The organism is Gluconobacter sphaericus NBRC 12467 (genome assembly GCF_006539125.1).
In the GTDB taxonomy this organism is placed as follows: Bacteria; Pseudomonadota; Alphaproteobacteria; order Acetobacterales; family Acetobacteraceae; genus Gluconobacter; species Gluconobacter sphaericus.
The window spans coordinates 1-55550 of sequence record NZ_BJMK01000010.1; the positions used below are offsets into that span (position 1 = coordinate 1).

General features: G+C 58.3%; 59 protein-coding genes and 1 tRNA gene (1 of these 60 running past the window's edge). 19 read left to right on the forward strand and 41 right to left on the reverse strand.

What is annotated here, in order from left to right:
* Nucleotides 1–197: 197 nt before the first annotated feature.
* The 11 genes from fliN to edd all read right to left on the reverse strand — a co-directional run bounded on the left by fliN (nucleotide 198) and on the right by edd (nucleotide 11404).
* Entirely contained in the window at nucleotides 198–515 is a 318-nt protein-coding gene (gene fliN / locus GSP01_RS08320; RefSeq protein ID WP_141352595.1) for a flagellar motor switch protein FliN, read from the reverse strand.
* A 9-nt stretch (nucleotides 516–524) separates the two neighbouring features.
* Nucleotides 525–1175, reverse strand: a complete 651-nt coding sequence (locus GSP01_RS08325) for a hypothetical protein (RefSeq protein WP_141352597.1) — start codon at nucleotides 1173–1175, stop codon at nucleotides 525–527.
* Entirely contained in the window at nucleotides 1175–2185 is a 1011-nt protein-coding gene (locus tag GSP01_RS08330; RefSeq protein WP_167495504.1) for a flagellar motor switch protein FliG, read from the reverse strand. Before GSP01_RS08330 ends, GSP01_RS08325 begins: the two co-directional genes overlap by 1 nt.
* Nucleotides 2182–3861, reverse strand: coding sequence for a flagellar basal-body MS-ring/collar protein FliF (gene fliF, locus GSP01_RS08335; RefSeq protein ID WP_141352599.1), 1680 nt, complete (start codon nucleotides 3859–3861; stop codon nucleotides 2182–2184). The genes GSP01_RS08330 and fliF overlap by 4 nt, the downstream gene beginning before the upstream one ends.
* A gap of 175 nt (nucleotides 3862–4036) precedes the next feature.
* A complete protein-coding gene (locus tag GSP01_RS08340) occupies nucleotides 4037–4777 on the reverse strand; it encodes a flagellar hook assembly protein FlgD (protein ID WP_141352601.1) in 741 nt (246 codons plus the stop codon).
* A 15-nt stretch (nucleotides 4778–4792) separates the two neighbouring features.
* On the reverse strand, nucleotides 4793–6121 hold the full coding sequence (locus tag GSP01_RS08345) for a flagellar hook-length control protein FliK (RefSeq protein ID WP_141352603.1): 1329 nt from the start codon (nucleotides 6119–6121) through the stop codon (nucleotides 4793–4795).
* A 211-nt stretch (nucleotides 6122–6332) separates the two neighbouring features.
* Nucleotides 6333–6683 carry a hypothetical protein gene (locus GSP01_RS08350; protein ID WP_141352605.1) on the reverse strand — a complete coding sequence of 117 codons (351 nt, stop codon included), beginning with the start codon at nucleotides 6681–6683 and terminating at the stop codon, nucleotides 6333–6335.
* Nucleotides 6680–8257 (reverse strand): bifunctional phosphoribosylaminoimidazolecarboxamide formyltransferase/IMP cyclohydrolase, encoded by a 1578-nt coding sequence (gene purH / locus GSP01_RS08355; protein WP_141352607.1) that lies wholly within the window; start codon nucleotides 8255–8257, stop codon nucleotides 6680–6682. The genes GSP01_RS08350 and purH overlap by 4 nt, the downstream gene beginning before the upstream one ends.
* A complete protein-coding gene (locus GSP01_RS08360; protein WP_141352609.1) occupies nucleotides 8254–8817 on the reverse strand; it encodes a metal-dependent hydrolase in 564 nt (187 codons plus the stop codon). Before GSP01_RS08360 ends, purH begins: the two co-directional genes overlap by 4 nt.
* 103 nt (nucleotides 8818–8920) lie before the next feature.
* A complete protein-coding gene (gene eda, locus GSP01_RS08365) occupies nucleotides 8921–9544 on the reverse strand; it encodes a bifunctional 4-hydroxy-2-oxoglutarate aldolase/2-dehydro-3-deoxy-phosphogluconate aldolase (RefSeq protein WP_141352611.1) in 624 nt (207 codons plus the stop codon).
* 12 nt (nucleotides 9545–9556) lie between these two features.
* Entirely contained in the window at nucleotides 9557–11404 is a 1848-nt protein-coding gene (gene edd / locus GSP01_RS08370; RefSeq protein ID WP_141352613.1) for a phosphogluconate dehydratase, read from the reverse strand.
* 412 nt (nucleotides 11405–11816) lie between these two features.
* On the opposite strand from edd, the gene GSP01_RS08375 reads away from it, so the two are divergent.
* Nucleotides 11817–12506: a YfdX family protein gene (locus GSP01_RS08375; protein WP_141352615.1), complete on the forward strand. Its 690-nt coding sequence runs from the start codon at nucleotides 11817–11819 to the stop codon at nucleotides 12504–12506.
* 84 nt (nucleotides 12507–12590) lie between these two features.
* Here the strand turns inward: GSP01_RS08375 and GSP01_RS08380 are convergent, their stop codons facing one another.
* From GSP01_RS08380 to aroQ, 4 genes are read right to left on the reverse strand one after another with little or no spacing between them, the layout of a single operon-like run.
* The gene (locus GSP01_RS08380; RefSeq protein WP_141352617.1) at nucleotides 12591–13160 is read right to left on the reverse strand and encodes an NIPSNAP family protein; all 570 of its coding nucleotides are present in this window, start codon (nucleotides 13158–13160) and stop codon (nucleotides 12591–12593) included.
* Between the two features lie 14 nt (nucleotides 13161–13174).
* Nucleotides 13175–14527 carry an acetyl-CoA carboxylase biotin carboxylase subunit gene (accC, locus tag GSP01_RS08385; RefSeq protein ID WP_141352619.1) on the reverse strand — a complete coding sequence of 451 codons (1353 nt, stop codon included), beginning with the start codon at nucleotides 14525–14527 and terminating at the stop codon, nucleotides 13175–13177.
* Nucleotides 14527–14982 (reverse strand): acetyl-CoA carboxylase biotin carboxyl carrier protein, encoded by a 456-nt coding sequence (locus GSP01_RS08390; RefSeq protein ID WP_141352621.1) that lies wholly within the window; start codon nucleotides 14980–14982, stop codon nucleotides 14527–14529. The genes accC and GSP01_RS08390 overlap by 1 nt, the downstream gene beginning before the upstream one ends.
* Entirely contained in the window at nucleotides 14979–15428 is a 450-nt protein-coding gene (gene aroQ / locus GSP01_RS08395) for a type II 3-dehydroquinate dehydratase (RefSeq protein ID WP_041112562.1), read from the reverse strand. Before aroQ ends, GSP01_RS08390 begins: the two co-directional genes overlap by 4 nt.
* 153 nt (nucleotides 15429–15581) lie before the next feature.
* Here aroQ and GSP01_RS08400 point away from each other — a divergent pair, with 153 nt between their 5' ends.
* Entirely contained in the window at nucleotides 15582–16226 is a 645-nt protein-coding gene (locus tag GSP01_RS08400; RefSeq protein ID WP_141352623.1) for a septal ring lytic transglycosylase RlpA family protein, read from the forward strand.
* A 25-nt stretch (nucleotides 16227–16251) separates the two neighbouring features.
* Here GSP01_RS08400 and GSP01_RS08405 read toward each other — a convergent pair whose 3' ends face one another.
* Nucleotides 16252–17298: a YihY/virulence factor BrkB family protein gene (locus GSP01_RS08405; RefSeq protein ID WP_141352625.1), complete on the reverse strand. Its 1047-nt coding sequence runs from the start codon at nucleotides 17296–17298 to the stop codon at nucleotides 16252–16254.
* A 247-nt stretch (nucleotides 17299–17545) separates the two neighbouring features.
* On the opposite strand from GSP01_RS08405, the gene GSP01_RS14720 reads away from it, so the two are divergent.
* From GSP01_RS14720 to GSP01_RS08415, 3 genes are all read left to right on the forward strand, one after another.
* Nucleotides 17546–17683: a hypothetical protein gene (locus GSP01_RS14720; RefSeq protein ID WP_167495505.1), complete on the forward strand. Its 138-nt coding sequence runs from the start codon at nucleotides 17546–17548 to the stop codon at nucleotides 17681–17683.
* A gap of 27 nt (nucleotides 17684–17710) precedes the next feature.
* Nucleotides 17711–18850: a type III PLP-dependent enzyme gene (locus tag GSP01_RS08410; RefSeq protein WP_141352627.1), complete on the forward strand. Its 1140-nt coding sequence runs from the start codon at nucleotides 17711–17713 to the stop codon at nucleotides 18848–18850.
* Nucleotides 18851–18981: 131 nt separating this feature from the next.
* Nucleotides 18982–19110, forward strand: a complete 129-nt coding sequence (locus tag GSP01_RS08415; protein ID WP_141352629.1) for a TOBE domain-containing protein — start codon at nucleotides 18982–18984, stop codon at nucleotides 19108–19110.
* 25 nt (nucleotides 19111–19135) lie between these two features.
* Here GSP01_RS08415 and GSP01_RS08420 read toward each other — a convergent pair whose 3' ends face one another.
* The 7 genes from GSP01_RS08420 to GSP01_RS08450 form a co-directional block, all read right to left on the reverse strand.
* Nucleotides 19136–19351, reverse strand: coding sequence for a hypothetical protein (locus tag GSP01_RS08420; RefSeq protein WP_141352631.1), 216 nt, complete (start codon nucleotides 19349–19351; stop codon nucleotides 19136–19138).
* A complete protein-coding gene (locus GSP01_RS08425) occupies nucleotides 19351–19941 on the reverse strand; it encodes a hypothetical protein (RefSeq protein ID WP_228123839.1) in 591 nt (196 codons plus the stop codon). The genes GSP01_RS08420 and GSP01_RS08425 overlap by 1 nt, the downstream gene beginning before the upstream one ends.
* A gap of 112 nt (nucleotides 19942–20053) precedes the next feature.
* Nucleotides 20054–20554, reverse strand: a complete 501-nt coding sequence (locus GSP01_RS08430) for a molybdenum cofactor biosynthesis protein MoaE (RefSeq protein ID WP_141352635.1) — start codon at nucleotides 20552–20554, stop codon at nucleotides 20054–20056.
* Complete coding sequence (locus GSP01_RS08435) at nucleotides 20551–21390, reverse strand: NTP transferase domain-containing protein (protein WP_141352637.1); 840 nt, start codon at nucleotides 21388–21390, stop codon at nucleotides 20551–20553. The genes GSP01_RS08430 and GSP01_RS08435 overlap by 4 nt, the downstream gene beginning before the upstream one ends.
* Complete coding sequence (gene moaC / locus GSP01_RS08440) at nucleotides 21387–21869, reverse strand: cyclic pyranopterin monophosphate synthase MoaC (protein ID WP_141352639.1); 483 nt, start codon at nucleotides 21867–21869, stop codon at nucleotides 21387–21389. Before moaC ends, GSP01_RS08435 begins: the two co-directional genes overlap by 4 nt.
* Before the next feature lie 45 nt (nucleotides 21870–21914).
* Nucleotides 21915–22949 carry a GTP 3',8-cyclase MoaA gene (moaA, locus tag GSP01_RS08445; protein WP_141352641.1) on the reverse strand — a complete coding sequence of 345 codons (1035 nt, stop codon included), beginning with the start codon at nucleotides 22947–22949 and terminating at the stop codon, nucleotides 21915–21917.
* Nucleotides 22939–24135: a molybdopterin molybdotransferase MoeA gene (locus GSP01_RS08450; RefSeq protein ID WP_141352643.1), complete on the reverse strand. Its 1197-nt coding sequence runs from the start codon at nucleotides 24133–24135 to the stop codon at nucleotides 22939–22941. The genes moaA and GSP01_RS08450 overlap by 11 nt, the downstream gene beginning before the upstream one ends.
* Before the next feature lie 169 nt (nucleotides 24136–24304).
* Here GSP01_RS08450 and GSP01_RS08455 point away from each other — a divergent pair, with 169 nt between their 5' ends.
* On the forward strand, nucleotides 24305–25276 hold the full coding sequence (locus GSP01_RS08455) for an XdhC family protein (RefSeq protein ID WP_141352645.1): 972 nt from the start codon (nucleotides 24305–24307) through the stop codon (nucleotides 25274–25276).
* Nucleotides 25273–25869, forward strand: a complete 597-nt coding sequence (locus GSP01_RS08460) for a nucleotidyltransferase family protein (RefSeq protein WP_141352647.1) — start codon at nucleotides 25273–25275, stop codon at nucleotides 25867–25869. The genes GSP01_RS08455 and GSP01_RS08460 overlap by 4 nt, the downstream gene beginning before the upstream one ends.
* 35 nt (nucleotides 25870–25904) lie before the next feature.
* Here the strand turns inward: GSP01_RS08460 and GSP01_RS08465 are convergent, their stop codons facing one another.
* From GSP01_RS08465 to rplM, 3 genes are all read right to left on the reverse strand, one after another.
* Nucleotides 25905–26984 carry a branched-chain amino acid aminotransferase gene (locus GSP01_RS08465; RefSeq protein ID WP_141352649.1) on the reverse strand — a complete coding sequence of 360 codons (1080 nt, stop codon included), beginning with the start codon at nucleotides 26982–26984 and terminating at the stop codon, nucleotides 25905–25907.
* Between the two features lie 242 nt (nucleotides 26985–27226).
* Nucleotides 27227–27718: a 30S ribosomal protein S9 gene (gene rpsI / locus GSP01_RS08470; RefSeq protein ID WP_062028979.1), complete on the reverse strand. Its 492-nt coding sequence runs from the start codon at nucleotides 27716–27718 to the stop codon at nucleotides 27227–27229.
* Between the two features lie 10 nt (nucleotides 27719–27728).
* Nucleotides 27729–28202 (reverse strand): 50S ribosomal protein L13, encoded by a 474-nt coding sequence (gene rplM / locus GSP01_RS08475; RefSeq protein WP_011252036.1) that lies wholly within the window; start codon nucleotides 28200–28202, stop codon nucleotides 27729–27731.
* Nucleotides 28203–28530: 328 nt separating this feature from the next.
* On the opposite strand from rplM, the gene GSP01_RS08480 reads away from it, so the two are divergent.
* Together GSP01_RS08480 and GSP01_RS08485 are read left to right on the forward strand one after the other, a co-directional pair.
* Nucleotides 28531–29937: a hypothetical protein gene (locus tag GSP01_RS08480; protein WP_141352651.1), complete on the forward strand. Its 1407-nt coding sequence runs from the start codon at nucleotides 28531–28533 to the stop codon at nucleotides 29935–29937.
* Nucleotides 29934–30857 carry an SDR family oxidoreductase gene (locus GSP01_RS08485; RefSeq protein WP_141352653.1) on the forward strand — a complete coding sequence of 308 codons (924 nt, stop codon included), beginning with the start codon at nucleotides 29934–29936 and terminating at the stop codon, nucleotides 30855–30857. The genes GSP01_RS08480 and GSP01_RS08485 overlap by 4 nt, the downstream gene beginning before the upstream one ends.
* Before the next feature lie 30 nt (nucleotides 30858–30887).
* On the opposite strand, the gene GSP01_RS08490 is transcribed toward GSP01_RS08485, so the two are convergent.
* Entirely contained in the window at nucleotides 30888–32309 is a 1422-nt protein-coding gene (locus GSP01_RS08490) for a mannose-1-phosphate guanylyltransferase/mannose-6-phosphate isomerase (protein ID WP_141352654.1), read from the reverse strand.
* A 214-nt stretch (nucleotides 32310–32523) separates the two neighbouring features.
* Here GSP01_RS08490 and GSP01_RS08495 point away from each other — a divergent pair, with 214 nt between their 5' ends.
* Complete coding sequence (locus tag GSP01_RS08495) at nucleotides 32524–33453, forward strand: DMT family transporter (protein ID WP_141352657.1); 930 nt, start codon at nucleotides 32524–32526, stop codon at nucleotides 33451–33453.
* Between the two features lie 32 nt (nucleotides 33454–33485).
* On the opposite strand, the gene GSP01_RS08500 is transcribed toward GSP01_RS08495, so the two are convergent.
* From GSP01_RS08500 to GSP01_RS15175, 4 genes are all read right to left on the reverse strand, one after another.
* Nucleotides 33486–33561 (reverse strand) — tRNA-His (locus tag GSP01_RS08500).
* 101 nt (nucleotides 33562–33662) lie between these two features.
* Entirely contained in the window at nucleotides 33663–33824 is a 162-nt protein-coding gene (locus GSP01_RS15165; protein WP_228123840.1) for a hypothetical protein, read from the reverse strand.
* 153 nt (nucleotides 33825–33977) lie between these two features.
* Nucleotides 33978–34124, reverse strand: a complete 147-nt coding sequence (locus tag GSP01_RS15170; RefSeq protein ID WP_255320884.1) for a hypothetical protein — start codon at nucleotides 34122–34124, stop codon at nucleotides 33978–33980.
* Nucleotides 34072–34434, reverse strand: coding sequence for a Rossmann-fold NAD(P)-binding domain-containing protein (locus GSP01_RS15175; protein WP_228123857.1), 363 nt, complete (start codon nucleotides 34432–34434; stop codon nucleotides 34072–34074). Before GSP01_RS15175 ends, GSP01_RS15170 begins: the two co-directional genes overlap by 53 nt.
* A gap of 264 nt (nucleotides 34435–34698) precedes the next feature.
* On the opposite strand from GSP01_RS15175, the gene GSP01_RS08510 reads away from it, so the two are divergent.
* Together GSP01_RS08510 and GSP01_RS08515 are read left to right on the forward strand one after the other, a co-directional pair.
* Complete coding sequence (locus tag GSP01_RS08510; protein ID WP_141352659.1) at nucleotides 34699–36153, forward strand: SulP family inorganic anion transporter; 1455 nt, start codon at nucleotides 34699–34701, stop codon at nucleotides 36151–36153.
* Nucleotides 36154–36492: 339 nt separating this feature from the next.
* Nucleotides 36493–37653 carry an OpgC family protein gene (locus GSP01_RS08515; protein WP_141352661.1) on the forward strand — a complete coding sequence of 387 codons (1161 nt, stop codon included), beginning with the start codon at nucleotides 36493–36495 and terminating at the stop codon, nucleotides 37651–37653.
* 22 nt (nucleotides 37654–37675) lie between these two features.
* Here GSP01_RS08515 and hflX read toward each other — a convergent pair whose 3' ends face one another.
* The 7 genes from hflX to GSP01_RS08560 form a co-directional block, all read right to left on the reverse strand.
* The gene (hflX, locus tag GSP01_RS08520; protein ID WP_141352663.1) at nucleotides 37676–38977 is read right to left on the reverse strand and encodes a GTPase HflX; all 1302 of its coding nucleotides are present in this window, start codon (nucleotides 38975–38977) and stop codon (nucleotides 37676–37678) included.
* The gene (hfq, locus tag GSP01_RS08525; RefSeq protein WP_141352665.1) at nucleotides 38974–39228 is read right to left on the reverse strand and encodes an RNA chaperone Hfq; all 255 of its coding nucleotides are present in this window, start codon (nucleotides 39226–39228) and stop codon (nucleotides 38974–38976) included. Before hfq ends, hflX begins: the two co-directional genes overlap by 4 nt.
* A 47-nt stretch (nucleotides 39229–39275) precedes the next feature.
* Complete coding sequence (gene ntrX, locus GSP01_RS08530) at nucleotides 39276–40688, reverse strand: nitrogen assimilation response regulator NtrX (RefSeq protein ID WP_141352668.1); 1413 nt, start codon at nucleotides 40686–40688, stop codon at nucleotides 39276–39278.
* Nucleotides 40678–43065 (reverse strand): sensor histidine kinase NtrY-like, encoded by a 2388-nt coding sequence (locus GSP01_RS08535; protein ID WP_141352670.1) that lies wholly within the window; start codon nucleotides 43063–43065, stop codon nucleotides 40678–40680. Before GSP01_RS08535 ends, ntrX begins: the two co-directional genes overlap by 11 nt.
* Nucleotides 43062–43793: a sigma 54-interacting transcriptional regulator gene (locus GSP01_RS08540; RefSeq protein ID WP_141352700.1), complete on the reverse strand. Its 732-nt coding sequence runs from the start codon at nucleotides 43791–43793 to the stop codon at nucleotides 43062–43064. Before GSP01_RS08540 ends, GSP01_RS08535 begins: the two co-directional genes overlap by 4 nt.
* 33 nt (nucleotides 43794–43826) lie before the next feature.
* The gene (gene dusB / locus GSP01_RS08545) at nucleotides 43827–44942 is read right to left on the reverse strand and encodes a tRNA dihydrouridine synthase DusB (protein ID WP_141352672.1); all 1116 of its coding nucleotides are present in this window, start codon (nucleotides 44940–44942) and stop codon (nucleotides 43827–43829) included.
* Nucleotides 44943–45467: 525 nt separating this feature from the next.
* Nucleotides 45468–45707, reverse strand: coding sequence for a hypothetical protein (locus GSP01_RS08560; RefSeq protein ID WP_141352674.1), 240 nt, complete (start codon nucleotides 45705–45707; stop codon nucleotides 45468–45470).
* A gap of 123 nt (nucleotides 45708–45830) precedes the next feature.
* On the opposite strand from GSP01_RS08560, the gene GSP01_RS08565 reads away from it, so the two are divergent.
* The 3 genes from GSP01_RS08565 to GSP01_RS08575 all read left to right on the forward strand — a co-directional run bounded on the left by GSP01_RS08565 (nucleotide 45831) and on the right by GSP01_RS08575 (nucleotide 50056).
* On the forward strand, nucleotides 45831–46904 hold the full coding sequence (locus GSP01_RS08565; protein ID WP_141352676.1) for a quinone-dependent dihydroorotate dehydrogenase: 1074 nt from the start codon (nucleotides 45831–45833) through the stop codon (nucleotides 46902–46904).
* Between the two features lie 163 nt (nucleotides 46905–47067).
* Entirely contained in the window at nucleotides 47068–49476 is a 2409-nt protein-coding gene (locus GSP01_RS08570) for a DUF3772 domain-containing protein (RefSeq protein WP_141352678.1), read from the forward strand.
* A gap of 94 nt (nucleotides 49477–49570) precedes the next feature.
* Nucleotides 49571–50056 carry a hypothetical protein gene (locus GSP01_RS08575; RefSeq protein ID WP_141352680.1) on the forward strand — a complete coding sequence of 162 codons (486 nt, stop codon included), beginning with the start codon at nucleotides 49571–49573 and terminating at the stop codon, nucleotides 50054–50056.
* Between the two features lie 30 nt (nucleotides 50057–50086).
* On the opposite strand, the gene GSP01_RS08580 is transcribed toward GSP01_RS08575, so the two are convergent.
* The 3 genes from GSP01_RS08580 to GSP01_RS08590 are packed head-to-tail and all read right to left on the reverse strand — an operon-like array spanning nucleotide 50087 to nucleotide 52932.
* On the reverse strand, nucleotides 50087–51100 hold the full coding sequence (locus GSP01_RS08580; RefSeq protein WP_141352682.1) for a zinc-binding alcohol dehydrogenase family protein: 1014 nt from the start codon (nucleotides 51098–51100) through the stop codon (nucleotides 50087–50089).
* A 40-nt stretch (nucleotides 51101–51140) separates the two neighbouring features.
* Nucleotides 51141–52325, reverse strand: a complete 1185-nt coding sequence (ubiM, locus tag GSP01_RS08585; RefSeq protein WP_141352702.1) for a 5-demethoxyubiquinol-8 5-hydroxylase UbiM — start codon at nucleotides 52323–52325, stop codon at nucleotides 51141–51143.
* A 4-nt stretch (nucleotides 52326–52329) separates the two neighbouring features.
* A complete protein-coding gene (locus GSP01_RS08590; RefSeq protein ID WP_141352684.1) occupies nucleotides 52330–52932 on the reverse strand; it encodes a nitroreductase family protein in 603 nt (200 codons plus the stop codon).
* A 210-nt stretch (nucleotides 52933–53142) separates the two neighbouring features.
* On the opposite strand from GSP01_RS08590, the gene hisB reads away from it, so the two are divergent.
* The 4 genes in view from hisB to hisA are tightly spaced (each overlapping or abutting the next) and all read left to right on the forward strand, a layout consistent with a single transcriptional unit that may run on beyond the window.
* A complete protein-coding gene (gene hisB, locus GSP01_RS08595) occupies nucleotides 53143–53739 on the forward strand; it encodes an imidazoleglycerol-phosphate dehydratase HisB (protein ID WP_141352686.1) in 597 nt (198 codons plus the stop codon).
* The gene (locus GSP01_RS08600; RefSeq protein WP_141352688.1) at nucleotides 53736–54140 is read left to right on the forward strand and encodes a hypothetical protein; all 405 of its coding nucleotides are present in this window, start codon (nucleotides 53736–53738) and stop codon (nucleotides 54138–54140) included. Before hisB ends, GSP01_RS08600 begins: the two co-directional genes overlap by 4 nt.
* The gene (gene hisH / locus GSP01_RS08605) at nucleotides 54125–54763 is read left to right on the forward strand and encodes an imidazole glycerol phosphate synthase subunit HisH (protein ID WP_141352690.1); all 639 of its coding nucleotides are present in this window, start codon (nucleotides 54125–54127) and stop codon (nucleotides 54761–54763) included. The genes GSP01_RS08600 and hisH overlap by 16 nt, the downstream gene beginning before the upstream one ends.
* A protein-coding gene (hisA, locus tag GSP01_RS08610) for a 1-(5-phosphoribosyl)-5-[(5-phosphoribosylamino)methylideneamino]imidazole-4-carboxamide isomerase (protein WP_174787573.1) crosses the window boundary here: on the forward strand, nucleotides 54760–55550 show its 5' portion. 562 nt of this gene lie beyond the right edge of the window; the window shows 791 of its 1353 coding nt (coding positions 1–791); its start codon is at nucleotides 54760–54762; the stop codon falls past the right edge of the window. The genes hisH and hisA overlap by 4 nt, the downstream gene beginning before the upstream one ends.

Genomic DNA, 55550 nt, shown 5'->3' on the forward strand with positions numbered 1-55550 from the left:
AAAACAAAGGTTGGAAGAGGCAAAATCAATATCGACAACAGCGCAGAGACAGAGAGAGCAAGACCGATATCTGAGCCAGGAACCCATTTTTTTAGAGAACGCACACTCTGAGGAATATTATTTGATGAAAAAATATTTCTCACCTCAGAAGAGAAACTTTTTTTTATATTATTCATTTTTCTTCCGCTGTGGTTTTTTTATTTTCCTGACTTTACGATTTCAGTCATGGTTACGCCTAAACGCGTTTCATCCACCATAACCACCTCACCTCTTGCAATTAAGCGATTATTAACAAAAATATCGATTGGATCTCCAATTTTCTGGTCTAATTCCACTACAGCTCCCCGCCCCAGCTTCAATAATTGGTTTATCGGCATTGTAGCTCGACCCAACACTGCGCTTACTGTAACAGGGATGTTATAAATGGCTTGCAAATCATTGGGCGTTTTATCACCTAGAATTTCTTCTTTTGAAAATTGTTCTTTTTCCAGACTGAAATCATCTTTATCCAGCATTTTTTCCTCCTATTTTTCATGAGAGAACGAGAGAATTTCTAACGTTATTTCAGAAATAACTTTATCTGCATTCCTCACAAACAGACCTGCATCCCAAGAAACCTTAAAATCTCCACCTTTCTTCGCTTCATCTACAATAATATTTATTTTTTTTTGTGTGGATTCTCGAAAATACCCTTCTATTTTTTCAGAAAACTCTTGAGAACAAGTTAATTCTAACTGAGATTTATCACTTATAAATGAGTTAATTTTTTCGATCGTTCGCTTCGATTCTTCCATTCCATACTGTTTCAAAAGCGCTGGAAACAGATTCACAAGCATTTTCAAAAAGAAAGACGTAGCCTGCTTAGAAATATCCTTATCTATGTTTTTTATACTATCAGATATTCTATCTATTTCTTTTTTTATTTCATTTTTATAAAAAATCTCTATGCTTATTTTTTCATTATCAAACGATTCCTTTCCTGATATTTTTCCTTCCTGCAGTCCCCTTTGATAATATTCTTCTAAAAGTTCATCAGATATCGTATTAATATTTTCGTTCTCGATAAGCGGCGGAATATCGTTATTTTTCTTTGCACTGTCCGGCAAGACCCTATCGAAATCCTCCGCGTAGAGAATTCCAGAAGCATTATTGCCTCCTAAGAAATTGTGGACCATCAAAAAATCATCTCATTTCCAGGCTGTTCTTGATCAATCAGATCAATTTCGCCTCGGTCTACAAGATCTTTCGCAATCACAAGAATTTGGTTCTGTGCAGAATCAACATCTTTTACTCGCACAGGACCCAAATCTTCGATTTCATCCATAAGAATACGACCTGCACGCTCCGACATAGAAGCAAAAAACGCCTGTTTCAATTTATCGCTTGAACCTTTAAGGGCTAGCGGAAGGCTTTCCCGAGGTATCTGATTCAGCAATACTATTAAACTTTCACCAGAGATGTTTACAAGCTCTTCGAAAGTAAACATAAGATTTTTTACCTGATCAGCATCAGATTGACTCCGACCCTCCAGAGAATTCATAAACTTACCTTCAATACGTCTGTCAAAATTATTAAATATTTCTGCCATAACCTCATGGCTATTCCGATTTATTCCGCGCGGAATATTTGAAACAAATTCCGATCTTAGTGTTTTTTCAACGCTTTGAAGAATATTTTTCTGTATTGTTCCTGTTTTAAGCATTCTTACCATGATATCTAACGAAAATTCTTCGGGGAGAAGCACCAAAACCTTAGCCGCATGAGAAGGTTTGATCCGACTCAATATAACGGCAACAGTCTGTGGGTATTCATTTTTTAAATAATTTGCGAGAACTGTCTCTGATACATTACCAAGCTTATCCCACATTGTACGTCCAGCGGGCCCACGGATTTCTTCCATGATTGCTGCAGCACGATTAGCGGGGAGAGCATTTTTGAGAAGTTTTTCCGTACTTTCCAGATCTCCAACTATACCTTCAGCAGCCCCTAAACTCTGGCTAAATTCGTGGCATACTTTTTCAACGGTATTTGACGAAACAATACCCAACTGAGCCATTACGGATGAAATCTCTCTAATTTCCTCTTCATGCATCTGCTCAAACAAACGAGAACAGTTTTCTTCGCCCAAGGCCATCATCAAAATCGCCACTTTTTGTACGCCGGAGACATTTTTTTCTATATTCATTGCCCTGCCACTCCTTCCTGAGAAGGAATTAACCACCCCCTTATCAAGGCAATACTTTCAGATGGATGAGTTTCCACAAGATCTACAACTTTCTGCACGGAAGAGGCTCTAATCAGTCCCTGTACTCCACTGACAGATACTGTTTCTTCATCATCTGGTTCACCATTTACATAAGCCGCCTCGAGCATTGGAGTTCTTGCTCTCTCGGATTGCTCAGGCAGATAAACAGCTCTCTGCGAAGAAAGATCGGCAGCCGGGGGGCGGGCTTCAGAAGCGGCAAAATTGAGCAATTTCCCCGAGTTGGATTCCCCAATCGGCCGAAGTAATGGGCGCACGACAAAAAACAGAACCATCGCCAGGCAGGCTGCGAACAATCCAAATCTTATCGCCTCCATCTGATTTGAATGGGTAAAAAACTTACTCCAGGCGGAAGTCTCTGGCTTCATTTCCATGTCCATATCCGCAAACTTCATAGACATTACGGTGACTACGTCACCTCTACTTTGATCGAAACCAATAGCGCTTCTTGTCAACGCAGTTATTCGTCCAAGTTCTTCCTGATTACGCGGCTGCCATAATGCGTGTCCTTTTTCATCAGAATGGCTGATACCGTCGACCATGACGGCCATACTGATACGGGCAATGCGTGGCTGATCCTGAACCAGGGTCCGGACTGTCTTACTTATCTCATAGTTGTTCGTTTGTTCCTGCCGGTTGCTCTGACTGCCATTCTGCTGCTGTCCTGCATTGGCGTTCGGAAGATTATTGGACACCGTGGTGTTAGTAGAGCCTTGGGTATTGATGCTTTTTTCTGTCTTGGTCTGTTGCGACCGCAGAACCTGCTGATCGGGATCATAATTTTCCTGAGTTTCCCGAACATGATCATTATTCATGGTGACGTTGGCTTCTACACGCACGTGCCCAGGCCCCAATGAAGAGCCCAGCAGATCCTCAACTTCACGCGCGATCCGCTGTTCAATTAATTGCCGCTGTTCTTCCGCAGACTGACCACCGTTTGAGCTTCCTTCTCCCTGCTTGAGAAGAACATGACCGCGATTGTCGATCAGCGAGATATTGTGGGCGTCCAGCCCGGGGACCGCTGCGGAAACCAGGTTCACGACTGCTGCAATGCTTTCATCATCCAACCGACGCCCACTATCCATTGAAAGAAGGACGCTTGCCTGAGCATTCTGCTCGTCTGTTGAAAAAAGCTCTCTGTGACGCAGCACAAGATGCACCCTAGCATTCCGGACACCATGGATCAGACGGATTGAACGTTCCAGTTCGCCCTCGAGTGCACGAGTTTCATTAATGGTTTGTTCGAATTGCGTGGCGGTAAAACTGTTGCCCTTGTCGAATATCTCGTATCCGACAGACCCACCTGATGGCAGGCCGCTTTGCGCCAGAAGTAATCTAGCACGTGCAACGTCATCATCAGGCACCATAATAATGCTACCCTGATCCTGAAGACGATATTTAATGTGGGCCTTTGTAAGCTGCTCTACTATTTCACCCGCTTCATGCGCTTCCAGATCGCGGTAGAGCAGACCATTTGTTGCGTTGACACCATGCAGAACAAGCACACCGAGCAGGACTAGCATCGCAGCGCCAACGCCACCAAGAGCAGCCAGACGGGGGAGCCCCAGCTGCTTGAGGTTTACTAGAAGCGCTTTCATCGGCTGCTCTCTCTCCAGTTTTTCAGTGAATCGTCATCGTGGCGATTCCCTTTAGAAAAACCTTCCTGCACTGCCCACATGACCCCTTAACCCCTAAACCCAACTGACGATAATGCTGATTGTGGAGAAAAAAGGTTAACGCACGCCTAACAATGGGCATTATCAGTCACTAGAATCAGGTGGTCGAAAATCCGGTCAGATCGCTCATGTCAATGGTAGCATCGCCCATATCAATATTAACTCCCGTTGTTCCCTTTGAAACACTAGTAACAGTCCCCGTTATCGTGGTCGGAAGAGCAACGCTGGTACCATCAGTAGAGCTTCCCTCTACAGCAACTGTATAAGCGCCATCGCTCAACTGCGTACCACTGTTATTCTTACCGTTCCATGTCCAGGTATTTATTCCCGCTGACGCGTTGACTGTTTCGGATTTCACGACCGTACCCGTACTGTCCGTTACGGCAATCGCGACATCTTCTGCCTGCGGCGCGGTAAACGACAGGGATGCAGAACCGCTCTGAAGCGGCAAACTGGAACTGCTCGCAGTTGTCGTCTTACCGATCAGGCTGACCGCTGAAGCCATCTGGTTATCCTGCGTCGCGGAAATCAGGCTGGTCAGATTTGTATTGGTCTCGACCTGCTGCTGAACACCAGCAAATTGAGCGAGTTCGGCCGTGAAGGAATCAGTGCTGGTTGGGTTACTGGGGTCCTGATGCTGCAACTGTGTTGTAAGCAGCGTGAGGAACTGGTTGAAATTTCCTCCCAGAGATGAGAGCGAGCTACTCGAACTGCTGGCACTCGTTGAAGTACTGGAAGACGCAGCGGCTGCATTTGCCGCCGCATTGCTTTTCGCGGCGGCAATAGCCTGGCTTAGAAGCGACGTGCTGGCGGTCGTTGTACCAACTGAAGAAACCATGTTTCGAATCCTATGTTAGACGGTGAGATCGACAACGCCACGCAGAAACCGGCGTTCAGGGGCTGGAGTATCAGTCGCAGATGAGGTTTCCTTTGCGCCCCCTCCTGACTTGTTATTGCTTCCCTGCCGCTCATCCTGGGATGACATGCCCAGAAAAGAGGGTTGCGAAAGACTGATCTGGATATCCGGAGGGATGATGCTCTGCGAGGCAGTCACGGAAACGGAACTCTGCGCCAGACTTGCGAGCAATGTATCGCGGTCGTCTTTGAGAGACTGGTAGACTTTCGGATTGTCGGTATTGATGTGAATCCGCTGTTCCATGGCAATCGTTTCACCAATTTCCACATGGACTTTTTCGTGGTGACCGACATTCATTTCAATATGAGTTGTCGTTCTCCCGTTACTGTTCTTCTGATAGAGCAAAGGCTGCTGCTCGTCATGACGGGAGAGCTGTTCATTATTGTCCGCCGTCTCTGAAGCATTCTCTGACTGAGCGACATGAGACGCCTCGACGGCTGAATCGGTCGAGGTTTTCAACGCGGATACAGAGTCCAGTTGAAATACTGGAACGCTCTGTGCTGCAGTCGTCACATTCGAGACAATGCTTCCTTTTACTTCCACAATATCCTGTTTCTCTGCTGAAAAGATGGTCTCTTTTTGAGGGGATGCTTCGATCCCACCCGTTTCTGAATTTGACTGTGTGGTGTCAGCTAATGACGGATGGTCTTTCGGCGCCGCATCTTCTGCAGCAGAGACGTTCGATCCGGCAACAGGGATATTGTCCTGTGGGGATGCAGTTTCCGTTGAGTGACCATCAGCCGCGTCACCCCCCTCACCCTGCATCAGGGTAGGCTTTTCTGCCTTCTGCCTGTCAGCAGCCGAATATTTGTCACTGTTCTTCGGGACATTCGCTTGAGACGTCTTCTGGTGTCCATCCCCAACGTTTTTTTGAGACTGTCCCTTATGATCTGCCACGGCGCTCTTTTGAGCGGCAGAAGACGATACTGTATTCTTAGCGCTTATACTGACCTGCTTTGCAGAAATAAAATACGGCTGCGAGCTTGCTGCTTCGTGGCGCTTCGTGGCGGCAGCCATTTCAGAGCTGGTTTTTTGAAGCTGGGTTTGACTCTTCTCCCCGGGAGGAGATACCGCAGCCTTTATGACGCGCGGCTTTCCTGTTGAAGTTCTCTGGCTATCATCTGCATGCGCAGAGGTTTTTTGGTGCACATAGCTTGCCAGAAAATCGCGAAAACGCTCATTCGATGCCAGTTGGGTTTGCGGCAGAGTTTCGAGCCGTCCTGCCCCCGTTGTCGTTACAACTGCGGATGTCGTGACATGTGACAAAACTGTGTGCCTCCGGTTCCGCTAACAATGGGAAACCCGGAGAAACTGTTGGCACAGGAACAGTAAAGAAAGCGTTTAACAGCCCCAAAAGCATACGCGCTCGAGAAAAGCTTTTTTCAGGCTTTCTCGAGCGCGTTAGAGCACATGTCAGCAATTACAGAACTGAACGGCTCATCCCTTCAGAAACATGAAGCTGGGGACACCTTAGAACTCAGGGATGAATCGCATCATAAGCAGGGGATCCTGCAAAAGGTCCGCGCGGAATTGTGGGTGCGCTGGGGCATACAGGAGGGTTACCTTCCAGAGCGAACGCCTGCACTGTATGCGTCGTTGTAGAGACCAGACCTCTGACAGCCAGTCTCCGGTTCAACCGGACACCTGCCAGAAATTCCTCTGGCAGAATGATCGTGGTTCCATCGCGCAATTTCACGCCCGTAGGCGCGATGCCGGAGACAATCCCCTGCGTGACGGGCAGCGGCGTCATGTCATAGACGCAGGGAGCTGCCTCGGCTGCGGAGACGGACATAGCCAGGACAAAGCTGGCGAAAGCGAATTTTTTCAATGTCGGAAATGCCTCATGCCAGTGAATACCATGGCGATCCCGGCAGCATCTGCCGCATCGATCACCTCCTGATCACGAATGGAGCCGCCTGGCTGAATGACAGCCACAGCGCCCGCCGCAACAACGCTCTCAAGACCGTCAGCGAAAGGGAAGAAGGCGTCGGAAGCCGCAACCGAACCAGTCGTCAGAGGTGCGCCTTCTCCCGCTTCGTTCGCAGCGTCCTCGCTCTTGCGCGCGGCAATACGCGCGCTATCCACTCGGGACATCTGCCCGGCACCAATACCAACCGTTGCCCCGTTGCGGACATAGATGACAGCGTTTGACTTCACATGTTTTGCGACACGGAACGCAAACAGCAGGTCCTTCATTTCCTGAGCCGTCGGTGCGCGTTTAGTCACGACCTGCAGATCGGCTTCCGTCACACGACCCGCATCACGGGTCTGAGCCAAGAAACCGCCCGCAACGGAGCGGAACGCCAGCCCTTCTGCAGCCGGATCCGGCACGCCCTGCGTCAGCAGCAGACGCAGATTCTTCTTGCGCGACAGGACCTCGATCGCTTCCGCATCGGCATCCGGAGCCACGATCACTTCGGTGAAGATCTTGCTGATCCTCTGAGCTGTGGCACCATTCAGCGTCCGGTTGACTGCAACGATGCCGCCGAAGGCCGAGACAGGATCACAACGCAGAGCCGCGATCCAGGCCTGTTCCAGAGTGGTAGCAGAAGCCACGCCACACGGATTGGCATGCTTGACGATCACGACCGTCGGTTCGTCGAACTCGGCTACGGCTTCGAATGCAGCGTCCGTGTCATTGATATTGTTGTAGCTCAGGGCCTTACCCTGAACCTGACGTGCGCTTGCAACGCCCGGACGCTGACTGCCGTCACGATAGAAGGCGGCTTTCTGGTGCGGGTTCTCGCCATAGCGCAGCAGATCATCGCGGGTGCCGCTCAGCGTCAGAACGGGAGGCAGGATCTCACCGGCCTGTTTAGCGAACCAGCGGGAAATCATGCTGTCATAGGCAGCCGTATGCGCATAGGCGGAAGCAGCGTAATCGCGGCGCTCCGTCAGAAGCGTGCCGCCCTGTTCCAGTGAGGCGACGACAGCCGCATACTGACGCGAATCCGTCAGGATCGTGACGTGATCGAAGTTCTTCGCAGCAGCGCGGATCATGGCCGGGCCGCCGATATCGATGTTCTCGATACAGTCCTCGTCCCCTGCCCCGGACGCGACGGTTGCGGCAAAAGGATAGAGGTTCACACAGACTAGGTCGATCGGCGCAATGCCATGTTCCGCCATCTGTGCGATATGTGTCGGTAGGTCGCGGCGTCCAAGGATGCCACCATGCACCTGTGGGACGAGGGTCTTGACCCGGCCGTCCAAAATTTCAGGAAAACCGGTATGCTCCGAGACATCTTTGACTGTCAGACCCGCTTCACGAAGGGTCTTCGCAGAGCCTCCCGTCGAAAGCAGTTCCGCACCGTGGGCGGCTAGCGCACGCCCCAGTTCGATCAGTCCCGTTTTGTCAGAAACGGAGAGGAGGGCGCGACGGACGGGGAGTCGGGTCTCAGTCATGATGAGAATGAAATATCCTTCAAAACATGTCTGCGCAACCGAGCGTGATGCGCAGTGGGAGGAACATGACCCGGAACAGAGCCATTACCGGAAACTCCTGCCCAACCCAGAAGGCAGAGAATGGGCACAAGAAGCATGATTTCTCCGATCCCGCCAGTCCGGACATAAGGCCAGAGCGAGAGGCGCGAACGGCTGAGAGGCGCGAAGAGCTGACACCCGCCTGTCGGAAGGTCAGCCGCGATATGCGTCCCTGCCCCCAGCAGAAGCGCCCCCCAGGGGCCACGCAGGCTTTCGGGCCCCATCAACCCTTTCAGCACGACCGCGGCCAAAAGCAACATCACCCCTGAATGCGTGAGACCACGATGACCAAAGGCCTTTGCCAGAAAGCGGGAGAGGAATTTCAGTCGACTACCGAGCATGGAGCGTTCGGTATCGATGTCTGGCAAAAGACTGCCAAGCAGTCCCGTACAGACGGAGAGCGGTTCAGGCGACAAGATGTGCCAGCGCATTGCGCACAGCACGGCAAAGCCGCCAATCAGCAGATGGGAACGTCCGGTCACGCGCCCTATATGGTCTGCTTCGACGTGCCCCGCAAACTTTTTGTTCACAAAACGTTCACGGACGCCGCAACATTCTGACGGCATCCGCAAAACACTTCGAAAATCAGACCGTAAAGAGTGCCGCAGCCGTGGCGCGCTGACGGACCTTGTCCGCATCGAATGTGCCGGCCGTCACCCAGGACCCACCGACACAAGCTACGGACGGCAGCGCCAACCAGTCCGGTGCGCTCTCTTCCGTAATGCCGCCCGTAGGACAGAAGCGGATATTGCTACCGAACACACTGGCCAAACTCTTGAGCGCAGGAATGCCGCCATTCGTCACGGCCGGGAAGAACTTGAAACGCGACAGACCCAGATCCAGACCACGCATAATGTCGCCCGCATTCGCCACACCCGGCAGGAACGGGACATCATGCTCGACCGACGCCTTTGCCAGCGCCTCGGTCAGACCGGGGCTGACGATGAAGCGTGCACCCGCCTTAACGGCACGGTCCATATCGGACGGATTCAACACCGTACCGGCACCTACCAGTGCGCCCGGTACTTTCGACATTTCTTCAATGACTTCAAGGGCGCAGGGGGTCCGCAGTGTAACTTCTAGTGTGGACAGTCCACCGGCCACCAGTGCTTCGGCCATAGGGCGGGCCTGCGCCACGTCATTGACCACCAGCACCGGCATGACCGGACAGCGGTTCATGACGGCGTCGAGTTTGGCAGTATCGATCATCAAAACTCTTCCTTAGTGAATGTCATCGCCAACAGCTTCGGTCACGCGATACATCTGAGCCAGCATCGCGGATCCGCCGGCCTCGGCCGGATCATGCACCGAACGCATCAGCGCGAACAGTTCGCGGCCCGTTCCCAACGCCGGGAGCGGCGGAGAAACCGGCTTGCGGCTCTCCCACTCGGCGGCATCCACCAGAGCCTCGATCTGCCCCGTTGCGGCGCAGACACGGATCATGTCGCCGTCCCGCACACGGGCGATCGCCCCCCCAACCTGCGCTTCGGGGCCAACGTGAATGGCTGCTGGCACCTTGCCGCTCGCGCCGGACATGCGTCCATCCGTCAGCAGAGCAACCTTAAATCCGCGATCCTGAAGAACACCCAGCGCCGGGGTCAGCTTGTGAAGCTCCGGCATACCATTGGCTTCTGGCCCCTGGAACCGGACGACCACAACAACATCGCGCTCCAGTTCACCGTTCTGATAGGCCGTGATGACGTCTTGCTGGTCCTGGAAAACCCGTGCCGGCGCTTCAACAGTCAGATGTTCAGGCGCAATAGCGCTGCTCTTGTAAATCGCGCGCCCTAGGTTACCAGTCATCAAGCGCATACCGCCATCTGGACGGAAAGGCGTAGCCACATCACGCAGGATATCGGTGTCCGTGGACGGCTTTGCGTGGCTGTAAACAAGCTCGTCGCCTTCAAGCGAGGCGCGACGGGCATAATCAGAGAAACCACCACGCGAGACCGTCAGGATGTCCTTGTGCAACATGCCGGCGCGCGTCAGTTCAGCAATCACGGTCGGCATACCACCCACGCGGTTGAACGCGTTCACGTCCTCGGAACCGCTCGGATAAACACGGCTAATCAGCGGCACCGCGGACGACAGACGGCTGATGTCTTCCCAGTCGATCAGAATACCAGCGGCCCGGGCAATAGCCGGAAGATGGATCGAATGGTTGGTGGAACCACCCGTCGCCAACAGCCCAACGGCCGCGTTCACGATAGCCCTTTCATCCACGCAATGGGCGAGCGGACGGACATCCTCGCCGTTCAGACCGATTTCCGCGAGGCGATGAATCCCCGAGCGGGTCATAGCCTGACGCAGCTTTGTATTGGGGTTGATGAACGCCGAATCCGGCATCATCAGACCCATGATTTCGACCATCATCTGGTTCGTATTGGCCGTTCCATAGAACGTGCAGGTTCCCGCGCTGTGATAGGAGGCGTTTTCCGCTTCCATCAGTTCAGCCTGTCCGACCTTGCCCTGAACATAGAGCTGGCGGATGCGCTGCTTTTCCTTGTTCGGAAGGCCGGACGGCATCGGACCAGCCGGGATCAGCATGGTTGGCAGATGGCCAAAGCGCAGGGCGCCCATCAAAAGCCCCGGTACGATCTTGTCGCAGATCCCGAGCAGCGCCACACTTTCGAACATACCATGGCTCAGACCAACCGCCGTGGACATGGCAATCACGTCACGGGAGAACAGGGACAGCTCCATCCCCTCTTGCCCCTGCGTCACGCCGTCACACATGGCCGGCGCGCCGCCTGCAACCTGGGCCGTCGCGCCGACTTCGCGGGCAAACAGCTTGATCTGCTCGGGATAACGACCATAAGGCTGATGTGCCGAGAGCATATCATTATAAGTCGTAATTATGCCGATATTGGTGCCGGTGGGACGCATCAGTTCCGACTTATCGGAGCTTGATGCTGCGATGGCATGAGCCAGATTCCCGCAGGCTAGCTTGGGCCGTAGCACACCTTTGGCACGATTGCGCTCCATCAGGGCGAGATACCGGCGACGGGAGACTTTCGAACGCTCGATGATACGGGCAGTCACGCTCTCGACGACGGAATTCAGAGACATCTGGAAATACTCGCTACTCGGCTGATGCCTGCAATGCGTTCAGGAAAGGCCGACTTTCCGGCGCAAAGCACGGTATCGTGATTGAACCATCGTACATACGGAAAGCCCTTCCCCAGAGCAAGCCATCCGCAAATGAAAACCTTAATATTCTCATTTTTATTTCAAGGAATCATTCCATATGGCATCTTAGTTCCAAAAATAACATCACCACAGCAACAATGCGAATGAGATGTGTTAATTCCGGTTTTCAGAAATCTCCTTCAGCCCCGCACAGAAATTGACGTACAAAACTAGAAGCGTCGACAAAAAAAACCGGAAAGACCTACTGTCACTAAATGATCGGTAATTTGCTCGATCTGTCCCCATGAAATACCCATAAGAGTCAGAAGCGAATATTCACGGAGACGATATCATGAAATTCATTCCCGCCATGGCTGCGATTTCAACCCTTCTCTGCGCAACACCCCTGGCCGGCGCCGCTTCACTTCACTCACATTGGGAGCAGTTCAAGGCACACCGGGCTTTTCATCACCTTTCCGCTGATGGTCAGCGCGCCTTTCAGGACATCATGAACGCCCGTGACATCCTGCAGACAGGCGGCAAGACCGAGGCGGCCATTCCGGCACTTTATGATGCCCAGAAGCGCCTCGCCGCTGCTGAAAAGGCTGACAAGAAGTTTCAGGCCGCCGAAAGCGATCTGCACCCCGCCCCGCAACACCCCGTGGCAACAAACCATCAGCCTGTTGTGGGACAAACCGACTGGCTTCCAGTTGGCGGTGAGTTCATCGTGAATGAAACTCTTGCTCCCGAAAAGAAGACGGCTATTGCCTCGGCCAATGCGCAGCTGAAATCCGGCAACACGGATCAGGCCGCTGAAACCATGAAGGTTGTCGGCGAAGATGCAGACTTCATTCTGGCGCTTGCTCCTATCACGCCGGTCCAAGGCGCAGTCTACCGTGCGACCGTGTTCACAGAAGGCCATCATCCGCAGGACGCTGTTGATGCGCTGACTCAGGCTCTGGATTCGGTGATCTTCGTCTCCGAAAGCGCTGTCGAATCACAGGCCCCGGCCACCGCGGCTCCGGCAGCTGCCACTAAGTAATCTTCAAGGGCCCAGCCCTCAGACAAAAAAAAGCGCTGCAGGCCAGACCTGCAGCGCTTTTTTGCGCTGGCTCTTCAATATGCCTCAACTCCAAGCGGAGCCCTCTGCCGGAAGCAGAATCGTATTTTCCATGTTAACCAGCCCACTACCGATTTTCGGCGGCCATACACCCGTGGCCACGGCCTGCGCCCGGATTTCCAGACGGGCATTCATGTCCGCATACGGCCAGATATGCGCCAGCCGAGGCGTTCCCTCAATCGAGATCATCCCGCAAAGCAGCGGAGACAGCTCCAGACGGAGCGGAACCGCAGCGGCAAAAGCCTCTTCCACGTTTCCGACCTGTCCGAGCTTCAGATCGTAACAGCGCCATTCATAGAGGCTGCCGTGCTCCCCGGCCGGAAGCAGCGGGGAAATAATGCGCCAGCTTGTCACCGCAACATTCTGGACAGGCTCTTCCGGAATAGCTGCAAGCACATCCGGACGCCCTTCCAGAAGAGCATTATAGGTATCTGCTGTTCGGAAAAGAACAACTCGGTTCAGGACACCGATCTCACTCACCCAAACGGCGAGCCCGTCACGCCCCGTGAGGGCAGAAACCACCTGCGGCATCTGTCCGATGCGGACATCGAGAACGATGGTTTCTGCGTAGCTCATGGGCTGTCTCCGGTTTATTTCCCTGCCTGCTGGGCAGCGACAAAATTTTCCAGCCAGTGGATCGTATAATCCCCCTTCTGAAAAGACGGGTCCGCCAGAATCTTCTGGTGCAGCGGAATAACCGTCTTCACACCGTCAACCACGCATTCATCCAGGGCCCGCTGCATACGGGCAATGGCTTCAGCGCGCGTGGGGGCATGCACGATCAGTTTGGCGATCATGCTGTCGTAGTAAGGCGGGATGCGATAACCAGCGTAAATCGCGCTGTCCATACGAACGCCCAATCCACCCGGAGCATGAAACACCTTGATCGTACCGGGGCTCGGCATGAAGGTTTCCGGGTCTTCCGCATTGATGCGGCACTCGATCGCATGACCGGACATCTTGATGTCCGACTGCGTGTACCCAAGCGGCTCACCAGAGGCGATCCGGATCTGCTCACGCACGAGATCCACGTTGCAGACCATCTCCGTCACCGGATGCTCGACCTGAAGACGCGTGTTCATCTCGATGAAGCAGAACTGGCCGTCCTGATACAGGAACTCCAGCGTGCCCGCATTGCGATAGCCCATGCGCGAAAGGGCCTCGGTCGCTGTGCGGCCAATTTCCTCACGTTCGGCGTCAGTCAGGGCCGGTGAACCGGCTTCTTCCAGCAGTTTCTGGTGACGGCGCTGGAGCGAACAGTCACGCTCTCCGAAATGCACGACATTGCCATGCGCATCGCCAAGAATCTGAAGCTCGATATGACGCGGACGGTTGAGATACTTTTCGAGATAGACCTCGTCATTGCCGAAAGCGGCACGGGCTTCGGCACGGGCGACCGACCAGGCTTCCTCGATGTCGTCCGCCGTCATCGCGACCTTCATCCCACGTCCGCCACCACCGGCAGCAGCCTTGATGAGGACCGGATAGCCGACCTTGTCCGCAACTTCACGCGCGGCCTGCAAGTCCGCCAGACCGCCATCGGACCCCGGCACCAGCGGCACGCCGAGCGCGCGCATGGTCGTCTTGGCGGCAATCTTGTCGCCCATCGTGCGGATATGCTCGGCGGTCGGACCGATGAAGACAAGACCGTGTTCTTCTACGGTCTCAGCAAATTCGGCATTTTCCGACAGAAAGCCATAGCCGGGATGAATGGCGTCTGCTCCCGTGATCATCGCAGCCGAAAGGATGGCGGCAACATTCAGATAGGAATCGCGCGCACTCGGCGGACCGATGCAGACGGCTTCGTCCGCAAGGCGCACATGCATCGCATCGGCGTCTGCCGTCGAATGCACGGCAACGGTTTTGATGCCCATCTCGCGGCAGGCGCGCTGGATCCGCAGCGCGATCTCACCCCGGTTGGCAATGAGGACCTTGGAAATCATTACTCGATGATCGCCAGAGCTTCGCCGAACTCGACCGGCTGACCGGATTCAACAAGGAACTTCGTCAGCGTACCGGCACGGGGGGCCTTGATCTGGTTGAAGGTCTTCATGGCTTCGATGAGCATGATCGTCTGACCCGCAGTCACCGTCTGGCCTTCGACGGCGAACGGCGGAGAGGCCGGATCGGGTGTCAGATAGGCAACACCAACCATTGGGCTCGGCACCATACCCGGGTGCTTGGCCGGATCAGCCGGAGCCGCAACAGCGGCGACAACAGCCGGGGCAGCGGGTGCCGCAGCGGCCTGAACCGGAGCAGCAGCCTGAACCACATTGACGTTGCGGGCCACGCGGATACGGCTGTCCGCTTCGGAAATCTCGATTTCGGTCAGGCCGGTCTGTGTCAGAATATCGGCCAATGCCCGGATGGCATCCTTGTCCACGAGCATACGGCTCATCCTTCGTCTTCGATCATGTCGGTTATTGCCTGAAGCGCGTGCGCATATCCCCTGACGCCGAGGCCACAGATCACGCCGATGGCGGCCTGCGAGACGTAAGTGTGATGACGGAACGGCTCCCTGCGATGAATATTGGAAATATGAACCTCGACCACTGGCAGCTCGACGGCCAGAAGCGCGTCGAGCAGGGCAATCGAGGTGTGTCCATAAGCTGCGGGATTGATCACGATTCCGTCTGCACGGCCGCGACATTCCTGAACCCAGGACACAAGCTCACCCTCTCCGTTCGTCTGGCGGAAATCAATGGCGACATCAAGCCGTTCGGCAGCCTGAATGCACACCTGCTCGACATCATCGAGCGTGGCGTGACCATAGATTCCGGGCTGTCGAAGACCCAGCATATTGAGATTCGGACCGTTGAGAACGGTGATCAGAGGGCGTTTCATCTGGCCGCGCGATAGCACTTTCGGAGCTGTCATGAAAGCGTCATTGCCCTATTGCTGCCGTCTTCAGGGTATCCAAAAAGGGACAGGGCCGCATTTTTGTGCTATCTGGTGCGATCTGAGCCCGCCCCGTCCACTGGAGAAGAACCTGATATAGTGCGCTTTGATCTGTCTGTCCTTCGCAATCCCTCACGTTGTATTCCCCTGCGCAGCATGACGTTCGCCGTGGCGCTTGCCGGGCTGGCCAGTCATCACGCCGCTCACGCGAGCGACGATTCTGCCGTGATTGGAACGCCGAAGACGAGCTGGGCAGACTCCGTTCGGGCCGCACTTGCAAACCGTGCCCACCAGGCCGCTCACGTCTGGTCCCAGCATGGCATGGCGAGCTGGTATGGACGGCATTTTCATGGACGACGCACGGCCAGCGGGACGACATTCAACACCAACGATCTGACAGCAGCGCACCCTTCCCTGCCTCTCGGCACGAAGCTTCTCGTGACATCGCAGGATACGGGACGCTCCGTCGTAGTGACGGTCAATGACCGTGGGCCTTTCAACAGCCGCATCATTGACCTGTCCCATGCCGCTGCTGCAAAGATCGGCATGCTCGGCGCAGGCACGGCTCATGTCACAATTGCGAAGATGACGGATATTGCGCCGCCCCTGCATCCCGCCACGGAGCCGGAAGTAGCCGAGGCCGATCCGTCGGACACGAGCGCACAGGCCATTCAGGCGGCGGGAACCAGCATCGCCCCCGTCTCACAGGGCAGCGACACACACCGTACGCCGCACCACCACTGATCTTTACGGCTGCCTGACCTTACTGTCAGGCAGCTCCGGGCTGAGGAGGCACTTCCTGACTCTGACCGGCCCGGGCTTCGAGGCTGGCATTCAACTCCGCCCCGAACAGCACCACATACGCGCTCACGAAAAGCCACATCATGATGGCAGCCACGGCACCAAGTGGCCCGTAGGTTGCGCCGTAGCTCGCGAAATGCGCGACATACCATGAGAAACCCAGCGACGTGATGACCCACAGGATGGTCGCGAGTGCCGAACCCGGAAAAATCCAGCGCCACTGTGTATGCACGCGGCAGGGGGCAAAGCGGTAGAGCAGCGTCACGGCGATAAAAACAAACAGCAGCATCAACAGCGGTGCAAGCGTGTGCACGACCATCGGCGCGCCGTAAGAGAGCAGCAGATCAACCGGAAATGGCGGATCGCTCAGGAAACTGACATGACGCGGCAGGTAATCCACCAGTGCCGGTGCAGCCACCATCAGGGCCAGTGTCAGCGCAGCCCCCAGAATGGCCGTCAACGTAGTGGATAGTGCGATGGCCTGGAACTTCAGGAAGCTCCTGGTTTCCTGCGCATTATAAGCCATGTTGAGCGCGGAAAGGACCGACTTCGTGCTTGCCGAAGCCGACCACAGGGCGACTGCGAGCGAGAAGATCAGCCCGATCGTTAGCGACGAATGAGGCTGGGAAATCAGTTCGTGAATCCGATCCCCGATCAGAGTGTAAGCTGAGGGCGGCAGGAGATCGCGGAGGACTTCGAGCTGCGGCTCAACTGTCTGCAGGTCAAACGCCAGACCATATAGGGAAATCAGGCTGGAAATGGCCGGAAAAAGGGAGAGCGTGGCGTAAAAGGCGCATCCCGCAGCCGACAGCGATGTCTGGCTTGAGCCCACTTCAGCAAACAGATGCTTCGCGATGACGCGCCAGGCCGCATGATGTAGCCGGTCCGGAGACGATGCGGCATCCGAATCAGTCGTGCCTGCTACAGCAGATTCGGGTCCGGATTCCGAAGGTACGGCATGTTCCGACCCGGTTCGGGAGCCGGAGAGAGGCGCAGATTCGGGTGTCAAGCTCACGCAGGGTGTCCTCGGCAGTTTCCTGTTAGGGCAGCAGTCTTGGCATCTTTGCCGCTATTTACCGGACTGTCCGTAACGAACGTCCATATTGAACGACATGAGCCAGTACAGACGCGGAAGATGCCTTCAGCGTTCCGAATTCGCCCTGATTCAATTCACCAATATTGGCAAAACCATCACAATGCAAAATTATCGGTTGCGTGACAGGCGATTTGGTCTCATATCCCGCCCTCACGCAGCAACGCACGTGCCACTGGCCCACTCGAGGTTACGCAACGACGTCAAGCGTTCTGGCCTTCAGGAATCCACCCTTTACGGATTCCCGCTATTCGCCGGTCCGTTCGACCGTTTCGCAACATACTCGCAGGGCGATATCGTTCCCTGACGAGTCCGGTTCTGGGAATTGAGTGTCATGACTCCCAAAATCACCCGCTTCCTTGCCGAGCAACAGCCGGCAACCCCTTGCCTCGTCGTCGATCTCGACGTCGTCGGGGCGCATTACCGTGCCCTGCACGATGCGCTCCCGGAAGCAAAAATCTATTACGCCATCAAGGCCAACCCGGCCCAGGCCATCCTTGACCGCCTCATTGCCCTGGGCTCGTCCTTCGACGTCGCATCCCCTGCGGAAATCAGGATGTGTCTGAATGCCGGCGCAACCCCGGACAGGATTTCCTACGGCAACACACTGAAGAAAGCCGAATGGATCCGCGAAGCGCATGACCTGGGCATCAGCCTGTTCGTTTTCGACAGCATCGAAGAACTGGAGAAGCTTGCCAAGCATGCTCCTGGCGCGCGCGTTTTCTGCCGCCTGGCTGTCGAGAACGAAGGCGCGGACTGGCCCCTGTCGCGCAAGTTCGGCACCACGCTGAGTAACGCTCGCACGCTGATGCTGCGCGCCCGTAAACTGGGCCTGAAGCCTTACGGCCTGTCCTTCCATGTCGGGAGCCAACAGACGGGCGTTGCCGCTTATGATCATGCGATCGCCAAAGCTGCCGCCCTGTACCATGACCTGCGAGCGCAGGGCGTAGACCTTCAGATGCTCAATCTGGGTGGTGGTTTTCCGACGCATTACTGCGAGAACGTACCCTCCGTTCAGGATTTCGCCGACACGATTCATGCGTCCCTCAAGACGCATTTCCCGGACGGTGCGCCTGAAATCCTGCTCGAGCCAGGCCGCTACATGGTCGGACAGTCCGGCATAGTGTCGAGCGAGGTCATCCTCGTCAGCCGTCGCGGCGGTGCCGTGACCGATCCGCGCTGGGTCTATCTTGATATCGGGCGCTTCGGTGGCCTGGCCGAAACTGAAGGTGAAGCCATCCGCTACACTTTCCGCACATCCCGCGATTCCGACGACACCAGCCGCTCCCCCTGCGTAGTCGCCGGCCCAAGCTGTGACGGCGTGGACATCATGTACGAGAAGAACCGCATCCCTCTGCCAGACTCTCTGGAATGTGGGGACCGCGTCGAGATCCTCGCCACGGGCGCGTATGTCTCGACCTACTGCTCCATCGGCTTCAACGGCTTCCCGCCGTTGACCGAATACTACATCTGAAAACAGCCCCTCCGGACCAGCCGAGGTCCGGAGCATGATCCCTTTGCCTGTCTCTCTAGACGCAGGCATGAAGCCCTGCCGATATGGGACAGACAGGTATTCCTGTCTGTCCTTCAAGGGAAGGGTTTTTCATGAAACCCAGCGCACGCAACCAGCTCAAGGGCCGGATCACAAACATTCTCAGGGGCGCGACGACGTCCCACATCACCATCGATGTCAACAGCACGCTCATCACAAGCGTCATGATCGGCGTAGATTGAATGTTCAGGAAACGTTTCAGGAGCCTCAGCTCCTGAAAGATGCTTCCAGCCCGGATTGATATCCCAGCGCAGACAACAGATCATCTGCAGAAATTTCGAGGTTCACGCAGGCTAGCCAGCAGAACCCGACCACTCCGACAGCCAGCAATAGCAGACAGACCGTCATGTGTTCCAGCTCCTCAAGCCTTGGACGCTGCGGTTCTGCCCCGTTCCGGGTGGGGCGTCCGCTCAGCGACATCATCAGTGCATCACCCGGCTGGCGTCATGCGACATACCAGCATGTAAAGGCCCGCTATCCTGTGGCCACAGAACCCGCATCCGAGACGGACTGACCGACCGCCAGCGGTTGATCGAAGACAGCGCCCCTCCCCCCGAAATGGTGGTCTCGTCTTTCAGCAGTTTTTTGGGCAGCCAGTGCCCCGCTCCCGCAAGACAATCCGCCAGCAGGGTCAGCGCCGTGGCCAGGCAACCCTGGACAAACCTGTCAGGAAAAATTTCAGCCAGAAGCACGAAAACTTCGCGCTGCCCCTCGTTCTGGGCAGCGATGATCCCGCGCAGGAAGCGTTCCTCCAGCGCGGTCAGAGACTGCATGCCCGGTGCATTCACCGCAAGCCGCGGCTGATCCGCGACCTCCAGAAGATGGGTGGCGTCCGCAAAGGCTCCTTCCGCGGCATCCAGGGCCGAACGGAAACAGGCGGGAAACAGACCGTCGGTCGTTTTCGTCTCGGGGCAGCTTGGCAAACGGTAATGGCTGATGAGGCAGCGGATACTCCACAGCGCGAGGCGTTCACAGCAGCAGAGGTCGGATAAAGAAAGCGACAGCCGTGTCATGGAAAAACTCCGAATCAGCAGAACCGGAGTCATCCTAATTGAGAATGATTTGCAATTACAACTTAAAAACGCTCCGCAAGGCATAAAGATACGACCCTGCGGAAACGCTCAATCAGTGATGATGGTGGCCGCAACTTCCATGATCGTGCTCGTGGTCATGCGCCCCGGCCTCCGACGCGCGGGGAGCAGTCTGGCAGTGATGGCACGCCACCCATTCGGCATCGCCATCCAGATAATGCTCTTTCTTCCAGACAGGCACCCGATGCTTGATCTCGTCGATAATGTAGCGACAGGCCCGGAACGCGGCATCCCGATGCGGTGCCGAGACCCCGATCCAGACGGCAACATCCCCGACCTTCAGGCTACCCGTCCGATGCATGGCCACGGCCTGGCTGATCTCAAAACGCTCCAGCGCCTCGGCTACGATTCGTTCCCCTTCAAGCTGGGCCAGCGCCTCATAGGATTCGTATTCCAGACCATCGACCGGACGACCTTCGTTCCGGTTACGGACCCAGCCTTCAAAGGTGCAGAACCCACCTGCCTCGGCCAGATGCAGATCCTCACGTAACATGCTCAGATCCACGGGCGCGGACGCCATGCGAAAGCGGCTCATCCGCCCGTCACCGGCGGGATAAACACAATATGGTCCCCGTCCTTCAAAACCTGCGTCCAAGGAGCGAAATCGCCGTTGATCGCCACACGAAGTGTCGAGGCCTCGAACGGAAAGGCGTATTTTTCACGCAGTTCCTCGTAAAGGGGTCCCACGGTCGCGAATGCTGTTTCGAGCGATTGCTCCCGTGTTCCAGCCAACTCCCGGAGCTGTGCGAAATATTCCAGTGTCAGGCGAATCATCGGCCCTCCCGGCAGATCCTTCAGGCGCCGGGTCGCATCTTCGCGTTCTTCCGGCGTGTTGATGTTATCGAGTGCGCCACGCTTATGCGGCTCCAGCAGCTTCGTCGGGCTGTTGATCAGCAGCTTACGCGGACAGATGCGCCCACTCGCGACCTGCTGCTCCAGAAGATCAAGCGCTTCCGGCTCCCAGATGGCGCAGAGCGGTTCGGGCAGACCGTCATGTTCGCTGCGATAGGAGACGGCGACATGCTCCCCGTTCCGAGCGGTGATCAGGGTGTCGAGCGTACCGCGATCCAGCATCGGCAGGTCGCAGGCCAGAACCAGCCAGGCCACATCCGGATAAGCCCGATGCGCCGACAACAGCCCCGCCGCCGGTCCATCAGCATCCACCGTATCAACGATCTGCGAAAAGCTGAACCGCAGCGGATCGGACGTCTGACCCGGTCTCACTGAAACAAAACACCGCTCCACCACAGGCGTCAGAACTTCAAACGCCACCTGAAGCTGTGGCTTGCCATGATAGTCGAGTGCGGCCTTGTCCGTTCCCATACGTTTGCTGGCACCACCCGCAAGAATCAGGCCGTAAAGTGGTGTCATGATTCAATCCGCTGGAAGTCGCGCTTGCCGCCGGCCTTGCCCATCAACCGGACCTCACGGATGACCATGTCATGGGACATGGCCTTGCACATGTCGTAGATCGTGAGCGCTGCTACAGAGGCCCCGGTCAGCGCTTCCATTTCTACACCCGTTCGCCCCTTGCACGAGACCCGGCAGTCGATCACCGCTTCATCGCCTTCGACCGTGATGTCCACCCGACAACCACTGAGCGACAGTGGATGACACAACGGAATGAGCTGCGACGTCGACTTCACACCCATGACGCCCGCAATCTGTGCCACCGTCAGCACCGCACCCTTGGCAGTCATGAACCCGGCATCCGACAAGGTCCGCGCCATCTCGGATGGGAAAACCAGACGCGCCTGGGCATGAGCACTGCGTTCGGTCACATTCTTGCCGCTGATATCGACCATGCGCGGGTCTTCGCCGCGCTCATTGACATGAGTGAGCGTCTTCATCGTCTTCGATCTCCCGGTCTGGTCACCGAATTCTGGCCACCGATTTTAGCCACCGATATAGTTCATCTCGATGCGGCGTCGTGCGGGCGCATCCGAAAAGGCGGCCCGCTCTTCACTATACCTGTCCGTCCTCTGGCGCCACACCCCGGCCAGTAGATCCCGCAGGGCTGCGTCCTCCGCATTACTGCGCAGAAGCGTGCGGAGATCAGTCCCTTCCGAGGCAAACAGGCAGGTATAAAGCTGCCCTTCCGATGACAAACGCGCACGAGAGCAGTCTCCGCAGAACGGTGCAGTCACAGAAGAAATGAAGCCGACTTCCCCAGCCCCGTCGCAATAGCGATACCGCTGGGCCACTTCCCCCCGATAATGCGCATCCACGGGCTCAAGCGGCCAGCGAACGTCAATGCGCTCACGCAGTTCACGCGACGGCACCACTTCGGCGCGCTCCCAGTGGTTGCGCGTCCCGACATCCATATATTCGATGAACCGCAGCACAACGCCGCTATACCGGAAGCGTTCGGCCAGAGCCTCGACACCTGCATCGTTCAGACCACGCTGGACGACGGTATTGAGCTTCACACCTCCGGAAAATCCGGACTGTGCGGCGCTGTCGATCGCATCCAGAACCGGCTCAAGCTGTGCCCGGCCTCCGCTCATTCGCGCAAAGACCGCCGGATCGAGACTGTCTAGGCTGACCGTCACGCGGTTCAGCCCGGCCTCTTTAAGATCCCGGACATGTCGCTCCAGCAGAACTCCATTCGTAGTCAGGGCAATGTCTTCCACGCCTTCAATGGACGCCAGACGCGCTATGAGTTCCGGCAGCTTTGGACGCAACAGCGGTTCCCCACCCGTCAGGCGCAGCTTGCGAACACCAAGCGAGACCGCCACCCGTGCCACACGCTCAATCTCATCGAAGCTCAGACGCTCTTTCGGTTCCAGAAAGCGGAAATGCTCGTGATAAGTCGCTTCCGGCATACAGTAGGGGCAGCGGAAATTGCAGCGGTCCATGACGGAAATCCGCAGATCATGCAGCGGACGGCTGAAGCGATCAGTCAGAGCAGGCGTCGGGTTACCAGCCATGAAACATCGCAGCTGTTCCGCGTGACGCCACACCTTCGCCGAACGGCAGTTCTACAAATCCGTCCGTGGAGGCGAGGAAGCTGAAATCCCCGGAGGTCGGCATCGGGCATGGCGTTGCCAGTGCCTGACCTGCCGCGTCGTGACGGATCTTTACTGGCAGGAAACGGGTGAGCGTCGGGATAAGATCAACTTCCGCATCGAGCATGACCATGTAAGGCTCGGGACGACATAGCCCCTGCCCCGCCAGAAGCATGGGCATGACATACCGCACGCCACAGGTCGTGGCGGACACCGGATTTCCCGGCAGACCGAACACGCGCTGTCCTTCAGGGCCGACGCCGAACCAAAGCGGCTTGCCCGGACGCTGCGCCACCTTGTGAAAGACCCGCTCCACCCCGATTTTCGACAGTGCTTTGGGGACATGATCAAATGCCCCCATCGACACACCGCCACTCAGGATCAGGACGTCATGACGCGAGAGCTGTTCGCGCAGGGCCACGACTGTCTCCGCGAGATCATCGGGCACAACGGACCGCTCGATGCAGTTGAACCCGCGTGATAGCAGAGCACCCGTCAGAGCATATTCGTTGGAACGCCGGATTTCCCAGTCCCGCACAGGGGCGCTGACATCTACAAGTTCGTCGCCCGTTGCCACAATCCCGATAGACGGAATCCGCGATACGCTGACCTGCGCATGGCCATTTCCCGCCAGAACCGCAAGCGCGGGGCCATCCAAACGGCACCCAGGGGCTAGAAGCTCCGTTCCCGTCGTACAGTCGGAACCCCGCCGATGGACGAACTGGCCCTTGCACGGCTCGTATCCCTCTTGAAAGCAGATCAGTCGGCCTTCACGAACTAGACGTTCGACCGGAACGACTGTGTCCGCACCTTCAGGCAGCACAGCCCCTGTCATAACTTCGAGGCAGACATGCCCCTCCGGCAATATCTGACCGGGCGCACCGGCCCGCTGGATTCCGTGCGACACCAACGTTGGACCACTACCGTGGCGGAAGGCAATGCCGTCCATCATTACACGGTCATAAGGCGGCTGGGCGCGTTCGGCGCGGATTGTCTGCTGGAGAATACGCCCGGCTGCCATCGTCAGATCAACCGCTTCGGTCCCGACGCTGCCGGCATAATCCAGCACAAGCTCCATGGCCCGTGTAACGCTCAGGAGTTCACTCATTTCCGCTCCGGTCGCTGCCGTGTCTATTCAGCTGACTAAAATGCCGACGATGTATTCTCTGCCGATATAGACCTCATGGTCTACGGATCAACAGTCTGAAGGTGAAAGGGTATGTCATAATCGACTTTAGCGTTACCCTTATGCCACCAAAGAGCATCAGGACCCCTCCATGACGGCCGCGGCACAGTTTTCTCCCCTTCCCCAGTGGCCACTTTATGGCCTGACAGACGACCTGTTTCCCACATTGGAACGCTGGTCCGCCGAAGGGAAACGCGCCGCCTTGGCAACGCTGGTCAGCATCACTGGCTCCTCCCCGCGTCCGCTGGGAAGCGAAATGGCGATCTGCGAGGACGGAGAGGTTCAGGGCTATGTATCCGGCGGCTGCGTGGAAGCGGCCGTGCGCGCAGAGGCGCTGGAGTGCCTGAAAGACGGACAGCCACGGATGCTGGATTATGGCGCGGGCAGTCCAATTCTGGACATCCAGCTCACCTGCGGCGGCCGCATCGGAATTTTCGTGCGAGCAGTGCCAGACCTTCCTGCTCATGTCACAGCTCTCCGGGCGACCCGAGAGAAGCGCAGCCCGATCACGCTCCTGACCGATCTCGACACAGGCCACATGCGGTTCTGCGACGAGACACACCCCACTGGAAACGAGGCCGGTCGCTTCTTTCGCCAGTATCTGCCGCCCCTGCGTCTGATCCTCTCTGGCGGGGATCCCATTACGCTTGCGCTCCTGAGCCTGTCCGGTCTCATGGGACTCGAGACCATCCTGCTTCGGCCTTACGGCCCTCCCGAACTGCCGCCCGGCCTCTCGCCAGCACACTATATCCGCGGCAGTCTGGATGCCGCCCTTTCCACGCTCGTTCTTGATCGATGGACGGCCGTCTACAGCCTGACGCACGACGCTCTTTCGGACCTGACGCTTACGGCCCATGCCCTGAAATCCGAGGCATTCTGCGTCAGCATCCTCGGAAGCCGGCGCAAGATTCCGGGCCGGCTTGAAGCCCTCAGGGCAGCCGGGGTCCCGGAAAATGCATTCAACCGCCTCCACCTGCCGGCGGGACTTGAGATCGGCGCCCGGACCCCAATGGAAATCGCGCTCTCCATCCTGACCCAGATGATCGCGACCCGTCCCCGATGAAACGTCATTCTGCCCTTCTTCTGGCCGCAGGAGGAAGCACCCGCCTCGGCCGCCCCAAACAAATTCTGAACATCAGTGGCGTCCCTCTGGTACGACATGTCGCCCAGCTTCTGCTCGCAACACGACCAGAGCACCTTGTCGTCGTGACTGGCGGCGCTGAAGCCACGATAAAACCAACCCTTGCGGGTCTTGATGTCGTTTTGGTGCAGAATGAAGACTGGCAGACCGGCATGGCGTCATCGCTCAGATGCGGTTATCAAGCGCTCACCGGGAGCAGCCTCCCGCTCCTGATCACTGGCACGGATCAGCCCTGCCTGACCGAACAGCATCTTCATAGTCTGCTGGAACAGGACGCCGGCGGGAAAGATGTCATCACGTCTTATGGCGAAGACGGACAGGGCATTCCGGTACTGCTGAGCCCAACAACACAACAGCGTATTCAGGACCTGCAAGGCGATACCGGCCTGCGACAACTCTGGAAGAACACGCAAACTGCGCCGATCTGCGTCTGCGCACCTGAACTCGGCTTCGATATAGACACGCCGGAACAGCTAGATGCTGCGGTTCGTGCCGGCTGGATCGATCGGGACTGAAAAGCCGAGTTCTTCACGAACCCGGCTGACAGGTATCAGGAAATGCGGTGGATCCAGCCATGGACGTCGTTCGTCCGGCCACCTTGCACATCCGTCAGGGTCTTCTTGAGCTGTTGCGAGACCGGGCCGGGCGTCTTGCCGTCACCAAACACGGCTTCGCCCGTCGGACGCACGAATTTTCCGATCGGAGAAAGAACCGCCGCCGTACCGCAGGCAAAGGCTTCCGTGTACTTGCCTGAAGCTGCCCCCGAAAAAAGCTCGTCGATATCGATCGGCTCTTCCAGCACCTCGATCCCCTGATCGGCCGCAAGCTGGATGAGGCTGTTTCGGGTAATGCCCCGCAGGATAGTGCCACCCAGCGGCGGAGTGACAATCTTGCCGTCTTTACGGACGAACATCACGTTCATGCCGCCCATTTCCTCGACGAAGCGACGCTCACGCGCATCAAGGAACAGGACCTGATCGCAGCCCTTTTCCTTGGCTTCGGCCTGGGCGATCAGGCTGCCGGCATAGTTGCCGCCACACTTGGCTTCACCCGTACCGCCGATCGCAGCCCGCGTATAGTTTTCGGACACCCACACGGATACACAACCGGAACCGAAATAGGCTCCGACCGGACAGGCGATGACAATGAACAGATATTCGTTCGCCGGCTTCACCCCGAGGAAGACTTCATTGGAAATCATGAACGGACGCAGATAGAGGCTCTGCCCCTCTCCCGATGGCACCCAGTCCTGATCCACACGCACCAGTTCATCAACGGCCTGCACGAACAGGTCTTCTGGCAGCTCAGCCATGCCCATGCGGCGAGCAGATTCGGCAAAACGCGCTGCATTGGCCTCGGGGCGGAAGGTAGCGACATGGCCGTCCTTTTCGCGATAGGCCTTCATGCCCTCGAAGATCTCCTGCCCGTAATGCAGGACTGTCGAGGCCGGATCGATGCTCAGAGGGCGGCGCGGTGTGATTTTCGCATCATGCCAGCCCTTGTCCGCGGAATAGCGGATGATGGCCATGTGATCGGTAAAAATACGCCCGAAAGCCAGGTTGGCGAGCAGTTCGGTCCGCTTGATAGGGTCAGTCGGGGTTTCGGTTTTTTCAATGATGAAGGACGTCATGGGAAAATATCTTCCGAAGATTCTGGTCTCAAAAACAGCGCCTGCACTCTGCCATACCTACATCGCGGTGGCGATATAGAAAGTTTGTTTCGTTTTAAATTTATTTATTGAAATTTAAATTCTATTCTATGGTCATTTTCAGTTTTTTATTCAAAATCGGACTCATATCTTCCGAAATCAGCCACAAAAAAAACCCGGCCATTTCTGACCGGGTTTTTCGTCGTTCGGAAAGGCTGAGAAAATCAGCGCTTCGAGAACTGGAAGGAACGACGTGCCTTCGCACGGCCGTACTTCTTACGCTCGACGATACGACTGTCACGCGTCAGGAAGCCAGCAGCCTTCAGGATGCCGCGCAGGCTCGGCTCGTAATACGTCAGTGCACGGGAGATACCGTGACGGACGGCACCAGCCTGACCGGACAGACCACCACCAGCGACCGTGCAGTACACGTCGAACTGGTTGTAGCGATCGGAAATCAGGAACGGCTGCGTGAGGAGCATACGCAGAACCGGACGGGCAAAATACGTCGTGACCGGACGGCCGTTGACGATGATGTCACCCTTGCCAGGCTTGATCCACACGCGGGCCACGGCGTCCTTACGACGACCGGTTGCGTAGGAACGGCCCTGGGCATCACGCTTGACTTCGTGAACCGGGGCAGCGTTGGAGGTAACGGCAGGAGCAACGCTCGCAAGGTCCTGCAGCGTGCCGGTGCGCTCTTGGGTCTCGGACATGATACAGGCCTTACGACTCGTGGGTTACGGTGTTTTTGCGGTTCATCGCAGCAACGTCCAGCTTGACGGGCTTCTGACCGTCATGCGGGTGCTCGGAACCGGCATAGACATACAGGTGCTTCATCTGGGCGCGCTGCAGAGGACCACGGGTGATCATGCGCTCGACGGCCTTTTCAACAACTTCACCCGGGTTCTTGCCCGTGAGACGCTGCGTAATGGTGCGCTCCTTGATACCGCCCGGGTGACCCGTGTGGTAGTGGAACAGCTTCTGGCCAACCTTGTTACCCGTCAGCACAACCTTCTCGGCGTTGATGACGACGATGTTGTCGCCGCAATCAACGTGCGGGGTGAACTGCGGCTTGTGCTTTCCGCGCAGGCGGGTGGCGATGATGGTGGCGAGACGGCCGAGAACGAGCCCTTCGGCGTCGATCAGCACCCAGTTCTTCGTCACCTCCGCTGGCTTCAGCGAACGTGTGGTCTTCATTAGTGACATTCCAGCTTGGGGCACGACCCTCAGGCCGCACCGTGGATGGCGCTTGCAGTAAAAAACGTGCCCGAAAGCACTCTCTTCTACCGACAAAGCGGATCAGGTGGGGCCTTATTGCCGTCTCCGAGGCGCGCGTCAAGCCCCGTTCACACATTGAATTATGGGATTCGTAGGAGTTTTCCGCCATTCTCAGCTATATGGTATCCCATTACCGCAACAAAAACGACGTCTGCATTGCCCCATGTCGCGACAATGGTATCCTGCCCCAACACAGACCGTTCGCGCCCGACGCCTATACGGGGCCGTTTCAGACAGGAACATCAACGTGAAAAGACCCTGGCTCACGGCGAGCCTGATTTCGGTAACGGCCGTGATCGGCATGGCCGGCGTTCACCACGAAGCCCACATGCAGCTGGTCCGTGGCCTTTCAAGCTTCCGCGCCGCGCTCCCTCCCGGAACGACGTTTACTTATGGAAGTGCGCACCCGGCCATTCTCTCGCTGGGCGCAACCCTGACCGACATCACCCTGCGGGATGGCTCACTCACCTTGCGCGCCTCCCGGATGCGGCTGGGCCATCCCCGCCCGACGCCGGATGGTGGCCTCTCCATCCACTCCGTCGAAGTCCGCGAACCATTCCTTCAGACGCCGACACAGATCATCCATGGCAGCACGCTCAGCCTGCGCCAGCTGGTTCTGCCCCCTTCCCGACCCGCAGCGGAAGGCCATTCCCGAATCGATCCGGCACATATTGCCTTGGCACACGGACAGATCGAACAGCTTTCGGTCCAGAACCTTGTCCCGTCGCCCTCACCCGGCCCGATCAATGTGCACAGCCTGTTCTCTGCTCGTCTCACGCTGGACAACTACGGCCCCGCCCTCGTCACGACGCTCCGCGCCGTAGGGTCGACCATCGCATACGAACGGACCATTCACGCCCCTGGTCAGGGGCCACAGCTTGTCAGCGGACAGGCCAGCCTGGAGCGGCTGGACCTGAAGCAGAAGGATCTCGCCGCCCAGGTTGCAGCCCTGTGGGATCACCATCCCCTACCGCCGCACATGCCCCCACCCGAGAGTTTTGCGGCCCGCAATTTCAGACTGAGCATGACATCAGGCACAATCCAGCTCGATGAACTACACGGAACGGGAACGCTGGAAAACCAGACCGCGACCATGACGCAGGACCTGAAGGGCTTTCATTTCCAAAGCAACGAGAAGCTGCCCTTCCCGATCAACGGCGCCGGCTCGACCGCCCATTCTGTTCAGGTCTCGAATCTGGACGATCACACGTCCCAAACCGACGCATTCCTTACGGTTCCGGGTTTCATGACGCTGACGGCCAGTGCCCGAACCGTTCAGACGGATTTTGCGCAAGGCCATTCTTCACCGCAGCAGATGCTCCAGTCAACGGCCCTGCAGAACGTGACCTTGTCGCTGAAGGGCGACAAGCTTCTTGATACCGGTTTCGTCCTCTCCGCCCGGCAGGCCGGGAATGGCATGACGGCGGACCTGCTCCGCCAGCAGGCTGCGCAGGTCCTACAAACAGCCCTTTCCGTCAATCCGGCGCTGAGTGCGATCCCGGATTATATCGCCAATCCAGCTGGCCGCACCCTAACGGTAACCTATACTTCCGAAACGCCCGTCTCCCTTCGGGTCCTCAATGACGCCTTTTCTTCCCCGGCTTCAATGCTGACATTTCTCGCTTCTCCCGACCTGAAAGCTTCCGCGCGATGACGACCGGAAACATCCCAGGCCCCCCATCACCCGCAAAAGGTCCGATCTGCATCATCGGCGCCAGCGGGCGCTCAGGGGCCGCGCTCTGCCGGGTCCTTCTGGCTGAAGGCCAGAAGATCATTGCCGTCGTACGCAGCCAGGGCAACCTCGCGCCCGACATCGCCGAAGCCTGTCAGGCCGTACGGATCGCAGACCTTACGGACAGCGCCACGCTGACTCTGGCGTTCGAAGATGCGGCGGTTATCATCAACACTGCCCATGCACGCCACTTGCCCGCCATTCTGGCTGCTACGAAAGCCCCTATCGTAGCACTGGGCAGCACACGCAAATTCACGCACTGGCCCGACGATCACGGACGGGGTGTTCTCGCGGGCGAAGCGGCCCTCAAGGCCGACGGTCGCCCCTCGATCATCCTTCATCCGACCATGATTTATGGCGCCCAGGGCGAAGACAATGTACAGCGGCTGGCAAAGCTTCTGGAGCGCCTGCCCATCATCCCGCTTCCCGGCGGTGGCCGCGCCCTCGTGCAGCCCATCGACCAGCGCGACGTCACGCGCTGCCTGGTCTCGGCCATACATCTGATCCAGAACGGAAACGTCACGGGGCCGGAGAGCATCGTGATTGCCGGTCCGACAGCGATGGCTTACCGAACATTCGTGCGCATGGTGCTGTATTTCGCGGAGCTTGGCGGCCGTCCCATCGTCTCCCTGCCAGGATGGACGCTCATGGCACTGTCTCATCTAACCCGGCATATCCGCAGACTGCCGCAGATCGCGCCGGAAGAAATCCGCCGCCTTCTGGAAGACAAAAATTTCGATATCGGTCCGATGGAACAGCGTCTGGGCGTCATCCCCGTTCCGCTGGCCAACGGGCTACACCATCTGTTCGGCAGCAGAATGCACCAGAAGCAAGAGCCCTGATCCGCAAAGAATCAGGGCCTCCGGTCCGCATCAGTTTCGGGAATAAACGTCCTCGATCCGGACAATATCGTCTTCGCCCAGGTAAGGCCCGGATTGCACCTCAATGAGGGTCAGCGGAATCCGCCCCGGATTCTCAAGCCGATGCACACAGCCCAGCGGCAGATAGATGCTCTCGTTTTCACGCACCATGATCTGTTCGGCATCACGGGTGACGACTGCCGTGCCGCCCACGACAACCCAGTGCTCGGCGCGATGGAAATGCTTTTGCAGCGAGAGTTTCTGGCCTGGCTCAACCACGATCCGTTTGACCTGGAACCGGTCCGCCTGGATCAGGCTCTCATAGAAGCCCCACGGGCGATACATACGATTATGAGCCACGGCCTCCTTCCGTCCGGCCTTCTTCAGGCGGTTGACCATGTGCTTGACGTCCTGCGCCCGGTCACGATGCGAGACCATGACAGCATCCTGCGTCACGACAACGATCAGATCTTCCACACCGGCGACCGTGGCCACGATTCCGTCCGAACGGACATAACAGTTCCGCGCATCGTCGAGGAAAACATCTCCGAACGTGGCGTTGCCTGCTTCATCCTTGGACGTCAGCTCCCACAGCGCATCCCAGCTTCCGATATCCGACCATCCGAACGTGCCCGGCACCACCGCCGCACGCTTGGTGCGCTCGGCGACGGCATAATCCACGGAGATATCTGGAGCCTGACGGAAGCTCGCATCATCCAGCCGGTCAAAATCCAGATCGCTGTGACGGGCCTGAACGGCCTGTCCAACATACTCATAGATGTCCGGCTCGAACGTCTTGATTTCGGAGAGGAAAACGCTGGCCTGCGTCACAAACATGCCAGAATTCCACAGATACCGGCCATCACGAAAAAAAGCCTCTGCGGTTGCGGTATCAGGCTTTTCAACAAAGCGCGACACTTCATAAACGCCTTCAAGGCCCGAAAGGGGCGCACCGCTTTCGATATAGCCATAGCCCGTCTCGACGCACGTGGGCTTCATTCCGAACGTCACGATCCGTCCTTGGCCTGCTGCTGCAACGGCATGTTCAAGCGCGGAGTAGAGAGCTGCCTCATCGGTAATGGCCGCATCAGCAGCCATGATCCACAGAACGGCGTCTGGATCGGTTTCGGCCACCAGAAACGCGGCCGCAGCGATGGCCGGGGCGGAATTGCGCCCCACGGGCTCGAGGACAATCCGGGCGTTTTCAACCCCAACATCCCGCAGCTGTTCGGCGACGATGAAGCGGTGCTCGGCATTACAGATTACGATTGGATCTGCCAGCCCTGCCCGTGCGCCACGCAGTGCCGTTTCCTGGATCAGGGTATGCTTCGACAGGAGAGGCCAAAACTGCTTGGGGTAGCTGCTGCGCGAAACCGGCCACAGACGGCTGCCTGATCCACCGGAGAGAATGACTGGAACGATCTTCTGGGACATGGGGGGCTTACGCTTTTTCATCCACAAGATGGGGGCCGTATGGCTTCCCCGAATGGCGGGCATCCTACATCAAGGGCGCAACCTTTCCAATTTTGCTTCCAGTCCTATCCCTACCCCCAATAATGAGTGGAACATCAGAAACATTGACTGTCACCATAAGCAGGTTTCCTTATCCCAAGATGGAAATTGGCTTTATCCGTGGAGAAACGAACTCATGAAGCAGAATATTTTCTCTTCCGGTATTCTGCTGGCGCTGCTTGGCTATGCCGCTTTTTCCATCAGCGATGCCTGCTCAAAGGGGCTGTCGGGGCATCTGGACCCATTTGAAGTTGCGTTTTCAGGCGGCGTCTTCGGCTTCATTATCCTGCCTTTCATCCGCTATCCTAACGAACCCTATTCCGACATTTTCGCGACAGCGCGCCCGGGAATGTGGATTCTGCGTGCAGCTTCGACATTCGTCTCGACGGCCGCGAGCGTCATGGCCTTCATGCTGTTACCCATGCCAGAAGCGCTATCGTTGATGTTCCTGATGCCCTTCTTCGTCACCATCATTTCTGTGACGGTCCTCAAGGAAAAGGTCTCGTTCTGGACCTGGCTGTCAGTCGCGGTCGGATTTCTCGGCGTGTTAATCGTATTGCGGCCCGGCGCAAGGACGTTCCATCTGGGCCACGCCTGCGCGATCGTCGCAGCTCTCGCCAATGCCAGCAGCGTCGTAGCCTACCGGCTGGCCGGAAATGGAAGTGCCAGGCTTTCCCTGTTTGGATCAAGCCTGTTCGGCCCACTAATCGGCGACGGACTTCTCATGATCACTCATGCGTCCTGGCCCCATGGCTGGAAGGTCTGGTCAATCCTGTTCGGATACGGCTTTCTCGCAGCGCTGGGGCAGCTTTTCATGATGATGGCCACAGCCGTCGCCCCCGCGAACCGGGTTGCCCTTCCACAATACAGCCAGATGGTCTGGGCAGTTGCATTCAGCTACCTGCTGTTCAAGCAGCCGCTGGACAACTGGACTTTCGTGGGGATCGTGATCGTCACGTCCTCAGGCATGCTGAACTGGATCCGCCAGAAACTACGTTTCGAACGCATGGCTCTGGAAGAACACTGGGGACACAGGCACCAGCAGGCTGATGTCGCAAAGCCTTGAGGACAGTATTCAAATTTTCAGAGAAAAATTGCTGGGGCGAATGACGGGGATCGAACCCGCGACAACCGGTACCACAAACCGGCGCTCTACCAACTGAGCTACATCCGCCACACAGCGACGCATTCTCTAGAGGAAGGTTGGGGCTGTCGTCCAGTCCTTTGACGCAATTTTTTTTACGCCCCGGATTTTTTCGATCACCCCGGTCCGACTCAGACCACAGGAGTAGCCCCGATGACGGTAATCGTGGCGTCCAAGATGTAGCTGGCGTCATCAGTGGCCAGGGAAACATACGTCCCGGCCAGTTCCGTAGGCTGCCCCGGACGCTTCATTGGCGTATTCGCACCAAAGTGTTCAACATGCTCCACATCCATGGCCGCCGGAATCCGCAGCGTCCAGATCGGGTCAAGCGCGCCACCACGTTGGAGCGAGCTCCCTTCTCGCCCAGAAACTGTGCCAGGCCACCGCTAAAGTTCTCGATGGTACCCTTGGTCGCGGAGTAGGCCAGAAGCTTGGGCTAATCGACACTAACCGAAACCTCGCGGCATGTGCGGCGCTGCCAGACGCGGCAGCTGAAAGGCTAAGCCGGCGTTGATGTCGAATGTCTTGTCCCATTCCTCCTCACCGGCATCCGCCAGAGGCGAACGCTCGATCTGGAAGGCCGCGTTCTTCACCAAAGTGTCGATCTGACCAAACTCCGAGACTGTCCGGTCCACAAAAATTCGACGCAGACATCCCCGTCCCCCAGATCTCAGGAACAAGAAGAGCGCGCCGTCCCGCCTTGCGCATCCAAAATTCAGTTTCGCGGGTATCATCCCTTTCCTCGATCAGGAATGACAGGACGGCATTCAGGCCTTCGCGTGCCCCGGCGATCGCAACCGCCCGCCCGATACCGAAATCCCCGCCCGTGATGCCCGCAATCTTTCCGCGCAGGCGGTCATGGCCCACATAGCTCTGCTCACCATAATCGGGCTTCGGCCTCATGAGGGACGTCTGGCCAGGAATATGATTCTGATGCGGGGTGTTGAATGGCGGGGCGGGGCAGTTGGCCGTGACACGCTCAAGATGAAAGAAAGTCTGTTCCGTCCCAACGCAAAGACGTCGCCCGTTATTCCATGCGCGAGTAAAACATCCCTTCCATTCCAGACCTTCAATCCTGAACCGAGCCGGGTTACACTGCACTCCTCATTGCCGCGCCGGGCCGGAATACGTCGCACCCTGTTCACGCCCTACGCTCAAGGATCTTTCATGACTCCCACTCTCTATCGTCGCCAGTGGGCACAGAACCCGCTGCGCGAAGTGCTGGCCGGAATGGTCGGCACCTTTGCCCTCATCCCCGAAGTCATCGCTTTCTCTTATATCGCCGGCGTCTCCCCGGCCGTCTCGCTGTTCGCATCCTTCGTCATTTCGGTCTCGATCGCCATTTTCGGCGGACGCCCAGGCATGATTTCTGGTGCTGCCGGCTCGGTAGCTCTGGTCGCAGCACCGCTGGTTCACGCTCATGGCGTACAGGCGATGCTGCTCGCGACGCTTGTCGCTGGTGTATTGCAGGTCGTGTTTGGTCTGCTGCGTCTTCAGGCCGTCATGCGGTTTGTACCCGCCGAAGTTCGCACGGGCTTCGTTAATGCACTGGCCATCATGATCTTCTCCGCACAGCTGCCACAGATGATGGGCGTGACCTGGCATACCTATGCGCTGATCGCGCTGGGCCTCGTCATCATCTATCTGCTGCCCCGTCTGTCGGACGCCATTCCTTCCCCCCTGATCTGCATCGTCATTCTCACCGCCATCACGATGCTGCATCCTATGCCGGTTCATACAGTTTCGGATCTCGGCGACCTACCGACCGGCCTTCCCAGCCTGACCTTACCGCACATCGCCCTGAACTGGGCGACGTGGTCGGTCGTGCTGCCTTACGCGCTGGCCATGGCTGCCGTGGGCCTGCTGGAATCCATGATGACGGCCGCAGTCGTTGATGACATTACCGATACCCATGGCAACCAGCGCATGGAATGCACGGGTCTCGGCATTTCCAACATTCTCGTTGGCGCATTTGGCGGCATTGCAGGCTGCGGCATGATCGGACAGACCGTTGGCAATCTGCGTTATGGCGGACGCGGACGTCTGTCCACCTTTACCGCTGGCGCATTCCTGCTGGCCCTCATGGTCCTGCTGCATCGCTGGGTCGGGCAGGTTCCGATGGCCGCCCTTGTCGCCATCATGATCATGGTCTCCGCCAGCACGTTCTCCTGGAGCAGCCTGCGCGACCTGACACGTCATCCGCGCCTGTCCAGCCTGACGATGCTCGTCACGGTCGCCGTAGTCGTCATGACCCACGACCTTGCTGCCGGTGTTGCGGTCGGTGTCATGCTCTCGGGTGTATTCTTCGCATGGCATGCCGCAAAGCTCCTGCGCGTTACAGAAGAGCGGTCGGGCGAGACGCTGGCATACCGGGCGTCCGGACAAGTCTTTTTCGCGTCTGCAGATAGCCTGTCTGACGCCATCGACTATCATACCGATGCCAAAACCGTGGTTCTCGACCTCGCCCAGGCCCGCTTCTGGGACATCACCTCGGTACAGGTTCTGGAAAAGATCATCAGCAAGCTCCAGTCCCACGGACATACGGTCGAAGTCACGGGGCTTCATCATGACCAGCATGGCATCATCGCCACGCAGTCTAACGAGAGCCTACTCGCACTGTAAGGCTCAGCGGGATTTGAAATTGTACAACCGTACGGACGCCCTACCTCCATTCATGACCTGGTGGTGTCCCTGAGCAACTTCATCCGCAAGGTTATGAACCTTGAAAGCCGCCCTTCCGGTCTCGTCCTTGCCGAACAGGAGCCTACCCACCCCCTCCTCGAATAGTGGAAACAAAGGTGACGACGTTGGAGGCAGCGGCATGAACATGCAGGGCAAAATGGGCCCGGTCCTGCATCATCCGGAGACGGACAGCCACAGTCTGTAATTCCGTCCAATCTTTAATCTAACCGTAACGTCTCACCCATACTCCTCCCTCCGTACTGACGGTAAGAAGAAGTCATGGAGCCGCTTCAAGAGCCCCCAGAAACTTTAGCGCGCAAAAACCCCCGCGATCATCGCGTGGATGCGCTACGCGGCATCGCCCTGTTGATGATGCTCGTAGATCATGTTCCCGATGATCTACTCAACCGCATCACCATCCGCAATTTCGGTTTTGCGGACGCGGCTGAGATCTTCGTCATGCTGGCGGGCTACGCGTCCTATCTGGCCTATGGGCGCCTGATTGACCGTCAGGGCTGGAAAACCGGCATTCATCGCATTCTTACCCGATGCCTCAGACTGTATCTGTATCAGACCGGCATGACGCTGGTTTTCGTCTGGACTGTACGTAAGTGGCGCCATTACCAGCCCCTGCCCGAATATACGATCGAACCCCAGCTTGCGCATGGCTATAGCTGGCTGTGGCGTATCCTGACCTTCGATGCCCTGCCGAGTTATCTCAACATCCTACCGCTTTATGTCGTGCTGCTGGCGCTGTTCCCAGTGATCTACTGGCTCCTGAGGCACAGTCTATGGCTTCTGGTCACTCTCAGCGTAGCCATATGGGCCATCGCCAATCTTGATCCACATATTACCATCCCCAACTGGCTGGATCCCACTGGCTGGTACCTCAATCCGTTCGGCTGGCAATTTCTGTATATTCTGGGAATTCTGGGCGCCGTCTGGGCCTCGAAAAACAATGGCGATCTGCCCTATCGCCCATGGGCCAAAGGCCTGTGTCTGACCTATCTCGCCGGAGCATTTGTACTGTGTTTCCCATACGAGTACTGGCACGTCCCGTTTCTACGAATTTTCCCAGCCCCGCCTAATACAGGAAAATCCACTCTCGCCATCTGGCGCCTGCTGGACATCATGGCGATCTTTTATCTGGTGCAGTCTTCCAGGGCTCTGCGTCGCATTTCCGCCGACCGGATCGGTCAGAGCCTCGCTTTGCTCGGGAGGAACTCGCTGGAAGTTTTTGCCTGCAGCACGGTCCTGGACCTGCTGGGACGACTAATGTTCGCAAGCTTTGGCATCAATCTGTGGGAGCAGCTTGTGATGAATGTGGTCGGGCTCGGCCTGACCTACGCGCTGGCCATCCCGCTGGACCGCGCCCGTCAGCGGGCCAAAGCGGCCCGCCTGTCTTCGGGCCCGGCACGCCCCGCGCCAGCTCCCGAATAACGGCCTTTGTTCAGCCTGCCTGCTATATGATCCGGTTCGGATGCAACAACTCGAACCGCTCCAAATCCGCCGAGAAAAGACGGACCTGAACGTCCATACCGTCTTCCCGATCCGTGCGCCCGACCACTTCGCCGTGCTGGTAAAGCCAGGCCAGAGCCGCGCCATCCGTAATCGGAAGACGGACATCCACAGATTTCATTGATCGCGTCAGATACTGGTCCAGGATTTCGAACAGATCCGGCACCCCCTCGCCCGTAATGGCCGAGATCGCCACTGCGTTCTCACGCTTTGGCACAGCTTCGACACCACCGACCAGATCGGCCTTGTTCAGCACTTCGATCGTACGGTCCGGCCAGTGCGCATCGAGCATTCCGTCGCGCACCATACCGTCAAGAACGTTGAGCACATCAGCCCGCTGCGCCGCACTGTCGGGATGTGAAATGTCACGGACATGCAGGATCACGTCCGCCTGCGCGACTTCTTCAAGAGTTGCCCGGAAAGCCGCGATCAGCTCTGTCGGCAGTTCACTGATGAACCCCACCGTATCAGACAGGATAACATTACGGCCCGATGGCAGACGCAGCCCGCGCATGGTCGGGTCCAGCGTGGCAAAAAGCTGGTCCTGCGCATGGACGGATGCGCCCGTCAGGGCATTGAACAGCGTGGACTTTCCAGCATTGGTGTAGCCCACAAGGGCGACGACCGGAAACGGCACGCGCTTACGCGATTCACGATGCAATCCACGGGTCCGGCGCACCTGTTCCAGCTCTTTTTTGATCTTGCCGATCCGCTCGGCCAGCATCCGACGGTCCGCTTCCATCTGCGTCTCGCCCGGGCCACCAAGAAAGCCAAAGCCACCGCGCTGACGCTCAAGATGGGTCCACAGCCGCACGAGCCGCGAGCGCTGGTATTCCAGATGAGCGAGTTCGACCTGAAGCACGCCCTCACGGGTCGCCGCACGCGCACCAAAGATATCAAGAATCAGCCCCGTCCGGTCCACTACCTTGCAGCCCAGAGCCTTTTCGAGGTTGCGCTGCTGACCCGGGGACAGACGCGCATCAATGACGACCACATCAACGTTGTCCAGCTTGACCGCCTCAGCCAACTGCTCGACCTGACCGCTTCCCAGCAGGGTCGCCGGGCGACGCGCACGCAACAGAATGGCCGCCTGTCGTACCACGACCAACCCGATCGACGCCGTCAGACCAACCGCTTCCTCAAGCCGCGCATCAGCCGCGCGGATTTCCTCCTGCGGCCCCGACTTTTCCCAAGGCAGGATGACGGCCGCACGGGTTGCGGGTTTTTGGGTGTCAAAACCGCTCAAAGTTCTTCTTCCACAAAATGGGACATCGTCGCCACCGGCATGATCGTGCTGACGGCGTGTTTGTAGACAAGCTGCACATGGCCATCACGACGGAGCAGCAGGGTATGCGCATCAGACTGAGCAACGATGCCCTGAAGCTTCACACCGTTAACCAGAAAGACGGTCACGGACGCTTCGGTTCTGCGCAAATGATCGAGGAAAACCTCCTGCACGGCACGGGAGCCGGCAGAAGAGGAAGGTTCTGAAGTCACGCTGTTAACAGTCGAGAGAAGGAAAGGAAAAAAAACGGTTCGACATCTCAGCCATTCACCGGCGTGGAAGGTGCAGCATTGCGATCTTCATTCGTCGTCACCCCAAGCTGTTTGAGCTTACGGTGCAGTGCACTGCGCTCCATGCAAACAAAGCTGGCCGTCCGGCTGATATTGCCGCCAAACCGCATGAGCTGCACCTGCAGATACTGCGTTTCGAACAGATCCCGTGCCTCACGCAGCGGCAGGCTCATGACATCTGCTCCAGAAGTGAGGCGCGTCATTGACGGTGCCCCCTGGCTGATGGTGGCCGGCAGCATATCTGCCCGGATCGGATCGTTCCCCGTCCCCGGCATCATGATCAGCAGCCGCTCCATCAGATTGCGCAATTCACGCACATTGCCCGGCCATTCATAGGATTGCAGGGCGGCAAGCGCATCCACGGAGAGTTCCCGAACCGGAAGACCGGAAGACTGAGCGCAACGCTCCAGGAAGTGCCGAGCCAGACCTGGAATGTCCTCGCGCCGTTCGCGCAGGGACGGAATGCGCAGAGGAACAACCGCAAGGCGGTAATACAGGTCCTCGCGAAACCGATGCGCGGCGATTTCGGACTGGAGATCCCGGTTGGTAGTGGCGATGACGCGGATATCCACCTTCACCCGCGTATTACCGCCCAGACGCTCGAATGTCTGATCCTGAAGCGCACGCACGATCTTGCCCTGCGTTTCAGGCGGCATGTCGGCGACCTCGTCCAGCAGCAGTGTGCCACGATGGGCACGCTCCAGCACGCCGCGGCGCATCGGCTGCCCCCCCTCCCCCTCAAGGCCGAAAAGCTCTTCCTCAAAGCGGTTGGGCGCCAGTGTGGCACAGTTCAAAGCGATGAACGGCCCTTCCGCACGACGAGAGCGCGCATGAATCATGCGAGCTGCAACCTCCTTGCCCGATCCGGCCGGACCACTGATCAACACACGGGAATTAGTGGGGGCGACACGCTCAATCTGGGCGCGAACGCCTGAAATGACGGCGCCGTCTCCCGACAGCGTCGTTTCCGGACCGGCCCGCAGACGCAGTTCCGCATTTTCCCGCCGCAGACGCGCGGCTTCCAGCGCACGCCGCACTACGACCAGAAGCCGGTCCGACTGGAACGGCTTCTCGATGAAGTCATAGGCCCCGAGCTTTAGGCTGGACACCGCCGTCTCGATGGTCCCGTGCCCAGAAATCATCAGTGTCGGCAGGCCCGGCTCCTCGGTCTGAAAGATCTTGAGGAGTTCGATCCCGTCCAGCCGGGATCCCTGAAGCCAGATATCCAGAATCGCCAGCGACGGACAATGCGCACGGAAAAGTTCGAGCGCCTGATCCGAATTGGCCGCCGTCCGTGTCTTATAGCCCTCGTCGTTCAGAATACCCTCGATAAGAAACCGGATATCCGGCTCGTCATCGACGATCAGGATCTCATGTTCCATCTGCTGTCCTCCTGGTCTGAGGGTCTGTTCCACCCGGGCCATGGCTCTCCTGCTCCCATAACGGTAGAGACAGGGTCACGCGCGTTCCCCGCTGCCCGGGCGACGCGCCACGGGACTGGTCTGGTTCCCGATCAGTGAGCTGAAGCATCCCGGAATGGTCCTCCATGATCTTCTTGACGATCGCAAGGCCGAGGCCGGTGCCCTTCGCCTTGTGGGTTACATATGGCTCGGTCAGCCGGTGGCGTTCCACCGTCGGCAGGCCGATCCCGTCATCTTCTATGTCTAGCAGGACATGCCCGCCGCGAATGTGCAAGCCCACCACAATGTGTCCAATTGGCTGCACTGACTGTCCAGAAGCATTTTCTCCCGGTTTTCCGCGGCCTGCCATGCTAATGGCATCAGCTGCATTCTGTAGCAGATTTGTCAGGGCCTGCCCGATTAGCCGCCGATCGCAACGCACAATCGGCCCTGAGGGCGGCAGTCCGGTCGTCTCGAACACAATTTCGGGATGAGCGTTCCGCTGGAGCACCAGCGCCTCACGGCACAGGCGCGAAAAGTCTTCCGGCTGCATGACGGGCTGCGGCATCCGTGCAAAGGCGGAAAACTCATCCACCATGCGCCCGATATCTCCAACCTGTCGCACGATCGTATCCACAAGCTGGGTATAAGTCTCGGGGTCGGAGTGAATTTCCTTAAGGAAGCGCCGTTTGAGACGTTCTGCCGCAAGCTGGATCGGAGTCAGCGGATTTTTGATTTCATGCGCCACACGCCGTGCCACATCCGCCCAGGCCGCCTTGCGCTGTGCGGATTGAAGATCCGTGATGTCATCGAAGGTCACAACATATCCCGCAACGTCCTGCCCCCGCAGCTCCGCCACGACCCGCACGAGAAGCGTCCGCCCTGCCCCGGCCCCGGCACCCTCGCCTGGCCCACCCGGACGCTGCGCACCTTCCGTGTCCACCTGGATTTCCGCCGTATGAACGCGTTCCGGCGCCATACGGGCGGCTTCCAGAAGGCCCGAGAACTCCGGCACCCGATCCGTCAGCTTCATCCCAATGGCTGGCTGAAGATTGCGCTGGAGCACGCTGGACGCCGCACGGTTCGGCAGTTCGATGACCTGCATCCGGTCCAGCCCGATCACACCGGCCGATACACCGGCCAGCACGGTCTCGGTAAAGCGCCGCCGCTCGTTGATCTGGTCATAAGCCTGCATCAGCTCGGAGCGCTGACTTTCAAGCTGATCCGTCATGCTATTGAAGGCACGGGACAGGCCCGTCACTTCATCGTCCTTGTCCTGCCCCGCATCGTCGGGGACGGGCACCCGCACCCCCAGATCGCCCTTAGAGATCCGCTGGGCCGCCAGAATGAGCAGTCCGAGCGGGTTGGCGATACGATTGGCCAGCGCCAGCCCGGTCAACATTCCGACAGCCAGAACCAGCAGACCCATCAGGGCGAAAATGACCGCAAACAAGACCTGCGTCTTGCCGCGATTGGTGATCAGCCGCTGGTAATCCGCCACCAGCGTATCCGTGCGACGCATGTGTTCCACGACATCCGGGTCAACCGGACGCGTTATAACCAGCATGAGACCGGAATTACCGCCCAGTGCGACCACGGCGCGCACCCTGCGCTGGTCCGGACGGTCAAGAATCACGGCTTCGCCGTGTCGTGCCAGTTCCAGCACGGATTTGGGTGGCAATGGCGGTGCAGTCGTCATGTCTGCATCGCTGCCCAGCAACCCGCCCACCGCCAGAACCTTGTAGGTCAGCGGGTCGAACACCTCTGCATCCGTCAGGCCGCGCTCGGTAACTTCATCGTCCAGAAACTCCTGAAGACGTGCGGGATCGTGAAAAAGGTCAGTCCCACGGGAAAAAAGCTCGTCGTTCTGGACGGTAATGAGCGTATTGGCGAGGGCGAAGGCTTCAGTCCGGGCGTTGTCGTTATGCTCCTGCAGATAACCAACCGCGACCGAACGGGCTTCGTTCAGCGCATTATTCACACGGTTGGAGAACCAGATTTCCACGCCATAATGGAAGAACAGCGTCGCCACTGCCCCCACCACGATGGTCGGGGCAACCGCCACGATGCCGAAGAGCGTAATAAGTCGCACATGCAGCCGCGCACCGGCCAGGCCGAGCCTGCGTTCGGCCAACATCCGCCCGATCTGAACCACCGCCGCTGCCGCAATCAGCATGAGCATGATGAAGTCGAGCAGGAAAACGATCGCCTGCACCTGCGGACGATGCGCCAGAGACATGCCCCCCGACAGCACGACGAACGTCGCAAAAGCGAGCACCAGCGCCATAACCGTCAGAAGAACCGCCCCATTGGCACTGGTCAGCCTTGCAAACAGGCGCCTCAGGGAAGGAAGTCTCACTCGTCGATACCTTTAGGGATCGTAATGCCCAGTTCGCGGATGCGCTTGCGCAAGGTATTGCGGTTTACACCCAGAATGGCGGCAGCGCGCAACTGGTTACCGCAGGTCCGCCGCAGGACCATCGTGATCAGCGGCCGCTCGACCTCGCCCACCACACAGGCATGCAGATCGCCCGCCCCGTTTTCCAGATCGCCTTCAAGATATTCAGCCAGCGGTCGTTCCAGGGCTCGCCCCAGCCCGCGAGGACGCGCTGTGCCCGTACCTGCCGCCAGACGACAGACCGCACTTATCCGCTCAGGACCCAGACGCTGTGCGGCGGGCAGTGCCGACAACCAGCGATGCAGGCCGGCAGATAGCCCTCCCTGCCGAAGCAGAAGAACAGGATCATGCCGACTTCCCGCAATCACACGCAGATCCGTGCCCTCCTGTGCAAGCCATTCCATGAACCGATCCTGCATCAGGGGACACAGACAGTCGATCTCGTCCAGCAGCAGGGTTCCGCCCTGCGCCTGCCGGATCCAACCCGCCTCACCATTTCCGAAAAGAGCCGCTTCACGAAGCGCGCGCGGCGTCGCGGTCAGGGCAGCAATCACGAACGGATTCTGTGCACGTGGGCTATGACTGTGAAGCCGCCGGGCAACGTCCTGCCGATCCAGGCGGGACGCGCCGTACAGGAAAACCGGATGGCAGCCTTGCTCGACCAGATCTGAAGTAGACTGCTCCGTCATGGCTGACACGGACGGGCCGGACCACTCACGCCCTCAGGCCGCTTCACGCGTGCCGTCGCGGCTCAGACTCCCCGTCGGGCCGGCCTCACGGTTGCGCACGACACCAGCATCGATATGCCGGTCATAGAACGCAGTCAGCAGCGCGATAGCCTCGGCTGCACTCTCGACACCATTGATGGTAGAGCGGAACGTCGCCGATCCCGGCAGCCCGGCAGAATACCAGGATACATGTTTACGGGCGAGACGCAGGCCCGGCCGTTCGCCGAAATGATCGAGCATCATCCGGTAATGCCGCAGGGCAATTTCCTTTTCAGTCGCCAGATCCGGGTCCGGCACATCTTCACCGGTCCGCAGGGACTGCGCGACCTGTGCCGTAAACCAGGGTCGTCCATAACAGCCACGCCCGATCATGACGCCATCGGCCTGCGACTGGTGCAGCGCCTCACGCGCGTCGCGGATGCTATTGATATCGCCATTGACGATGACAGGCAGTGAAACTGCGTCCTTCACCGTTTTAACGAAACGCCAATCCGCCGTACCATTATAGAACATCTGCCGGGTACGGCCGTGAACCGTCACAAGCCTAATGCCGCTCTCTTCCGCGATCTTCGCCAGACGCGGTGCATTAAGCGAATTATGGTCCCACCCCATGCGCATTTTGAGCGTGACCGGCACATTCACGGCCCGCGCTGTCGCTGCGAGCAGTTTTCCAGCCAGAACCTCGTCCCGCATCAACGCAGAACCAGCCATCTGCCCAATCGCAACCTTCTTTACCGGGCAGCCGAAATTGATGTCGATGAGGTTCGCGCCCCCATCCACCGAAATCTTTGCCGCCTGCGCCATGGCCTCAGGATCACATCCGGCAAGCTGAACCGCATTGGGCCCGCGCTCGGCCATCCGTGCCATGCGCATGGTGTTTTCATTCTCGCGGATCATCGCCCAGGAGGCGATCATTTCCGACACGACGAGCCCTGCCCCAAGATCACGGGCAAGCTGCCGAAACGGCAGATCCGTAACCCCCGAAAGCGGAGCAAGGATCACCGGATCCTCGATCACTACGCCCTGCCCCAGGTCGATGGGTTTCAGAGCACGGTTCGGGGGTGCTGCAACAGGAGTATCAGAGGCGGCGGAAAGAGCGGAAGCAGTCATGGCAGGATCAATTTAGCGGCCCGTCTCCGCAAGCGCAAACGCTCCTTTGCACGCAGCTTCCACCATTCTTTACGAAGAAGAGCTTACCGCACATTACGACCAGTGGCGGAACACGTATCCATTAACACGGGCGCTCCGAAAAACCGCAGCACATACCCAACCGCACAGGGGTGAAGTTCGAGGACTGCACGCGCATGGTCTTTCTCGACGAAACCGAAAAGTTCAACTGCACCGTTCCCGACTTCCTGAAGAGGTGATCCCAAGACGAGCGGGCTAAGCGTCAGTGCGAACCTTCTTCGGGAGCGCGATGGTCCCCAAACCTGACGCCCGCGTCAAACGTCTTAACCAAGGTCTGAAAACACTCGCGCCTCATGTTCCCGGCAGCGTCTTCGTGCCCAATATCGACGCGCCACAAAAGGGCAGCATACGCCAGACCATGGACGAAACAATGCGTTCCACTTCATAAAATGCTGCAGGCAACATGGGACGCAGGCTTTCGGGGGACCAGACCGGCAAGGCCTGACGTCACTCTGTCGGGCCGATTTCCTCGCGGTGCCGTTTCAGACCATCCTGCGTGATAACAAAACGTCCGTCATTACGCAGTTCCGACAGTCCGAGCCGTTCCAGTCGCTCAAGACAAGGCTGGTCCCTCAGCCCTGTCGGTCGCCCCGTCGACGCGCACAATAACAGCCGGTGCAGCGTCGAGCGGCAGCACGTCTCCAGATAAGGCTCATCGTAGAATTCAGCAGCGGATGCATCGGACATGTGTTCGCGTCTATCGCGTCCCTGCGCCACCGCCAAGACAAAACGCCATCAGATACACTCCGGGATGATCCAGGCGCGCGAAGCTAATGCGTCACACCGCGGATTAGGGTATGGAAACGACTCATGATCGATCTCGGAACGCTCGTCACTCCGCTCCTGCACCGCTTTGACACCGAAACGGCGCACGAACTCGCCATTCACTCCCTTGCCCTTGGCCTTGGCGGCCAGGCACCAAAGGACCTGCCGGCCCTCTCGACCCGCACGCTCGGCCTGCGCTTTCCCAACCCGATCGGCCTGGCCGCCGGATTCGACAAGGATGCCCGCGCCGTCCGTCCGCTGGCAAAACTGGGCTTCGGCCATGTCGAAGCCGGAACCGTGACACCCCGCCCCCAGCCCGGCAATCCGGGCCCACGCCTGTTCCGACTGCTAGAAGATGGCGCGATCATCAATCGCATGGGCTTCAATGGCTGCGGCGTTGACCGCTTCTGCCGCCGTCTCGCCCGGCTGCACCGCCCGATGCCCAATGGCAGAATGCGCGGTCCGACCGTCCCGCTGGGCGTGAATATCGGGATCAACAAGACCGGCTCCGACCCGCTACGGGACTATCCGGACCTCGTAGCCCGCGTGCGACCCTACGCCGATTACATCACGATGAACCTGTCGTCTCCCAACACGCCGGGGCTGCGCGATCTTCAGTCGGCCACGATGCTGAAAGAGCTTCTGGACGCCATCAATACCCGCAACCCGGAGCGTCCTCCGCTTCTGGTCAAACTCGCGCCCGATCTGGATGATAGCTCCTACGAGCCCATCCTCGCAGCCGCGATCGAAGGCGGCGCACAGGGCCTGATCCTGACCAACACGACCATCGCCCGTCCCGCAACCCTACGCGATCCCGCAGCCCGCGAAAATGGTGGCCTGTCCGGCCGCCCCCTCGCCCCGCGTTCCCGCGATGTCCTGCGGATCGTCTCGGGACTAAACAAGGGTCGCCTGGCACTGATTTCCTGTGGTGGCATCGAGACCGGCGAAGATATCCTCACCCGCATCCGCATGGGCGCGGATATGGTGCAGATCTATTCATCTTTCGTGCTGCAAGGCCCCGGCATCCTGACCCGCATGAAAACAGAATTGCTCGATGCCATGCGCCGCGACGGGTTCGAGACAATCGCCGATGCCCATGGCATTGACCTACCGAACTGACGGACTGCTCAGCTGCGACTTCAGGGCATCTTTCTCTTTAGAGGGAGATGCCCTTTTCATATCCATCCGCTCCGCGCAATAAACCGCTTCAGAGCGGAAATCGAACCCCTGCGGCCGCAAGCCGTTGAAAATCTCATCAATACACTGGACGGAACACCTTCGCATGAACACACGGCCTCCCGCGCGCGCCTTTTCAAATCTCCGCACCCTGCGCCCCGGAACGACCTGTGGATCCATGCTGAGCGCTCTGTTCCTCGTCTTCGGTCTGCTCTGCGCAGGAGTAACGACACCTCCTGCGCTGGCAGCAGCGGCCCCGACCAAGGACGCCCCCAAGGATGACGGCAAGACCCAGCAGTCAGATCCCGCCAATTCCGGGCTTGGCTGGAACGCGGTCTCCGCCTCCATCAGTCGTCAGCTCGATGACAACGCCGCAGTATTGCAGCAGGTTTTCGCGACGCTGAACCGCAAGAACGTCAACACAGGCAATAATGAACTCGACGCTCTGTCGGCCCAGATCCAGAAGGTCAAGCAGAACACACAGGACGCCGTTACGCAGATCCAGTCCTACGACAACATCACCGAATCCTTCCTGAAAATCCTTGGCCCGAAAGCCGCGGAAAACGAGGATGCGTCCGTCACCGCACAACGCCAGCGGATGCAGCAAAATTCGCAGTCTGTAAAATCGGCACTTATGCGGGCCAAACTCTATAATCTTCAGGCTCAGCAGCTCAACACGGCCATCAATGCCCGACGCACACGCCTGCAACACGCAGCCCTGTCCGAACGGACGGTCTCGCCCCTCGCTCCGCGCTTCTGGAACACGCTCCTGACCGAGCGTGCCGAAAACCGCTATTCTCTCCATGCGGGTGGCGTGCTGTCCGACTGGCTCTATCTTCTGATCGGTTGCGCGATCACCTTCGCGACCATCGGCCTCAGTTCACCGCTGATCCTGCGTCTGCTCAAACGCTGCGGCGCCCATTTCCGTCCCGCCACCGAAGACAGCGTAAAAGAAGCTCTCTCAGGCAGCATAATCGCCATCACACTGAATGGCGCGCTGGAAGCCCTGATCGCTACGCTGGTCTGGTTCATCTGGGCGGCCGCCGCTCTCCCTGATGGCGGTGGTCCGATCGGCGCTATCATCGGGGAGACGCTCCCCGTCTGCGGCTTCATTATTGGTGCCGGGCTGCCCGTCTTTGGACGGAACGGTGTTCTGGCTCAGGGAAATCCAGGCGAGCGCAAGGCACTGCGCGGCGTGGACTGGATCCTTGCCATCAGCATCCTTCTGCTGGACCTGCTGCGGGCCTTTCAGGCTCAAGACACCTTTGGCCAGACGCTTCAGCTCCTGCTGGAAATCGCGTTCTCGATCGCCATTGGCCTGTGCGCAGTGGACACATTCCGCAGGCTTGGCAACCAGAACGATACCCGCGGTTTTGCACCTTCCGCGCTAGGTGTTTCCAGCCTGCTTCTGGCGGTGACGGTCATCTCCATCCTGCTGGGCTATGTGGCCTTCGCCTTCACGCTCAATGGCTGGCTGCTCTCACTGGGTACGGGGGTTGCCATCGTGACGCTTCTGGGCCTGTGCTGGCGCGACGTACTGGACCGGCTGTTTTCGGAAGGCGGGTTCTTCAGCCTGCGCCTGGTCCAGCTCGGCCTGACGCAACGCCGCCTGTCACAGATTGGCGTGATCCTCTCGGGGCTCGGCAACGTCCTGCTCCTGCTGCTCCTGTTCTCTATTGCCCAGACGGACGGCAGCTTCAGCGTCACTGACATTACGAACCGGCTCTGGCTCCTGTTCGTCGGCAATACCATCCACGGCGTGAAGATCTCGCTCGATACCGTGGTTCTGGCCATTATTCTGCTAGTGGTAGCGTATTACGCAATCCGTCAGACGCGCGGCTGGCTCCGGGACCGCTTCTTCCCCACCACACGCCTCGATATCGGCAGCCGCACCTCGATCCTCAGCATTTTTACCTACTGCGCCTGGATTCTCGTCGGCCTGGGCATCCTGTCCATCGCCGGTGTCTCGGTCCAGAACCTGACCTGGGTGGTCAGTGCGCTCTCGGTCGGTATCGGTTTCGGCCTGCAATCCATCGTGCAGAACTTCGTCTCCGGCGTGATCCTGATGGCAGAACGCCCCGTGCGTGTTGGCGATATGGTCGAGATCGCCGGCACGCGCGGTGACGTCAAACGCATTAGCATCCGCGCCACTGATATCGGCCTGAGCGATGGCTCGACCATGATCGTCCCGAACTCCCAGTTCATCACGACCAGCGTCAAGAACGCGACCCTGAGCGGTGCGACCGGCGTCCTGACCCTGACGTTCAAGATCCCCCTGACCACTGATCCAGACAAGGCAAAAGCCATGCTGCTGGAAGTCGCGGCCCATCGCGACGAAGTCCTCGCAACACCATCGCCGAAAGTCCGGGTGAGCGCGATTGCCGGAGACAGTCTGAGCATGACGCTAAGCGTCGCCATCATCTCGGCCCGCGACGGCAGCAGTGTGCAGGACGCCATTCTTTTTGACGTCTTCCGCCGCTTCCATGCCGAAGACGTGGCCATCACAACAGCCTGATCGGGAAATACTTTCCGGGACTCCGCACAATTCTCGATTCCCAGACGGACTGGTCCTAAGGTCAGCCCGTCTAAAGAGGCCAGGATTCAGATCGATGCCATCCCCGACACAGATTTCCGGAGACAAAACGCCGGGTCAGATTTTTCACCTGCCTGTCCGCTTCAGGGCGCTCTCCATGGCGGAAGCCGCGGTTCATCTCGGGCTACCAGAACGTCGGATGAAGCTGCTTGCCCTGCTCGGCACAGGGCCGGCACGGACGCAGTCGCCCGACGGGAAAATCGTGTACCGCCGCGAGGATCTGGAACTCTATCTCACAGCCCTGCATGAAAAAGCTGATATCTCCGGCACGGAAATGATACGCCGCCGCACCCAGGCCGCCGCCAACCGTCAGCGGGCGCTTGAACTCGTCCAGATCGGTAGCAAAACAGGCTTTCCCGATCCAGATCCATTCATGATGCTGGCTACCGGGGCCGATGCCCGTCAGCACGCCTGTTTTTTTGTCATCAAGGTCATGGCGCTATTCGGACTGATCATGCTCTGCATCTCGTCCACCCCGCTGCTCCGGGCGCATTTCAACTGACGGGTCATTTCTGCCCGTCAGTTAACAGTCTCACTCAAAGCCACAGAGCACGGCCTTTCCAATACCCTTGCCGCTTTCGAGCAATTCATGTGCCCGGCGCAAATTGGCAATAGTGATCGGCCCTAGCATCTCATGCAGTGTCGTCTTCAGAAGACCGGCATCAACAAGCGATGTCACCTGCGCAAGAATTCTGCCCTGTTCGGGCATGTCCGGCGTCTCAAATATCGGACGTGCGAACATGTATTCCCAATGCACGGAGAGGGCTTTGCGCTTGAAGGGCATAATGTCGAACTCGCCCGGATCGTCGATCAGGGCGAGTGCGCCCTGCGGCGCGAGAGAGCGCACGATCGCATCCCTGTGCTCGCCAGATGCGGTCAGACCAGCCACATAACGCACCTGCGGAATTCCGATACGCGCCAGTTCCTGATCGAGCGGCCGGCGATGATCGATCACGTGGTGTGCGCCCATTTCGCGGCACCAGTCTGTCGTCTCCGGACGGGACGCCGTGGCAATGACTGTCAGTCCCGTGAGACGGCGCGCGATCTGTGTAAGGATCGAGCCCACACCACCCGCACCGCCGACGATCATGATCGCATCCGGATTGTCCATCTCGCCCAGCCGCACCCCCAGACGGTCGAACAGCAGCTCCCAGGCCGTGAGCGCAGTCAGCGGTAAGGCGGCAGCTTCAGCATCGGAGAGGCCTTTCGGAGCAAGCGCTATCAGGCGTTCATCGACCGCCTGATAGCGCGCATCACTCCCCTGCCGACTGGCGGTACCCGCATAGAAAACGCGATCCCCGGCCCGGAAACCCCGGACCTGACCACCCGTCGCAACAACAGTTCCGACCGCGTCATATCCCAGAACCCGGGGCTCATCATCCGGCGGGTCCAGAGACCGCAGCTTGGTATCTACGGGATTGACCGAAACCGCCCGGATTTCCACCACGACATCCCGCGGCCCCGGAACAGGGGTCGGAATGTCGAGTTCAACCAACGCATCGGTTTCGTCCATGCGGGTCGCGCGCCTGTGCCCGAAAGCCTTCATTGGAGAAATCTCCTAAGTCAGAAAGAACGCCGCCAGAGGATCAGCCGTGCCGGTCCATCAGCATGTTCGTCACCGCCGTCTTGAACGGCAACAGACGGTTGGCCACCGCCAGCCCAGCCCGCCGCGCCATCAAGAACGGCGGCTCATCGCGGGTATAAACCGTGGCGATCGCATTGGTCGCGGCAAAGAGCGGCGCCGTTGCCCGACGATGCGTGCGCTCGAAACGCGACAGAACGGACGGATCGCCCGCATCCCCCGCCCCGTTGGCAATCGCCCGCGCCAGAACTTCCTGTCCCCTCAGGCCCAGATTGAACCCGTGCGCCGTAATCGGATGCATGCCCACAGCCGCATCACCAATCAGCGCCAAACGCGGAGCCTGGAAACGATGCGCATAGACCGCCTTGAGCGGATAGACACAGCGCGCACTTTCCAGCGTCATCTGCCCCATGCGTCCCTGCGTCCGGGCCGTAATATCCTCGCTGAAAGCCTTACCATCAAGTGCCTTGAGGCGCGCGATTTCATCTGGCTCCAGCGTCAGGACCAGCGAGGAGCACGATCCCGGTCTGTCGTCGGGGGCGACCGGGAGAAGGGCAATCGTTTGCCCCTCATCGAACCACTGAAGCGCGGTATTGGCATGAGGTTCCGGATGCCGCAGGCGACAGACCATGATGCTGCGCTGGAAATCATGCACGATCGCACCAATTCCCGCTTCAGCCCGCAAACGGGAAAAGCGCCCGTCCGCCGCGACCAGAAGATCAGCCTCAATCCGCTCCTCATTGGCCAGTACAACACCCGCCGATCGAGTATCGTGCCACGAACTGGCAATGCCTTCCCCGGCCCGGATATCCACGCCCGGCGTTCGCAAAGCGACACGATACAGGCCACGACGGATCAGGTGATTTGCCACCATATATCCCAGTGCATCGGGACCAGCTGTAGGTGCATCGAACAGAAGCGGCGGGCTCCCGGACTTTCCTGTCTCAATGCGCGCCGTATACATCGGACAGATATTACCAGCGGGGATTTCGTCCCAAGCGCCGACACTTTTCAGCCATTCCGACGCATGATGCGTCAGCGCAATCTCACGGCCATCAAACGGCGGGTCAGCCAGTACGTGCGCTGGTGACCGCTCGACCACACAGACTTTCCGGCCATCGCGCCCGAGCGAAATGGCGCAGGCCAGACCAACAGGGCCACCGCCCGCAATAATAACGTCGTAACGCATCAGATCACCCGGCGTCCGCGACGAATGTGATGGCATCTCCTTTCCAGACAGCCATGTAATCATTGATCTCAGGCCGCTTGCGCTCATCCGAATGCTTGACAGGCGTTCCCACGAACAGGAAACCGGCCAGGCGATGTGGCTCGGGCAGACCCAGCGACTCAAGAAGCACGCGATCCTCACAGAACGGCCCCGTCACCCACATTCCGCCGAATCCGGCAGCATGCAACGCGTTCAGGACGTTCATCGCCCCTGCCGCAACAGCCATTTCCTGCTCGATCACCGGGATCTTGCCTTCCGGTTCTAGATGCATACCCAGGGCAATAATCATCGGCATGTTGGCAAAGCGGTGATGGCGCTTGGTCTTCTTGGCCTCGGGAGCGTCAGGCTCCTGCCGCCCCATCGCTTCCACCACGAGATCAGCAAACGCCTCACGATGCTTGCCCTTGATCACCGTATAGCGCCAGGGACGCATCTTCCCGTGGTCCGGAGCCCGCAGGCCAGCGGACAGAATGGTTCGGAGCTCATCCCCCTTCGGCGGGGGCTCGACAAGATGGTCCGTCGAAGCGCGGGAGAGAAGGACGTCGAGGGGGGAATGATGATGTGCCATAATCAGGAAATATGGCCCGATCTCCCCTCTCCGCCAAGGGCCTTTTCCAGACTCCGCCATTCTCAAGGAATAGTGACACTCCCTCGTTCTGGTCGATACGGATCGGCATCCTCTCCATCACGGATTTTATCCCTGTCTGCCAAGGTATTTTGCAACCATCTTTACCAGACAACGTGGAAATCCACGTCGTGCTGGTGTAGCAGAAAGAACATGAACGAAAGCCGCCACGCCCGCCTGCATCGCACCACCAGCGAAACCGACGTCACTCTTGCCCTCACACTCGACGGCCAGGGCCGCTCCGATGTGGATAGCGGTATCGGTTTCTTCGACCACATGCTGACGGCACTGGCCAAGCATGGTGGCTTTGATCTTGAGCTGAAAGCCAAGGGCGACCTGCATATCGACGGCCATCACACCGTAGAGGATGTCGGCATCGTCTTCGGGCAGGCCTTCCGTCAGGCCATCGGCGACAAGCGCGGCATCGAGCGTTTCGGCCATGCCCTCGTACCGCTGGATGAAGCCCTGTGCGAGGCGGTCGTTGATATTTCCGGCCGTCCCTACCTTGCCTGGAACGTCGTCTTTCCACGCGAGAAGATTGGCACGATGGACACGGAGCTGTTTGAAGAGTTCTTCCGCGCCTTCGCCATGTCGGCCCATATCGCCCTGCACCTGACCTGCAAGGCGGGCACCAACGCCCATCATATCGCCGAAAGCGGCTTCAAGGCCGTTGCCCGCGCCCTCAAAGTGGCCGCCTCGCACGATCCCCGTTCGGCTGGTGCCATCCCCTCCACCAAAGGCGTACTGTGAAGCTTTATATTCCCTGCACGAAACCAGACGCCGCCGGCCCACAGGTGCCCGTTATGGTGCAGGACGGGTTTTCATGGCGCGTCCTGTTCTTTGGCTGGTTTGGACTACTGACTTACGGCGCTTGGATTTCCGCGCTACTGGCCGCAGCCACCACTATGGTTGCGTTGCATGTTTTCATGGGTTTCTGGTCCCGGCTTGATCTGATCGTGGCCATCCATGCCGTCCTCGCCAGCTTCACGGCGGAGATCCGCCTGTGGGAACAGCGCCTGAACGGCCGCATCACCGGCACGCCGATCGCAGCTCCCAGCCGGGACATCGCCCTCCTGCGCTGGATGGACCAGCAGCACTACGCCGCCCCTTACGGCAACACATCTCCGGAGTTTCCATGCGCGTCGTCGTAATTGACTACAATGGCGGAAATCTCGCCTCGGCCGCTCAGGCAGCCCGCAAAGCCGCCATCCGCAGGGGGATCGAAGCCGACGTTGTCATCTCACGCGATACGAATGACATCCTGACGGCTGACCGACTGATTCTCCCCGGACAAGGCGCTTTCGCCGACTGCGCGCAGGGCCTTGGTCCCGAACTGCGCAACAGGCTCGAAACAGCAACCGCCAATGGGACGCCGTTCCTAGGCATCTGCGTTGGCATGCAGCTTATGTGCGAATATGGCCTCGAACATGGCCGCACCGAAGGTCTGGGCTGGATTTCGGGCAATATCCGCCGCATGGACGAGGCCGTAAATGCCGGCCTGCGCCTGCCGCATATGGGCTGGAACACGCTCGATTTCACACCTGGTACGCACCTGCTGACGGACGGCCTCACCCCAGGCAATCACGGCTATTTTGTCCATTCCTATGCCCTGCATGATGGTACTGACAACGATATCGTCGCAACTGCGCAGTACGGCACACAGGTTCCGGCCATTGTCGCGCGCGGCAATCGCTGCGGCACGCAATTCCACGTCGAAAAGAGCCAGGATGTCGGTCTGACCATCCTCGGAAACTTCCTGCGGTGGACCTCATGACCATCACCTGTGAACGCGTCGTCTCGCCGCTTCTGCCCGAAGATCTGGACGCGCTGATCGAGGCCACATCCGCCGGCATTCTGGACGGCGGCGGCTTTGGCTGGCTGCAACCTCCCGGTCATCAGGCTCTGACCCGCTATTTCGAAGGCCTACTGCTGGTGCCGGAGCGCAGCTTTTACGTCGTGCGTGAGAACGGAGTAATCTGCGGCGCAGGCCAGCTCGTCCGGCCTCCAGCGAGTTATGAAGCCCATGCCGCAACCGCCAATCTGACAGGCTTCTTTGTTGCCCCCTATGCCCGTGGTCGCGGTCTGGGACGCGCGTTGCTGGAAACAATGCTCAAAGGCGCAAAGGCCATTGGCTGCAAGGTTGTAAACTGCGACATCCGCGAAACGCATGTCGCAGCCATAGGGCTGTTCCGGTCGTTCGAATTCGAGCACTGGGGGACCCATCCCTATTATGCACGGATCGGAGGGCAGACGGTGCGCGGACTTTTTCTCTCGAAACTTTTGGCAAACGAGAACGAGGCTGCCCGCTGGCAGTCCAGCATCGCCATTCCTGACACCAGCAGCACAGATTCAGACACGATGACCAACCCAACCCACCCGGCTCACGGCCTGACGCTCTACCCGGCCATCGATCTCAAGGACGGCGCCTGCGTCCGTCTGCGCCGCGGAGAAATGGAAGACGCCACCCATTATTCCGACGATCCCGGCGCACAGGCCAAGCTGTTCGCGGAAGCCGGCTGCCGTCACCTGCATGTCGTGGATCTGAACGGAGCCTTTGCCGG

Excerpts from the sequence above, each read along its gene's own strand:
- edd (WP_141352613.1), bottom strand. The coding sequence starts at position 11,404 with ATGTCTCTGAATTCCGTCGTCGAGAGCGTGACTGCCCGTATCATCGAG.
- GSP01_RS15175 (WP_228123857.1), bottom strand. The coding sequence starts at position 34,434 with ATGAGGCCGAAGCCCGATTATGGTGAGCAGAGCTATGTGGGCCATGAC.
- GSP01_RS08340 (WP_141352601.1), bottom strand. The coding sequence starts at position 4,777 with ATGGTTTCTTCAGTTGGTACAACGACCGCCAGCACGTCGCTTCTAAGC.
- rpsI (WP_062028979.1), bottom strand. The coding sequence starts at position 27,718 with ATGTCCGAGACCCAAGAGCGCACCGGCACGCTGCAGGACCTTGCGAGC.
- ntrX (WP_141352668.1), bottom strand. The coding sequence starts at position 40,688 with ATGGAACATGAGATCCTGATCGTCGATGACGAGCCGGATATCCGGTTT.
- GSP01_RS08465 (WP_141352649.1), bottom strand. The coding sequence starts at position 26,984 with ATGACGTCCTTCATCATTGAAAAAACCGAAACCCCGACTGACCCTATC.
- GSP01_RS08485 (WP_141352653.1), top strand. The coding sequence starts at position 29,934 with ATGACGACCGGAAACATCCCAGGCCCCCCATCACCCGCAAAAGGTCCG.
- GSP01_RS15165 (WP_228123840.1), bottom strand. The coding sequence starts at position 33,824 with ATGGATGTGGAGCATGTTGAACACTTTGGTGCGAATACGCCAATGAAG.
- hisB (WP_141352686.1), top strand. The coding sequence starts at position 53,143 with ATGAACGAAAGCCGCCACGCCCGCCTGCATCGCACCACCAGCGAAACC.
- GSP01_RS08570 (WP_141352678.1), top strand. The coding sequence starts at position 47,068 with ATGAACACACGGCCTCCCGCGCGCGCCTTTTCAAATCTCCGCACCCTG.
- GSP01_RS08420 (WP_141352631.1), bottom strand. The coding sequence starts at position 19,351 with ATGATGTCGCTGAGCGGACGCCCCACCCGGAACGGGGCAGAACCGCAG.
- GSP01_RS08575 (WP_141352680.1), top strand. The coding sequence starts at position 49,571 with ATGCCATCCCCGACACAGATTTCCGGAGACAAAACGCCGGGTCAGATT.
- GSP01_RS08430 (WP_141352635.1), bottom strand. The coding sequence starts at position 20,554 with ATGAGCCGCTTTCGCATGGCGTCCGCGCCCGTGGATCTGAGCATGTTA.
- GSP01_RS08580 (WP_141352682.1), bottom strand. The coding sequence starts at position 51,100 with ATGAAGGCTTTCGGGCACAGGCGCGCGACCCGCATGGACGAAACCGAT.
- ubiM (WP_141352702.1), bottom strand. The coding sequence starts at position 52,325 with ATGCGTTACGACGTTATTATTGCGGGCGGTGGCCCTGTTGGTCTGGCC.
- rplM (WP_011252036.1), bottom strand. The coding sequence starts at position 28,202 with ATGAAGACCACACGTTCGCTGAAGCCAGCGGAGGTGACGAAGAACTGG.
- GSP01_RS08330 (WP_167495504.1), bottom strand. The coding sequence starts at position 2,185 with ATGAATATAGAAAAAAATGTCTCCGGCGTACAAAAAGTGGCGATTTTG.
- GSP01_RS08565 (WP_141352676.1), top strand. The coding sequence starts at position 45,831 with ATGATCGATCTCGGAACGCTCGTCACTCCGCTCCTGCACCGCTTTGAC.
- GSP01_RS08325 (WP_141352597.1), bottom strand. The coding sequence starts at position 1,175 with ATGGTCCACAATTTCTTAGGAGGCAATAATGCTTCTGGAATTCTCTAC.
- GSP01_RS08375 (WP_141352615.1), top strand. The coding sequence starts at position 11,817 with ATGAAATTCATTCCCGCCATGGCTGCGATTTCAACCCTTCTCTGCGCA.
- GSP01_RS08510 (WP_141352659.1), top strand. The coding sequence starts at position 34,699 with ATGACTCCCACTCTCTATCGTCGCCAGTGGGCACAGAACCCGCTGCGC.
- moaC (WP_141352639.1), bottom strand. The coding sequence starts at position 21,869 with ATGAAGACGCTCACTCATGTCAATGAGCGCGGCGAAGACCCGCGCATG.
- GSP01_RS08450 (WP_141352643.1), bottom strand. The coding sequence starts at position 24,135 with ATGAGTGAACTCCTGAGCGTTACACGGGCCATGGAGCTTGTGCTGGAT.
- GSP01_RS08560 (WP_141352674.1), bottom strand. The coding sequence starts at position 45,707 with ATGTCCGATGCATCCGCTGCTGAATTCTACGATGAGCCTTATCTGGAG.
- GSP01_RS08410 (WP_141352627.1), top strand. The coding sequence starts at position 17,711 with ATGACTCCCAAAATCACCCGCTTCCTTGCCGAGCAACAGCCGGCAACC.
- accC (WP_141352619.1), bottom strand. The coding sequence starts at position 14,527 with ATGATTTCCAAGGTCCTCATTGCCAACCGGGGTGAGATCGCGCTGCGG.
- GSP01_RS08590 (WP_141352684.1), bottom strand. The coding sequence starts at position 52,932 with ATGGCACATCATCATTCCCCCCTCGACGTCCTTCTCTCCCGCGCTTCG.
- GSP01_RS08425 (WP_228123839.1), bottom strand. The coding sequence starts at position 19,941 with ATGACACGGCTGTCGCTTTCTTTATCCGACCTCTGCTGCTGTGAACGC.
- GSP01_RS08460 (WP_141352647.1), top strand. The coding sequence starts at position 25,273 with ATGAAACGTCATTCTGCCCTTCTTCTGGCCGCAGGAGGAAGCACCCGC.
- GSP01_RS08390 (WP_141352621.1), bottom strand. The coding sequence starts at position 14,982 with ATGAGCCGTATGCTCGTGGACAAGGATGCCATCCGGGCATTGGCCGAT.
- GSP01_RS08435 (WP_141352637.1), bottom strand. The coding sequence starts at position 21,390 with ATGACACCACTTTACGGCCTGATTCTTGCGGGTGGTGCCAGCAAACGT.
- GSP01_RS08415 (WP_141352629.1), top strand. The coding sequence starts at position 18,982 with ATGAAACCCAGCGCACGCAACCAGCTCAAGGGCCGGATCACAAACATT.
- fliN (WP_141352595.1), bottom strand. The coding sequence starts at position 515 with ATGCTGGATAAAGATGATTTCAGTCTGGAAAAAGAACAATTTTCAAAA.
- fliF (WP_141352599.1), bottom strand. The coding sequence starts at position 3,861 with ATGAAAGCGCTTCTAGTAAACCTCAAGCAGCTGGGGCTCCCCCGTCTG.
- dusB (WP_141352672.1), bottom strand. The coding sequence starts at position 44,942 with ATGACTGCTTCCGCTCTTTCCGCCGCCTCTGATACTCCTGTTGCAGCA.
- moaA (WP_141352641.1), bottom strand. The coding sequence starts at position 22,949 with ATGGCTGGTAACCCGACGCCTGCTCTGACTGATCGCTTCAGCCGTCCG.
- eda (WP_141352611.1), bottom strand. The coding sequence starts at position 9,544 with ATGATCGATACTGCCAAACTCGACGCCGTCATGAACCGCTGTCCGGTC.
- purH (WP_141352607.1), bottom strand. The coding sequence starts at position 8,257 with ATGACTGAGACCCGACTCCCCGTCCGTCGCGCCCTCCTCTCCGTTTCT.
- hisH (WP_141352690.1), top strand. The coding sequence starts at position 54,125 with ATGCGCGTCGTCGTAATTGACTACAATGGCGGAAATCTCGCCTCGGCC.
- GSP01_RS08490 (WP_141352654.1), bottom strand. The coding sequence starts at position 32,309 with ATGTCCCAGAAGATCGTTCCAGTCATTCTCTCCGGTGGATCAGGCAGC.
- aroQ (WP_041112562.1), bottom strand. The coding sequence starts at position 15,428 with ATGAAACGCCCTCTGATCACCGTTCTCAACGGTCCGAATCTCAATATG.
- GSP01_RS08380 (WP_141352617.1), bottom strand. The coding sequence starts at position 13,160 with ATGAGCTACGCAGAAACCATCGTTCTCGATGTCCGCATCGGACAGATG.
- GSP01_RS08495 (WP_141352657.1), top strand. The coding sequence starts at position 32,524 with ATGAAGCAGAATATTTTCTCTTCCGGTATTCTGCTGGCGCTGCTTGGC.
- GSP01_RS08540 (WP_141352700.1), bottom strand. The coding sequence starts at position 43,793 with ATGACGGAGCAGTCTACTTCAGATCTGGTCGAGCAAGGCTGCCATCCG.
- GSP01_RS08455 (WP_141352645.1), top strand. The coding sequence starts at position 24,305 with ATGACGGCCGCGGCACAGTTTTCTCCCCTTCCCCAGTGGCCACTTTAT.
- GSP01_RS08515 (WP_141352661.1), top strand. The coding sequence starts at position 36,493 with ATGGAGCCGCTTCAAGAGCCCCCAGAAACTTTAGCGCGCAAAAACCCC.